The 54,178-nt window shown below is 61.4% G+C and carries 46 protein-coding genes and 3 tRNA genes; 27 read left to right on the top strand and 22 right to left on the bottom strand.

Translation table 11 applies throughout. The features are described 5' to 3' along the window. Nucleotides 1-162 precede the first annotated feature (162 nt). From rplI to MPN20_RS10110, 8 genes are all read right to left on the bottom strand, one after another. Entirely contained in the window at nucleotides 163-621 is a 459-nt protein-coding gene (gene rplI, locus MPN20_RS10145; protein ID WP_242781718.1) for a 50S ribosomal protein L9, read from the bottom strand. Between the two features lie 15 nt (nucleotides 622-636). After that, on the bottom strand, nucleotides 637-876 hold the full coding sequence (rpsR, locus tag MPN20_RS10140) for a 30S ribosomal protein S18 (RefSeq protein ID WP_101572272.1): 240 nt from the start codon (nucleotides 874-876) through the stop codon (nucleotides 637-639). Nucleotides 877-912: 36 nt separating this feature from the next. Beyond that, nucleotides 913-1,554: a single-stranded DNA-binding protein gene (locus tag MPN20_RS10135; protein WP_242781716.1), complete on the bottom strand. Its 642-nt coding sequence runs from the start codon at nucleotides 1,552-1,554 to the stop codon at nucleotides 913-915. A 32-nt stretch (nucleotides 1,555-1,586) separates the two neighbouring features. Continuing rightward, nucleotides 1,587-1,877, bottom strand: a complete 291-nt coding sequence (gene rpsF / locus MPN20_RS10130; RefSeq protein ID WP_242781715.1) for a 30S ribosomal protein S6 — start codon at nucleotides 1,875-1,877, stop codon at nucleotides 1,587-1,589. A 137-nt stretch (nucleotides 1,878-2,014) separates the two neighbouring features. After that, nucleotides 2,015-3,457 (bottom strand): hypothetical protein, encoded by a 1,443-nt coding sequence (locus tag MPN20_RS10125; protein WP_242781714.1) that lies wholly within the window; start codon nucleotides 3,455-3,457, stop codon nucleotides 2,015-2,017. 66 nt (nucleotides 3,458-3,523) lie between these two features. Beyond that, complete coding sequence (locus MPN20_RS10120) at nucleotides 3,524-5,914, bottom strand: transglycosylase domain-containing protein (protein ID WP_242781713.1); 2,391 nt, start codon at nucleotides 5,912-5,914, stop codon at nucleotides 3,524-3,526. Between the two features lie 421 nt (nucleotides 5,915-6,335). Continuing rightward, nucleotides 6,336-8,042, bottom strand: a complete 1,707-nt coding sequence (locus MPN20_RS10115; RefSeq protein WP_278189817.1) for an AMP-binding protein — start codon at nucleotides 8,040-8,042, stop codon at nucleotides 6,336-6,338. Between the two features lie 241 nt (nucleotides 8,043-8,283). Continuing rightward, nucleotides 8,284-9,786: a CCA tRNA nucleotidyltransferase gene (locus MPN20_RS10110; RefSeq protein ID WP_242781707.1), complete on the bottom strand. Its 1,503-nt coding sequence runs from the start codon at nucleotides 9,784-9,786 to the stop codon at nucleotides 8,284-8,286. Between the two features lie 154 nt (nucleotides 9,787-9,940). Between MPN20_RS10110 and MPN20_RS10105 the strand changes: the two genes are divergently transcribed. The 7 genes from MPN20_RS10105 (at nucleotide 9,941) to MPN20_RS10075 (ending at nucleotide 19,847) form a co-directional block, all read left to right on the top strand. After that, a complete protein-coding gene (locus MPN20_RS10105) occupies nucleotides 9,941-10,429 on the top strand; it encodes an NUDIX hydrolase (RefSeq protein WP_242781705.1) in 489 nt (162 codons plus the stop codon). Nucleotides 10,430-10,443: 14 nt separating this feature from the next. After that, nucleotides 10,444-12,807 (top strand): DUF6049 family protein, encoded by a 2,364-nt coding sequence (locus MPN20_RS10100; protein WP_242781703.1) that lies wholly within the window; start codon nucleotides 10,444-10,446, stop codon nucleotides 12,805-12,807. Nucleotides 12,808-12,810: 3 nt separating this feature from the next. Then, a complete protein-coding gene (murJ, locus tag MPN20_RS10095; RefSeq protein WP_242781701.1) occupies nucleotides 12,811-14,424 on the top strand; it encodes a murein biosynthesis integral membrane protein MurJ in 1,614 nt (537 codons plus the stop codon). A 25-nt stretch (nucleotides 14,425-14,449) separates the two neighbouring features. Further along, nucleotides 14,450-16,966 (top strand): virulence factor MviN, encoded by a 2,517-nt coding sequence (locus MPN20_RS10090; protein WP_242781699.1) that lies wholly within the window; start codon nucleotides 14,450-14,452, stop codon nucleotides 16,964-16,966. A gap of 247 nt (nucleotides 16,967-17,213) precedes the next feature. Then, nucleotides 17,214-18,209 carry a thioredoxin-disulfide reductase gene (gene trxB / locus MPN20_RS10085; protein ID WP_242781697.1) on the top strand — a complete coding sequence of 332 codons (996 nt, stop codon included), beginning with the start codon at nucleotides 17,214-17,216 and terminating at the stop codon, nucleotides 18,207-18,209. An 81-nt stretch (nucleotides 18,210-18,290) separates the two neighbouring features. Continuing rightward, nucleotides 18,291-18,608 (top strand): thioredoxin, encoded by a 318-nt coding sequence (gene trxA, locus MPN20_RS10080; protein ID WP_242781695.1) that lies wholly within the window; start codon nucleotides 18,291-18,293, stop codon nucleotides 18,606-18,608. A gap of 150 nt (nucleotides 18,609-18,758) precedes the next feature. Beyond that, entirely contained in the window at nucleotides 18,759-19,847 is a 1,089-nt protein-coding gene (locus tag MPN20_RS10075) for a peptidoglycan-binding protein (protein WP_347566819.1), read from the top strand. Nucleotides 19,848-22,547: 2,700 nt separating this feature from the next. On the opposite strand, the gene MPN20_RS17525 is transcribed toward MPN20_RS10075, so the two are convergent. From MPN20_RS17525 to rpmH, 8 genes are all read right to left on the bottom strand, one after another. Next, nucleotides 22,548-23,528: a ParB/RepB/Spo0J family partition protein gene (locus MPN20_RS17525; protein ID WP_242781691.1), complete on the bottom strand. Its 981-nt coding sequence runs from the start codon at nucleotides 23,526-23,528 to the stop codon at nucleotides 22,548-22,550. Between the two features lie 883 nt (nucleotides 23,529-24,411). Beyond that, nucleotides 24,412-25,308 (bottom strand): ParA family protein, encoded by an 897-nt coding sequence (locus tag MPN20_RS10065; protein ID WP_242781689.1) that lies wholly within the window; start codon nucleotides 25,306-25,308, stop codon nucleotides 24,412-24,414. A 66-nt stretch (nucleotides 25,309-25,374) separates the two neighbouring features. Further along, on the bottom strand, nucleotides 25,375-26,013 hold the full coding sequence (gene rsmG, locus MPN20_RS10060) for a 16S rRNA (guanine(527)-N(7))-methyltransferase RsmG (protein ID WP_242781687.1): 639 nt from the start codon (nucleotides 26,011-26,013) through the stop codon (nucleotides 25,375-25,377). Further along, nucleotides 26,006-26,566 carry a R3H domain-containing nucleic acid-binding protein gene (locus tag MPN20_RS10055; RefSeq protein ID WP_242781685.1) on the bottom strand — a complete coding sequence of 187 codons (561 nt, stop codon included), beginning with the start codon at nucleotides 26,564-26,566 and terminating at the stop codon, nucleotides 26,006-26,008. Before MPN20_RS10055 ends, rsmG begins: the two co-directional genes overlap by 8 nt. A gap of 8 nt (nucleotides 26,567-26,574) precedes the next feature. Continuing rightward, nucleotides 26,575-27,534, bottom strand: a complete 960-nt coding sequence (gene yidC, locus MPN20_RS10050) for a membrane protein insertase YidC (protein WP_242781683.1) — start codon at nucleotides 27,532-27,534, stop codon at nucleotides 26,575-26,577. 183 nt (nucleotides 27,535-27,717) lie between these two features. Further along, a complete protein-coding gene (yidD, locus tag MPN20_RS10045) occupies nucleotides 27,718-27,972 on the bottom strand; it encodes a membrane protein insertion efficiency factor YidD (RefSeq protein WP_278189806.1) in 255 nt (84 codons plus the stop codon). Between the two features lie 88 nt (nucleotides 27,973-28,060). After that, nucleotides 28,061-28,420: a ribonuclease P protein component gene (gene rnpA / locus MPN20_RS10040; RefSeq protein ID WP_242781680.1), complete on the bottom strand. Its 360-nt coding sequence runs from the start codon at nucleotides 28,418-28,420 to the stop codon at nucleotides 28,061-28,063. Between the two features lies 1 nt (nucleotide 28,421). Next, a complete protein-coding gene (gene rpmH, locus MPN20_RS10035; RefSeq protein ID WP_166975345.1) occupies nucleotides 28,422-28,559 on the bottom strand; it encodes a 50S ribosomal protein L34 in 138 nt (45 codons plus the stop codon). 415 nt (nucleotides 28,560-28,974) lie between these two features. On the opposite strand from rpmH, the gene dnaA reads away from it, so the two are divergent. The 9 genes from dnaA (at nucleotide 28,975) to MPN20_RS09990 (ending at nucleotide 40,247) form a co-directional block, all read left to right on the top strand. Beyond that, a complete protein-coding gene (gene dnaA, locus MPN20_RS10030; protein WP_242781679.1) occupies nucleotides 28,975-30,627 on the top strand; it encodes a chromosomal replication initiator protein DnaA in 1,653 nt (550 codons plus the stop codon). Nucleotides 30,628-31,168: 541 nt separating this feature from the next. Next, nucleotides 31,169-32,308, top strand: coding sequence for a DNA polymerase III subunit beta (dnaN, locus tag MPN20_RS10025; protein WP_242781677.1), 1,140 nt, complete (start codon nucleotides 31,169-31,171; stop codon nucleotides 32,306-32,308). Beyond that, entirely contained in the window at nucleotides 32,309-33,610 is a 1,302-nt protein-coding gene (gene recF, locus MPN20_RS10020) for a DNA replication/repair protein RecF (RefSeq protein WP_242781675.1), read from the top strand. It abuts the gene before it with no gap. A gap of 31 nt (nucleotides 33,611-33,641) precedes the next feature. Next, nucleotides 33,642-34,154, top strand: coding sequence for a DciA family protein (locus MPN20_RS10015; protein WP_242781673.1), 513 nt, complete (start codon nucleotides 33,642-33,644; stop codon nucleotides 34,152-34,154). Between the two features lie 190 nt (nucleotides 34,155-34,344). Continuing rightward, entirely contained in the window at nucleotides 34,345-36,342 is a 1,998-nt protein-coding gene (gene gyrB / locus MPN20_RS10010; protein WP_242781672.1) for a DNA topoisomerase (ATP-hydrolyzing) subunit B, read from the top strand. Nucleotides 36,343-36,450: 108 nt separating this feature from the next. Continuing rightward, entirely contained in the window at nucleotides 36,451-39,012 is a 2,562-nt protein-coding gene (gene gyrA, locus MPN20_RS10005) for a DNA gyrase subunit A (RefSeq protein ID WP_242781670.1), read from the top strand. Continuing rightward, nucleotides 39,009-39,836: a DUF3566 domain-containing protein gene (locus MPN20_RS17520; protein WP_242781668.1), complete on the top strand. Its 828-nt coding sequence runs from the start codon at nucleotides 39,009-39,011 to the stop codon at nucleotides 39,834-39,836. The genes gyrA and MPN20_RS17520 overlap by 4 nt, the downstream gene beginning before the upstream one ends. 110 nt (nucleotides 39,837-39,946) lie before the next feature. Then, nucleotides 39,947-40,020 (top strand) — tRNA-Ile (locus tag MPN20_RS09995). A gap of 151 nt (nucleotides 40,021-40,171) precedes the next feature. Next, a tRNA-Ala gene (locus MPN20_RS09990) sits at nucleotides 40,172-40,247 on the top strand. 62 nt (nucleotides 40,248-40,309) lie between these two features. Here the strand turns inward: MPN20_RS09990 and MPN20_RS09985 are convergent. Next, complete coding sequence (locus MPN20_RS09985) at nucleotides 40,310-40,867, bottom strand: hypothetical protein (protein ID WP_242781666.1); 558 nt, start codon at nucleotides 40,865-40,867, stop codon at nucleotides 40,310-40,312. A 340-nt stretch (nucleotides 40,868-41,207) separates the two neighbouring features. Between MPN20_RS09985 and MPN20_RS09980 the strand changes: the two genes are divergently transcribed. After that, a complete protein-coding gene (locus tag MPN20_RS09980) occupies nucleotides 41,208-42,722 on the top strand; it encodes a DHA2 family efflux MFS transporter permease subunit (protein ID WP_242781664.1) in 1,515 nt (504 codons plus the stop codon). Nucleotides 42,723-42,734: 12 nt separating this feature from the next. Here MPN20_RS09980 and MPN20_RS09975 read toward each other — a convergent pair whose 3' ends face one another. After that, the gene (locus tag MPN20_RS09975; RefSeq protein WP_242781661.1) at nucleotides 42,735-43,952 is read right to left on the bottom strand and encodes an MFS transporter; all 1,218 of its coding nucleotides are present in this window, start codon (nucleotides 43,950-43,952) and stop codon (nucleotides 42,735-42,737) included. A 160-nt stretch (nucleotides 43,953-44,112) separates the two neighbouring features. Between MPN20_RS09975 and MPN20_RS09970 the strand changes: the two genes are divergently transcribed. Beyond that, nucleotides 44,113-44,562 carry a MarR family transcriptional regulator gene (locus MPN20_RS09970; RefSeq protein ID WP_242781654.1) on the top strand — a complete coding sequence of 150 codons (450 nt, stop codon included), beginning with the start codon at nucleotides 44,113-44,115 and terminating at the stop codon, nucleotides 44,560-44,562. 79 nt (nucleotides 44,563-44,641) lie between these two features. Further along, a tRNA-Ala gene (locus MPN20_RS09965) sits at nucleotides 44,642-44,714 on the top strand. Between the two features lie 105 nt (nucleotides 44,715-44,819). On the opposite strand, the gene MPN20_RS09960 is transcribed toward MPN20_RS09965, so the two are convergent. Then, complete coding sequence (locus MPN20_RS09960) at nucleotides 44,820-46,193, bottom strand: NAD-dependent succinate-semialdehyde dehydrogenase (protein WP_242781652.1); 1,374 nt, start codon at nucleotides 46,191-46,193, stop codon at nucleotides 44,820-44,822. Nucleotides 46,194-46,368: 175 nt separating this feature from the next. On the opposite strand from MPN20_RS09960, the gene MPN20_RS09955 reads away from it, so the two are divergent. Then, on the top strand, nucleotides 46,369-46,728 hold the full coding sequence (locus tag MPN20_RS09955; RefSeq protein WP_242781650.1) for a VOC family protein: 360 nt from the start codon (nucleotides 46,369-46,371) through the stop codon (nucleotides 46,726-46,728). Between the two features lie 12 nt (nucleotides 46,729-46,740). Here the strand turns inward: MPN20_RS09955 and MPN20_RS09950 are convergent, their stop codons facing one another. Further along, nucleotides 46,741-48,087 carry an MFS transporter gene (locus MPN20_RS09950; protein ID WP_242781648.1) on the bottom strand — a complete coding sequence of 449 codons (1,347 nt, stop codon included), beginning with the start codon at nucleotides 48,085-48,087 and terminating at the stop codon, nucleotides 46,741-46,743. 77 nt (nucleotides 48,088-48,164) lie between these two features. Here MPN20_RS09950 and MPN20_RS09945 point away from each other — a divergent pair, with 77 nt between their 5' ends. From MPN20_RS09945 to MPN20_RS09935, 3 genes are all read left to right on the top strand, one after another. Beyond that, on the top strand, nucleotides 48,165-48,659 hold the full coding sequence (locus MPN20_RS09945) for a helix-turn-helix domain-containing protein (protein WP_242781646.1): 495 nt from the start codon (nucleotides 48,165-48,167) through the stop codon (nucleotides 48,657-48,659). Nucleotides 48,660-48,687: 28 nt separating this feature from the next. Next, nucleotides 48,688-49,290: a dihydrofolate reductase family protein gene (locus MPN20_RS09940; RefSeq protein WP_242781645.1), complete on the top strand. Its 603-nt coding sequence runs from the start codon at nucleotides 48,688-48,690 to the stop codon at nucleotides 49,288-49,290. 79 nt (nucleotides 49,291-49,369) lie between these two features. Continuing rightward, nucleotides 49,370-49,579 (top strand): DUF5808 domain-containing protein, encoded by a 210-nt coding sequence (locus tag MPN20_RS09935; protein ID WP_242781644.1) that lies wholly within the window; start codon nucleotides 49,370-49,372, stop codon nucleotides 49,577-49,579. Between the two features lie 68 nt (nucleotides 49,580-49,647). On the opposite strand, the gene MPN20_RS09930 is transcribed toward MPN20_RS09935, so the two are convergent. Continuing rightward, complete coding sequence (locus tag MPN20_RS09930; RefSeq protein WP_242781643.1) at nucleotides 49,648-49,989, bottom strand: hypothetical protein; 342 nt, start codon at nucleotides 49,987-49,989, stop codon at nucleotides 49,648-49,650. A 77-nt stretch (nucleotides 49,990-50,066) separates the two neighbouring features. Beyond that, the gene (locus MPN20_RS09925) at nucleotides 50,067-50,441 is read right to left on the bottom strand and encodes a DUF488 family protein (RefSeq protein ID WP_242781642.1); all 375 of its coding nucleotides are present in this window, start codon (nucleotides 50,439-50,441) and stop codon (nucleotides 50,067-50,069) included. A 211-nt stretch (nucleotides 50,442-50,652) separates the two neighbouring features. Between MPN20_RS09925 and MPN20_RS09920 the strand changes: the two genes are divergently transcribed. The 4 genes from MPN20_RS09920 (at nucleotide 50,653) to MPN20_RS09905 (ending at nucleotide 54,168) form a co-directional block, all read left to right on the top strand. Continuing rightward, nucleotides 50,653-51,765 carry a Dyp-type peroxidase gene (locus MPN20_RS09920; RefSeq protein WP_242781641.1) on the top strand — a complete coding sequence of 371 codons (1,113 nt, stop codon included), beginning with the start codon at nucleotides 50,653-50,655 and terminating at the stop codon, nucleotides 51,763-51,765. Further along, entirely contained in the window at nucleotides 51,762-52,562 is an 801-nt protein-coding gene (locus MPN20_RS09915; protein ID WP_242781640.1) for a family 1 encapsulin nanocompartment shell protein, read from the top strand. Before MPN20_RS09920 ends, MPN20_RS09915 begins: the two co-directional genes overlap by 4 nt. Before the next feature lie 33 nt (nucleotides 52,563-52,595). After that, complete coding sequence (locus MPN20_RS09910; RefSeq protein WP_242781638.1) at nucleotides 52,596-53,348, top strand: pyrimidine reductase family protein; 753 nt, start codon at nucleotides 52,596-52,598, stop codon at nucleotides 53,346-53,348. A gap of 172 nt (nucleotides 53,349-53,520) precedes the next feature. Further along, complete coding sequence (locus MPN20_RS09905; protein WP_242781636.1) at nucleotides 53,521-54,168, top strand: hypothetical protein; 648 nt, start codon at nucleotides 53,521-53,523, stop codon at nucleotides 54,166-54,168. Nucleotides 54,169-54,178: the final 10 nt, after the last annotated feature.

The raw sequence follows: 54,178 nt of genomic DNA, 5'->3' as shown, positions 1-54,178 counted from the left end.
GTGTCCCCTCGACGCTCTAGCTGTACTCTCGACGACCGGCCGCCAGTGCCCATGCCACAGAACTGTGCAGAACTGTGGCTAGGCCCCAATGACAAGCCGCCGGAAAGTCACATCAGATAGTCAGACCCGTTGGTCGAATCTGATTTGGTCAGACCTGAGTGATCAGGCCTTTCCGATGACCTCGAACTTGGCGTTCGCGGTGATCGAGTCGTTGACGCGCACGACAGCGGTGTAGCTGCCGGAGGTCTTGACGTGACCGGTCAGAGCAATCTGGCGACGATCGAAATCGTGGCCGGTTGCTGTCTGCAGGGCCTCGGCGACGAGGGCCGGGGTGACGGCGCCGAAGAGGCGGCCGTTCTTGCCCGACTTGAGCTCGATGCGAGCAGTGCTCGACTCGAGCTGTGCCTTGACCTGGACTGCTTCGTCGTGGTCTGCGATCTGCTTGGCCTGACGGGCCTTGCGGACAGCAGCGACGTGCTTTTCTGCGCCTGCGGACCAAGCGGTTGCCCAGCCACGAGGCAGGAGCAGGTTACGTGCGTATCCGGCGCGAACCTCGACGATGTCGCCGGCGGCTCCCAGTCCATCAACTTCCTGGTTCAGAATCACTTTGCGGTTTGGCATGTTCTTTCCCTCCGATCAGCGAGCAGTGCTCGAGTAGGGCAGAAGTGCCATCTCGCGGGCGTTCTTGACGGCCTTTGCGATGATGCGCTGTTCCTGCACGGTCACACCGGTGACGCGACGTGCACGGATCTTGCCGCGGTCAGAAATGAACTTGCGGAGCGTAGCGGTGTCCTTGTAGTGGATCTTCGCCGCTTCGCCCTTCTTGAGCGGATTCGCCTTCTTCTTGATAGGCTTCCGGATCTCTGGCTTTGCCATGAGTATCTCCTGATTTACGAAATGTCTTGAACGTGTTTAGAACGGTGGTTCGTCGGCACCCGGGTTGCCCCAGCCGCCGCCGTCGTTCTGTGGACTCGATGATGCCCACGGATCGTTCGCGGGTGCGTTGTTCCCCTGGCCGTAACCGCCCTGGCGCTGACCACCCTGCTGCGAGCCACCCTGATTCGGGTTGCCCTGCTGCGGGTTGTTGCCCCAACCGGAGGACTGCTGCTGACCGAAGCCGCCCTGCTGGGAGCCTCCGCCCTGCTGCTGTCCGCCGAAGTTACCGCCGCCGGAGAATCCGCCGCCGCTGCGTTCGTTCTTCGTCACCTGAGCGGTGGCGCGTCGCAGGCTGGGGCCGACTTCGTCGACATCCAGTTCCATGACTGTGCGCTTCTCGCCCTCTTTGGTTTCGAAGGACCGTGATTTGAGTCGGCCCTGAACGACGACCCGTGTACCCCGCTGCAGCGATTCGGCTACGTTCTCGCCCATCTCACGCCACACCGAGCAGCGCAGGAACAGGGTTTCCCCGTCCTTGAACTCGTTGGACTGACGGTCGAACATACGCGGCGTCGAGGCCACGGTGAAGTTTGCGACTGCAGCACCGTTGGGTGTGAAGCGCAGTTCGGGATCACTTGTCAGGTTCCCGACAACCGTGATGACTGTTTCGCCTGCCATTGAATGCTCCTTGAAGCGAGGTAGCTAGACGCTTACTTTGCGTCCGGGCGGAGGATCTTGGTGCGCAGAACGGACTCGTTGAGTCCGAGCTGACGATCGAGTTCCTTGGTCGTTGCAGGCTCTGCGTGGAAATCAACCACGACGTAGTAGCCCTCGGACTTCTTCTGGATGTCGTAGGCGAAGCGCCTGCGTCCCCAGATGTCCACATTGTCGACGGTTCCGTTTTCAGCCGGGACAACCTTGATCAAGTTGTCCACATGGTCGGCCAACGTCCGCTCATCGATTTCGTTGTCAAGAATGAGCATGAGCTCGTAATGACGCATGTGTCACCCACCTCCTTTGGTCTTCACGGCCATGGTCGTTCCATGGCAGGAGGGTATATGCATGCCTGTTCCGTCCCCCACGATTGCTGTGAAATGGGAACAGACCTCACTAGTCTAGGCGACGTGCACGTCTGCTGTCATGTCGGATTCCCGTGCCCTTGCCCACCATCGGAGACGCCCGACTCTCGCCGAGGTAGCTCCTGGCCGCCGACGAACCGATCGTCGTCTCCCGGCGCGGCTTGGTCGCGGGGCTGAGATTCCTGCTGACTGATCAGCAGCCGATCGTTCGATGCCGGTACCGATTCCGAATCTCGCCGAGGCGGCTGATCCTTTGCGAGGACACCGCGGACCTGTCGGCGGTAGAGGTTCTCACCGGCACAGATGACGACGGCGACCAGCACGAGCAGGCGGAGGAGGGTGATGAGAGCGACCATGGTCGGCTCCAATCCCTTGTCCGATTCGATACCGGCGACGTCGCCGAAGTGGATGGCGATCGCGAAGGCGGTTTCGGCCAACGCCCACCCGATGAGGATCCACCACCGACGCACGGTCACGACGAAGAACGGCAGGATCCAGAGAGTGTCCCACGGCATCATGCCCGGCGCCAGGAGAAGGCAGCCGCCGATGAGCAGGCAGGCGGCGACGGCCGGGTCGAGGCCGTTTCGGCGGACCATGTAGAGCGAGATAGCGACGGCTGCCACGACGCCCGCGCTGCCGATGATCCAGACCGGTGCCCACACCTCGGCGGTGCCGAGTTGTGCCATGACGAGGATCGAGGCGAATGATCCGCCGTCGACGGCGTCGGAGATCCAGTGCACGATGCGGTCGATGGCTGTGCCGTCGATGACGAGGATGAGCGCCGAGGTGACCGTGGCGGTTGCGATCATCATCTGGGGATTGCGCGGTCGGAGTCGTCCGGCCGGGTGCGGTCCGGTCAGGCTGAGTGCCAGGAGTACAAGGAGTGCGAGCGGATTGATGAAGGCGGCGATACCGAGGAGGACTCCTGACAGCCATGGTCGCGAAGTGATGGGAGAGGAGCCGACGAAGATCACCATGGCCCACACACTCAGGGCCAATGCCACGGGGTCCAGAGTGGAGCCGAGGGTGAACAGGATGAGGGGCGAGGCGAACGCCGCGGCCAACCACGCGCGTTGACGGGCGAGAACGAGCAGGGCGACGCCGAGTGCGGCGATCGCGATGACGTTGACGATGAGGACGATCGCCATGAAGACCGACACGTCGTCGGTCACGAGCCGCAGCAGATTGACGAAGCGGGCGTCGAGGACGGAAAGTCCCGCCATGCCCCCGATGGAGCGACCGGAGACCTCGGGGTTGACGTCGCCGAGGAACGCCGTGGACAGCGGCCCGGCGCACATCCTCGCCGAGGCGGACGGCTGCTCATATCCCGAGCTCATGCACGGCCCTTGCAACGCGAGCGCGAGGAATGTGGTCACGCCGAGCAGTCCGGCCAGGATGTACGCCTGTCCACGTCGGAACCGCGCGCCTGCAGCAGCGAGGTGAATGCCATCCGGACCGCCGAGCAGAGGCTCGGCGATCCGGGTACTGGGCTTCGAAGGCATGACTAGAGGTTACCGGTCACAAAAACGCGCGCTCACAATGAAATACCAAGCGAGTCAGTCGCCTTCTCAATTAGTAGGCTTTGGCGGCTCTGGCGGCTCTGGCGGCTTTGGCGGTTCGATTGGTGGAATCCCACCGTCGCTGCTGCCCCCACTGCCGTCCTTATTCTTAGATCCCGAGCCGTTGGAGTCCTTCGAGCCATCGCTCTTCGAGTCCTTCGAGCCGTCCTTGCTGCCGTCCTTCGACCCGTCGGACTTCGAGTCCTTGCTCCCGTCCTTTGAACCGTCGGACTTCGAGTCGGCGTTCTTGTCCTTGTCCTTCTCGTCCTTCGGCTTCTCGGTCGGCTTCTTGCTCGGCTCGTCGATCGGAGCCTTCTTCTTCGAGTCGCTGCCGTCGCTGCCGTTATTGCTGCTAGGTGCCTTCGGCTTCGGCTTCGGCACTGCCGGGGCATTCGTGTTCTTCGGCTTCGGCTTGTCGGGCAGTGTTCCACGGGCCGGGAACTGCTCGACCTTCTCACCCTCCAGGGCCGCCTTCATGTATGCGGTCCAGACCTGGATCGGGAAGGAACCGCCGGTGACTTCTCCACGCCCACCGTACGGTCCGATCGGGATGGACTTGCCATCGACCTCACGGTAGAGGACCACCGAAGTGGCGAGGTTCGGGGTGTAGCCCGAGAACCATGCGGCTCTGTTGCTGCTGGTGGTACCAGTTTTGCCGGCGGCCGGGCGGCCCAAGCCTTGGGCGTAGCTGCCCGAACCACCGTTGACGACCTGGCTGAGGGCGTAGGTCGTCTCCGCGGCTACTGCCTTGTCGAAGACGCGCTTGCCCTTGGTCTTGGATTTGTAGACCTCTTCGTCGTCTTCGCCCTGAGTGATCGTGTCGATCGCGTGGGCATCGTGCTTGACGCCGTTCGAAGCGAAAGTCGAGTAGGCATTCGCCATGTCGATGACCTTGACGCTGGCCGTACCAAGCACATTGCCTGGGTTGGGCGTGAGTTCAATGGTGCAGTTGCCGGTGTCGCCGGTCTTCATCTGCTTGGGGGTGCAGTTTCCGCTCAACCCGGCACGCTGTGCGACGTCTACGGTCTTTTTCGGTCCCACTTGGAGGTTCAGAGCCTGATATGCGGTATTGATCGATGACTGCGTCGCCTTGAGCAGAGTCACCGGACCGTAGTTCGAATTGCCGAAGTTGTGTACCTGGAACGGCGCCACCCCAGGGTAGTTGAATGTTGTTGTGCCGCCTGGGTACGTGTCAGTCAGGCGAACGCCGTTCTCCAGACCTGCCACGAGCGCGAAGGGCTTGAACGTCGAACCCGCCTGAGCGTGTCCCTGAGTTGAAGCGTTGAACGCCTGATCCAGATAGTTCTTGCCGCCGTAGAAGGCCTGGATGCCACCGGTCTTCGGATCGATCGAGACCAGACCTGCCTGCAGGCCCTTGGGCTGGTTCGACGGAAGGTCCTTGATGGCCTTCTCGGCCTCCTTCATCCGATCCTTGTCGAAGGTCGTGACGATGTTGTACCCACCGCGGTCGAGCTGAGCCTCGTCGATATCGAGTTTGCGCAGGGCCTCACGGCGGACATAATCCCACATGTAGCCCTTCTGGCCGCTGAGGGATTCCTCCGAACTCGCTTTCTCCACCTTGGGCATCTTGATCTTCGCGGCCTGCTCCTCGGTGATGAAGCCCTCATCGGTCATCGACTTCACGACGTAGTCGAAGCGATCCTGGTAGGCCTCGGGATTCTCGGCCGGATCGGCGACTCCGGGGCGCTGGATCATCGCGGCCAGCAGAGCAGACTCACTGACGTTGAGGTCCTTGGCCGGCTTGTCGAAGTAGTTCTGACTGGCGACCTCGATGCCGTACGACCGGCGACCCAGATAAATCGTGTTGAGGTAGTTCGCAAGGATCGTGTCCTTGCTCTCCTGCTGATCGATCTTGAGCGAGATGAACATCTCCTTGACCTTGCGATCCAAGGAGTGCTCATTGGTGAGGTAGAAGTTCTTCACGTACTGCTGGGTGATCGTCGAACCGCCACCCGCGTACTTGTTCGTGACAACGCCGACGACTGCGCGGGACAGGCCCTTCATCGAAATGCCGCGGTTCTCGTAGAACGAGGTGTCCTCGGCGGCGATGGCTGCTTTGCGCATCGGCTGCGAAATCTCGTCGATCGGCACCGATTTGCGGTCCTCGACCTTGTACTGACCGATCGGAGTCTTACCGTCGTTGTAGTACGCGGTCGACGTCTGACCTGTGGCCTCAAGGTTGGGCTCCGGGATGTCGGTGGCTGCGTAGCCGACGGCGAAGAGCACACAGAGTGCGATGATGATGCTGAGACCGCCGACAACCAGGATCCGGATGCTGGGAAGGAAGCGGGTCCACCCGCTCACCCCGGCACGCGGGTAGTTGAGAATGTTCTTGGTCTTCTTGCCTCTGGTCTTGGCTTGTTCTTGTCCCTTAGCCACCCAAGGTCCTCCAGGTCAGTTAGCCTGCCGCATTGCGTGGCGACGAGGTTCGATAAGGTCACACGTGAGCTTCAGTGTCGCACGCAATCTTTGGAACACAGTGAAAAACTGCTGAATCCGGCAACCGGCTGTGCAATTAGTTACCCGGAAGCACCCCCGAGTAGCCGCAAATACGCATTCTGACCAGGCAGTATGCCCTTGAATGCGAGTTTCATTCATTGCCAGTGCGGAATTGCTCACACTCGGCGCCTTGCTCAGACCCAGCGCCTCACTCTTCCTAAACACACCCACGGCAGCTGAAACGCAGCCGCCGACGTAGTCCCCGGCCGGACATCGATCTCCGCACAACCCATCTTCGGCACGAACTTGCCGAGGAAAGTGGTTTCACGGACCTGTCCGGTCCGGCCGAGAACCGTGCGGTTCAGCCTTTGAGGTCGAAGTCCGTGTCCGCGTACTCCGTTCCCTGGACCTCCGGCTCACCGCTGAACGGATGCAGCTGATCCTCACGGGCACGGAGTTCGACTCGGCGGATCTTCCCCGAGATGGTCTTCGGCAGTTCGGAGAACTCAAGCCTGCGGATCCGCTTGTACGGCGCAAGATGCTCACGGCAGTAGGCGAGGATGTCACGGGCGGTATCGGCGTTAGCTTCGTAGCCGTTGCCGACGACGACGTAGGCCTTGGGCACCGCGAGACGGACAGGGTCCGGCGAGGGGACCACAGCCGCCTCGGCGACGGCATCGTGCTCGATGAGCACACTCTCGAGCTCGAAGGGCGACAGACGATAGTCACTGGCCTTGAACACGTCATCGGCGCGGCCGACATAGGTGATGTAGCCGTTCTCGTCGCGTTCGGCCACGTCACCAGTGTGATAAACGCCGCCTTCAAACGCCTCGGCGGTCTTCTCCTCGTTGGACCAGTACCCGCTGGTCAGTCCCAACGGTCGCGGATCCAAGCGCAGGCAGATCTCGCCCTCGTCGCCTTCCTCGCCGGTCGCCGGGTCGATGAGGACGACGTCGTAGCCGGGCAGCACCTTCCCCATGGATCCGTACTTGAGCTCCTGATCGGGCGCATTGCCGACCTGCAAGGTCGTCTCCGTCTGACCGTAACCGTCGCGGATGAGCACGTCCCACTCATGCTTGACCCGGTCGATGACCTCGGGGTTGAGCGGTTCGCCGGCGCCCAAGGCGATCTTCGGCGGCGTCTTGAGGTGGCTCAGATCGGCCTGGATGAGCATGCGCCACACAGTCGGCGGGGCGCAGAAGCTCGTCACTCCGACCCGGTCCATGGTCTCCATGAGCGCATTCGCGTCGAAGCGCGAGTAGTTGTAGAGGAAGACGCAGGCTTCGGCGATCCATGGGGTGAAGATGTTCGACCAGGCGTGCTTGGCCCATCCTGGCGAGGCTACGTTGAGGTGGATGTCGCCGGGCGTCAGGCCCATCCAGTACATCGTGGACAGGTGGCCGACGGGATAGGACACGTGCGAGTGGGCGACCATCTTCGCCTTCGACGTCGTGCCGGAGGTGAAGTAGAGGAGGAGCAGGTCATCGGCGCGCGATTTGCCCTGGGGGTCGAAGGAGGTGTCTTCGTCGGCGGCATCGGCGTAGGCGTAGTCCTGCTGACGGGCAGCGTCGCCGCCGACGACGATACGCACCACTTCGGCGTCGACGTCGTCGAACTTCGCCGCGTCCTCGGCACCGGCGATGACGAATTCGGCCTTGCCGCGATCGACGCGGTCGTTGAGATCGATGGCGCCGAGCTGGGTGGTCGTAGGCAGAAGGACCGCACCGAGTTTGATGCCGGCGAGCATGGTCTCCCACAGCTCGACCTGGTTGTTGAGCATGACCATGACGTGGTCGCCGCGCTTGACTCCGGACCGGCGGAGGAAGTTGGCTACCTGGTTCGAGCGGCGAGATAGCTCGGAATAACTCCACTTGCCCTCGGTGCCGTCCTGTTCGACGATCCACAGGGCTGGCTTGTCGTTGCCCTCAGCAACCTTGTCGAACCAGTCGAGGCCGAAGTTGAAATGGTCGAACCTGGGCCACTCGAAACCCTTGCCGGCGGCCTCGTGATCGCTGCGCAGCTCGATCAGTCTGTCTCTGGCGGCACGGAACTCTTCGGTCACGGTCATCATGATCTCCTCACATCATCGCCGGCGTCACAACATGTGACGACGAGCACAAACATACGCGAGTCTGAAGTTACCAGTTGTGCCACCTCATACAACAGGCGGGGTCGGCCTGCCTGATGATGTGACGACCGAGGACAGCAGGATGACAGGACCTCGCCGTGTCACCGTGGCTTCAGTTCAGAAATGCCCATCTCTCAGCAGTGCCCCTCGCTCAGCGCCGGGGCAGAGCCGACGATCCCGGCTAAGCGTGGCCGTCCGTCGAGCTGTCATCCGGCGCATTTTCCGCCCACCACTGCCGCAGGAGCTCTTCGGCGCGATCCGGTCCCAGAGGCCCATGCTCCATGCGCATTTCGAGCAGATGTTTGTAGGCCTTGCCGACCAGCGGCGAGGGTTTGATGTCGAGGATCTCCATGATCTGCCGACCGTCGAGGTCCGGGCGAATCGATGCGAGCTCCTCCTGCTCATTGAGTTTCTCGATCCGCTCCTCGAGATCGTCATAGGCGAACGCGAGGCGATCGGCCTTCTTCTTGTTCCGGGTGGTGACATCGGCCCGGGTCAGAATGTGAAGGCGCGTGAGCAGCGGACCCGCATCGGTGACGTAGCGGCGCACCGCGGAGTCGGTCCACCCCGCATCGCCGTAGCCGTAGAAGCGCAGGTGGAGCTCGACGAGGCGACCCACTGCTTTGGTCGTGTCCTTGTCGAACCGCAGGGCTCTCATCCGCTTCGCCGTCAGCTTCGCGCCGACGGCGTCATGGTGGTAGAAGGTCACAGCACCGCCGGACAGGAACCGGCGAGTCGCCGGCTTGCCCACATCGTGCATCAGGGCCGCGAACCGGACGACGAAGTCCGGAGCTCGCAGGAACGTCGGATCGTCCGTGCTCAGCTCGGCCTCGCGCTGTTTGGCGATGTAGTGCTCCTCGAGCTCCACGGCCTGACGCAGCACGGTCAGGGAATGCTGATAGACGTCCTTGTGCCGGTGGTGTTCGTCGGTCTCGAGGCGCAGGCCCGCGACTTCGGGCAGGACGTGATCGGCGATATCTGTACGCACCAGCAGATCGATGCCCGCGGCCGGGTCGATCCCGGTCATGAGTTTGACGAGCTCCACCTGGATGCGTTCGGCGGAGATGATCGTGATGCGATCGGCCATATCGCGCATCGCAGATTCCACCTCGGCGACGGGGTCGAGGCCCAATTGCGAGGTGAACCGAGCCGCGCGCATCATGCGCAGGGGATCGTCGGAGAACGAGTCAGCGGCCGCGCCCGGGGTGCGGATGACACCTTCGATGAGGTCGGTGAACCCGTCATGCGGATCCACGAAGGTCTTCGACGGCAGCCGGATCGCCATCGCACCGATCGTGAAGTCGCGGCGAACCAGGTCCGCGTGGAGGTCGGTGCCGAATCTCACAGCAGGTTTCCGGGAGTCGGCCTCATAGGCTTCGGCTCGGTACGTGGTGATCTCGATCTGGACACCGGACTTGATGGCACCGATCGTGCCGAATTCGCGGCCGATGTCCCAGTGGGTGTCCACCCAGTCGGCGATGAGGCGAAGGATGTCGTCTGGCCTGGCGTCCGTGGTGAAGTCGAGGTCGGGCATCGGCCGCCCGAGCAGGGCGTCGCGCACGGAGCCGCCGACGAGCGCGAGTTCGAATCCCGCCTCCGAGAAGCGCCGTCCCAGCGGTCCGAGGATGAAGTCGAGCTCATCGAGCTTGTCATGCAGGCGGGCGTGCGCGGTCTGCGGGTCCACGGAGCTCCTTCTTCTCGTGCTGCGTCGTTCGTCTCATGGTGCGTAACCGTCCCAAGGAGTGCCATCGAGTTCGGCACCGACAGAACGGGCGTGGTCCAGCCTACCGGGAGCGCGTCAGACGAAACTTCCAAGAATCGCCTACTAAGGTAGGAGAATGACCACACCGATGCCCAAGCCGGGACCCAGAGCGTCCCGTCGCACCACGGTGGAGGAGATCTCCGCCGGGGGCATCGTCGTCGACTTCTCACGCCGGGACCTGAGCGTGGCCGTGATCGCGCGGATCAATCGTGCGGGCCGGCTCGAATGGTGCCTGCCCAAAGGTCATCTCGAGGGTGAGGAGACCCCCGCCGAGGCGGCTCGCCGTGAGGTCGAAGAGGAGACCGGGATCCTGGGGCAGATCATCTGCCCTCTCGGCACCGTCGACTACTGGTTCACGGTGACGGGCATCCGGGTCCACAAACTCGTCCACCATTTCCTGTTGCAGGCGCAGTCGGGAATCCTGACCGTGGATAATGATCCTGACCAGGAAGCGATCGATGCCGCGTGGATCCCCTTCAACGATCTGCGATCCCGGCTCTCGTTCGCCAATGAACGACGAATCGTTGCCGCCGCCCGCCCGATGGTCTCCCGATTGGAGCAGTGAAACCCATTAGTCGAATGCGTTTCCTCCTCGCCCTGCTGAGCACTGCCCTTCTGCTCGCAGGGTCTGTCTTCGCATTCCCGCTCATGGGCTCGTCAGCCGCGTCAGCCGCGACCGCCGGCACATCAACGGCTGGGACCTCCACCGCGAACTCCGTCGCGACCACGCCATCGGGCGGGGCCACCGACAGTCCTGCCCAGAACTCGTCCGGAGTCTCGATCACCCTCGACGAGGTGACTCCCTGGGTCGACGAGAAGGGCACACTCAAGGTCCGCGGGCTGATCACGAACTCAACGGATCAGGCGATTTCGAATCCGGATCTGGCCCTCGTAATGTCGACGAACAAACTCGACTCCGACCGTCAGATCCAAGACTGGACGAACGACCAGTCGCAGCACCGCACGATCGCCGACCTCAACGACAACGGACCCGACGCCCGAAAGAAGGCCAAGAAGGCGGCTAAGGATTCGGGTGGGAAGACGAAGCCGGCCACCTCGGTGGATGCCACCTTCGACAAGAAGATCACCCCGGGATCCTCCTCCGAATTCACCATCTCCGTACCCGCCGAGAAGCTTGGCCTGCAGAAATCCTCACCGGTCTCGGCCTGGGGCCCACGTGGTCTGAGCGTCCAGCTTGGGAATGCTTCGGGCCTGCTTGCTTCGGGCGTTGCCTTCTCCACGTGGTATCCGAGCCCGAAGTTCGATTCGACGAAGATCAGCATCCTCGCGCCTGTGACCCTGCCGGGCCACACCAGCGACGGACTCGTCGGTGCCGACGAACTCGACAAAGCGATCGCCGAGGGCGGTTCGCTGGCGACGATCTCACACGTCCTCGACAACTCAGACGTCGGCATCGCCCTCGATCCGAGAATCATCGCATCGTTCGAATCTGCAGTGGCCGAACCCGTTTCGGACACCGGCGGGGACTCCGCGAAGACCGAGGAACCCACCCCGAACGCCACGAACTCTGCCACCCCGGCCCCCGCCGACGACTCCGAGGCCGACGGGCAGGGAAGCGCCGACGGGCAGAGCGCCGAGGAGAAGAAGGCCGACGAAGCTCAGCGCAAGCGCCTCGATGACTGGTATCACGACTTCCTCGACAAGGCGAAGACCCACACCGTCATCGCCCTGCCCTTCGCCGATCCGGACCAGGCCTCGCTGACCGGCGGTCCGCTGAACGATCTGGGAACGTTCGCACAGGACCAGAAGAAGCTCGTCAAGGAGGTCCTGCCGAAGGCGAACACCGACATCGCCTGGCCCCTCGCCGGCACCGTCCAGCGCAGTCAGCTCGACGACTTCGCGAAGGCCGGCGACAAGACTGTCATCGTCGACGACACCCAGCAGCCCTCGCTGTCGGGAATCCGCGACAGTGCGCATTCGAAGACGCGAATCACGGCCGATGCGAAGACCTCGATCGAGACCCTGACCACCGACTCGGCACTGGCGGACCAGAGCGCCGGGGTCATTGCCAGCAGCCATCCGGCAGCGAAGATCTCCGAACTCGTCGCGTCGACGGCCGCCATCGAATCCCAGGCTCCCTACCGGGCGCGCCACCTGCTCGTGCCCCTGCCGCGCACAGCCGCCTCGGCGAATTGGCAGGCCACGATCGATGCCCTCTCCGACGCCCCATGGATCGAACCTGCCGGAATCGACGAGCTCCTCGACTCCGACGTCGTCCCCCGCGGACTCCTGCAGCAGACGACCGACGCCGACCAGATCGGCACGAGCGCCCTGCAGAGCCTGGCGCAGACCCGCGCCAGGCAGAGCAGGTTCAACAGCGTCTTCACCGATCCGGACGGTGCGGACACCCGGATGGACCGGGAGCTGCTCAGCTGCACCTCGGCGGCATGGACCCTGGGAGGCAGCGCCGACCGGTGCGCGCGGGAGGCCCGCGCTGCCAGTGAGAAGGCGATGAACAGCCTCTACCTCGAGAAGGGATCGTCCGTGCTCCTCGTGACCGGGGAGAAGACGACGATCCCAGTCACAATCGTCAATGACTCCTCCGCCGAGGCGGCCCTGAAGATCCGGATGAAACCGCAGACTCCGCAGCTGCGGGCTCAGACGACGGACACCGTCAAGGTCCCGCCGCAGGAGACCATGCGCGTCGACGTTCCCGTCGAGGGCCTGGCCAATGCCGATGTGCCGACCACGATCGAAATGGTCACTGCCGATGACGTGGTCCTGCCGAAGAACGAATCACTGCTCGTGCGGGTCCGGGCCGACTGGGAGAACATCGGCACAGCAGTGGTCGGATTGGCACTGGCGGCCGTATTCGTGATCGGCTTGATCAAGACGATCTCGCGGGGACGCCGAAAGATCCCCGAACAGCAGCTGGCCGATGCGATGGCCCGCGCCAAGAACGACGAACCGGAAAAGAGGTAGAGCGTGGCCAATTTCTCTGCGCTGGCCAAATCCTCAGCGATCATGACCGCGGGCACGCTGACCTCGCGCATTCTGGGCCTGGTCAAGGCCTCTCTGCTGGCGACCGCGATCGGAATCACTGCGGTCCAGGCCGACGCCTTCGATGTTGCGAACAAGGTGCCCAACACCCTGTATATGCTGTTGGCAGGCGGTGTGGTCAACGCCGTGCTCGTCCCACAGCTTGTGCGGGCCACGAAGCGCAAGGACGGCGGTCAGGACTTCACGAACCGGCTGCTGACCCTGGCATTCATGATCCTCGCGGTGGTCAGCATCATTGCCACGATCGCCGCGCCGGTCCTCGTGTGGCTCTACTCCTCAGGGTGGGGGCCGGATCAGATGGCCCTGGCCACAGCCTTCGCCTTCTGGTGCCTGCCGCAGCTGTTCTTCTACGGCCTCTACACGTTGCTGGGGCAAGTGCTCAATGCGAAGTCCTCGTTCGGTCCCTACATGTGGGCGCCGGTGCTCAACAACGTCGTCGCCATCGCGGGACTCCTCGTCTTCATCTTGGTCTTCGGCACGAACGATGCCTCCCCGCATCATCTGAGCACCTGGACTCCGGACAAGATCGCCCTCATCGGCGGATCGGCCACATTGGGTGTCGCAGCCCAGGCTCTTATCCTCATCTGGCCGCTCAAACGCATCGGATTCAAGTACAAGCCGACGTTCGGCTTCCGTGGGGTCGGCCTCGGCACCGCCGGCAAGGTGGCGTTCTGGACGTTCGCAGCAATGCTCATCGGCCAGATCGGATTCCTCATCATCTCCCGCGTCGCCGCAGGAGCGTCGGTTCCCGGCGAGGGCAATGCTTCGAACGCCGCCTATACGAACGGCTACCTGGTGTTCATGCTCCCGCACTCGCTCATCGCGGTGTCGCTGGCCACGGCGCTCTTCACCTCCTTGAGCAGGGATGCTGCGAACAACGACACCAAAGCAGTCGTCGGCGACTTCTCCATGGGCGTGCGCATGGTCGGCTTCATCAATTCCTTCGCGGTCGCAGCTCTCGTCGTCCTCGCCTCGCCCGTGGCGATGATCATCGCCGGAGACGACCGCGAGCAGGCCATGGCCGTGGGACTCGTCATCATCACCATGGTCTTCGGCCTCATTCCCTTCAGCGCGAACTACCTGGCACAGAGGGTGTTCTACGCCTATGAGGATGCGAAGACACCGTTCCTGATCCAGCTCCCACAGGTGATCTTCCAGTCCCTGGCTGTGCTTTCAGCCTCGATCTTCCCGAAATCGGTCACGGTCGCCATCATCGGTCTGACGATGAGCCTGGGCTATCTGTTCGCGATGATTCTGTCGTTCTGGCTGCTGTCCAAACGGCTGGGCGGAATCGACCTCCGCGAGATCCTGGGTGCTCATGCCAAGTTCTTCGTAGCAGCGTTGATTGCCGGATTGGCCGGCTACGGGCTTCTCTTCTTCTTCCCTGACTTCGCCTTGTCCGGCCGGTGGCAGGCATTCGTCTCCACCGCCGGGGTCGGCACTCTCATGCTTCTCGTCTTCCTCGGAGTATGTTATTTGCTGAAAGTCAGAGAGTTGCATTCGATTATTGGCGTCGTTGCTGGAAAACTAAGAAAGTAGCCTGCGCACTGAAGCCCCTCTGGAGGTGGTCCCCCTGATCGATATCGAACCCGGCATGGTTGTTGCCGGTCGTTACGTCGTATCAACGGTCGACCGTCGGTGGCTCGAGGACAATCCTCAAGCGGGTGCTGTGTGCACGGCTCTCGACGCCATCCTCGATGAACCCGTTCTCATCCACGTCGCTGATGCCGATGGATCTACGGACGTGCTCGAGGCAGCGCGACGCGTCTCCATCCTCGGCGATCATCGCATTGCTCCGACTCTCGACGTCGGTCATTCGAACGGGCTCGACTACATCGTGTCCAAGCGCATCGCTGTCACTTCACTCGGTCAGATCCTGCCCAAGACCCCGATGCCCATCGATGCGGCTCGTGCCCTCATCGGGGAGATCGGCACGGTCCTCGTCACCGCTGCCCGGCGCGGACTGTTCCATATGTTCCTGCGCCCGAACACGGTCGGCATCACATCCAAGGGCAGTGTGCTCGTCTCAGGCATCGGCATCGACGCCGCTCTCGCCCTCGGCACGGGAGTCATCGAGCCCGAGGACTACACACCGACGAAAGCCTCGCGCCAGGATGCCCTGGACCTGGTCCGCCTGTTCTATGCCGCGATGACCGGCTACTGGCCCGCTGACGAGGCATTCAACGGGATTCCGGCCGCCGAGCGTGAGAACTCCCGCATCGCCCGCGCCAAATCGCTCAATCCTGAGATCCCCAACGGGCTCGATGACTTCGTCAGCGGAGTCCTGACGGGAAGCGACCCCGGACCGGGGTCCGTCGCCGAAGTCCTCGGCTTCGTCGGCGAGTGGGATGCCGAGCTGCTGCGCTACGTCAACCGAGCACCCGTGCCGGGCAATGATGCACTCTTCGAGCAGTCGCCGCGCAGCTTCGAAGAAGCCACTCGTCTGCCGACTCCGCGCGCCACGACGATCGGCGCGGATGGGTCGACGACTGCCAGCGAGGATCAGGTCAAAGCCGCTCTCGTGCGCATCGGCATCACTCGTCCGGGAACTCGCGGCTTGGCTGCGGGCGTCGGGGGCAAGACCACCGGTCAGTACGCGGATCGGATGCAGATGCGCGAGGCATCATCCTTCCCGATCGGCAAGGACCAGCTCGACACCGCAGCGCAGGAGAACGAGTGGGCCGAATGGGAGCCCGAGCAGACCTACTCGGAGTACTCCGGGTACGCCGATCACGAATACGACCAGAATCTCACAACTCCGATCATGGATCGCGATGCGCAGGATTCTGATCCGGACACACAGGCGATCGAGATCGTCCCCGAGAACATCGCCGACGATGCGGACGACGACAACGACACTCGCGTCATCATGGACGACGAGGACGATGGTTCGTGGTTCCTCGGCGGAATGTTCGAGACCAACGAGCAGCAGCGCGAACATCAGCTGCGTGAATACGAACGTGAACGTCGCATCGCCAGGGCGAAGGAAGAAGAAGCCCGACGTCGTCTTGCGGCACTCGAAGCATCCTCGGCCGTCAAACGCCAGGAGGCGCACTCTTCCTCACCGCCCAAACAGGTCCGACGACTCTCACCCGACACCGCCGACGACTCGCAATCATCGTCGGCAGGCTCCGGTGCGGCTGCTACCGGTGCCGCTGTTGCCGCTGCCGGCGGAGCGGCTGCAGCAGGAGCCGGTGTGGCTGCTGCCGGCGCGTCGAACGCAGGGTCGACGCCATCGGAATCGGCAACCGGCGGCTCAGGTACGTCGAAGAAGAACCGCTCAGCCAAAGCACGCACTGCAGGCAGCGGGTCGGGGGCTGCAGAGAACACTGCTCCTTCTAGGGCCGCAGTCGGCGCAGGAGCCATTGCCAGCGGATCAGCGGGTAGCGGCGGCTCAGCTGGCAATGCCGGTTCAGGAGCCGGCGGCGGTTCTGGCAACGGCAACGGTGGTGACCGTTCGAAAGACGATGTCAGGAACTCCCGCAAACCCTTCGCTCTGCTCGTGCTCGCGCTGGTCGTCGTTGCTGCAGTGGTCATCGGCATCGTCGTCGCCAATATCAACTCCGGTGGCGACGAGTCCGACAAGGTCGTTGAGTCCTCGGCTCCTGCTGATTCTTCTCAGGACGGGGACAAGGACAAGAAGGACGAGCCCAAAGCCGATCCGCCGAAGATCGATTCTGTCCATGCGCTGGATCCCGAAGGCGACAACGAGGAGAATGACAGCTCGGCCGAAGACGTCATCCCCGGGACGAAGGGTTCCTGGAAGACCGACCGCTACAACTCGGCGAAGTTCGGCAATCTGAAGTCAGGTGTCGGATTGGCCTTCGAACTCAAGGACAAGACCACTGTCAAAGAGGTCAAGGTGACTTCGTCGAATTCGGGCGGCACCTTCGAAATCAGAGATGGAACGGATCCGGAGGACTCGAAGAAGGTCGGCGAAGGAGAGTTCGACGGTGAGGACAGCACCACGGTCAAACTCGATGACGACGTCGACACGGACTCCCTTATCCTCTGGATCACCGAGCTTCCAGCCGGCGAGGGCGGCTACCGCGCAGTCATCAACACCGTCGAGTTCAAGTAGTCAGCAGCACCACTGGAGATTCGTGCCCACCAGCGGGGACAGATGTCGGCGCACCTGACTGAGCGGCTCACACTGCTCCGAACATAACCGTGCGGACGCGGATACGAACAGCTGCCTCGGCGATTGTGTGGGGCTGCGTTCGTACGGAATAGTCGCACCCTCCGCACGGTTGCACGTACGATAGGGTTTCGCACCGCCACCGCGCGGTGCACTGAGAACACAGCGAGCAGAAGCAGGGATTTTTCACATGACTGATACACAATTGGTGATCATCGGATCGGGTCCGGCCGGTTACACAGCAGCCGTCTACGCGGCGCGTGCAAATCTGTCACCCGTTGTCATCGCTGGTTCTGTGACTGCCGGTGGTGAGCTTATGAACACCACTGATGTGGAGAACTACCCAGGTTTCCCTGCCGGCGTGCAGGGTCCTGAGCTCATGGAGAGCATGCGAGAGCAGGCTGAGAAATTCGGCGCCGAGGTGATCTATGACGATGTCTCGTCCCTCAAGCTCAACCCCGGTGCCCATGAGATCGAGACCGCGCTCGGAGCCCGTTACACGGCCCAGGCCGTCATCCTCGCGACAGGCTCCGCGTACCGCGAGCTCAACCTGCCTAATGAGAAGAAGCTGTCGGGACACGGTGTGAGCTGGTGTGCCACGTGCGACGGGTTCTTCTTCCGCAACCAGCACATTGCCGTCATCGGAGGCGGAGACTCTGCGCTCGAAGAGGCCACGTTCCTCACCCGCTTCGCCTCGAAGGTCACTCTCATCCACCGTCGCCAGGACCTTCGCGCCTCGCAGGCCATGCAGGACCGGGCCGCGGCAGATGAGAAGCTCGAATACCTCCTCGACAGCGAAGTGGCTGAAATCCACGGGGACGAGGCGCTGACAGGACTTACCGTCCGCAACACCGTCACCGGAGAGACGTCGGAACTGCCAGTGACCGGAATGTTCGTTGCCATCGGCTCCGATCCGCGAACGAGCCTCTTCGCAGACCAGCTTTCGCTGCGTGCCGACGGTTACCTCAACGTCGAAGGCCGCACCTCGAAGACCGCTGTCGAAGGCGTCTTCGCCGCTGGCGACGTCATCGACTCCGTGTATCGACAGGCGATCACCGCGGCAGGCTCGGGCTGCTCGGCAGCACTCGACGCCGAACACTACCTCGCCGATCTCGAGTCAGCGGCCAAACAGTCCGGAGCTAAGGCGGCTGACGCAACAGCCATCCCGGCACCGGTCGGTTCCTGACTGCAGGCTCCGGCTGCCCGGGAATTAAACCTGAACCACGGCTGTTTCCGATAGAGTACACCGTCAGAAGAAAGGTCGCTCATGTCGACAGAAGTCACCGATGCAACGTTCGAAGAGTCCGTGTTGAAGTCCGACAAGCCTGTGCTCGTCGACTTCTGGGCCCCTTGGTGCGGTCCTTGCCGCATGGTCAGCCCGATCGTGGATCAGATCGCTGAAGAGAACAGCGAGAAGCTCACGGTCGTCAAGGTCAACACCGACGAGAACCTCGAGACTGCGAGCAAGTACGGGATCACTTCGATCCCCGCTCTCTACGTCTTCAAGGACGGCGAAGTCGCCAAGACCATCATCGGCGCCCGTCCAAAGCCGGCGCTGGAGGATGAGCTCTCAGAGTTCATCTGATCAACTTCCAAGGCGCCTGTTGTACGATCAACAGGCGCCTTCGGTGTATTCACACCAGGCACAACTCGCTTCAGAACCCCAGTACAGCAGATTGGCAAGGCATTGACTCACAACCCACACCCGCAGTTCTCACGCGGGGACAGCTCTGAGGTGTTGCCCAACATCAAATCTCAGATGGCTCGTCTAGGGCTCAATGTCGGTCAGTCGACTTCAATGGACTTCGACAGGGACTTCGAGCTCGCAGTACGCCAGTTCCAGCAGGTCCGCGGAATTCTCTGTGACGGTGTTATGGGTTCTGAGACGTTCACAGAGCTCGAGCGGGCTAGATATCAGCTTGGGGACCGCGTGCTCCGCTATGACCCCGTCAGAGTCCTCACTGGTGATGATGTACTCAAGCTGCAGAGGACGCTAGCAGGGTTGGGTTTCTATCCGGGAAGGATGGACGCCGAGTACGCCGCAGCAACCGAAGAAGCAGTCAGAGAACTTCAGATGAGCCTCGGCACGAAGGTCGACGGAATCGCCGGACCCCAGACTCTCCGCGGATTGGATGCCATCGACCGCAAACAGGACACGGGCAATCTCTTCGCGCTTGAGGAGCGGGCGCGTGTGGCAGCCTCCGGGACATCTCTTGCTGGACGCACCTTCGTGATCGAGGCGGCTACTACAGTTGTAGATTTCGAGACGCTACCCATGAATGCCGAGCAGACTGCACAGGAGCAGAGGCTCACTACGGATATAGCAAGTCGCCTTGCTGGACGACTCGAGGCTGTCGGTGCCGGCGCAATTCTCCTCACAGGGGATGCGGTCGAGGTCAACAAGGCTGACCAGCTTGGTGCGTCGGCGGTTGTCACTGTCACTGCGGATGTGAACAAATCCAAAGAAGCGAACGGCATCGCAACATTCTATTTCGGACACGAGCGCCATTCCGACATCAATTCGCCAACCGGAGCGCGCCTTGCGGCGCTCATTCAAAGTGAACTCGCCGCGCGCACAGGAATGCTTGATTGCAAAAGCCATGCACGCACGTGGTCTTCATTGAAAAGGCTACGTACGCCAAAGGTTCATGTAGTCACGGGGTACCTGACAAATGACGACGACCTTGAGAATCTTCAGAACCCCGCAGTACGCGATGCGATCGCTGACGGCATTGCTGCCGCCCTGCAGCGTCTGTACGTGATCGAAGACGCAGATCCGGAAACCGGCACGCTCAACATCGAACAGATCAAAGCGTACAACTGAACCTCCCGTTGGAGCATCGGGGAATTTGCTGAAGTATTAATTCCCGAAGGTGTTTCACGTGAAACATGGCTGCCGCTAGATCTATGTCGAGCATTCCTGCCGTTGTTCAGTTCGCCCCTAGTGGCCACTCATCACCACCAGACAAGGCCCGCGGTACTAGTCTCTTAATCAATTTAGACAAGACGACGGTGCGTAGTCTGTCGTGCAGTACTGAATTCTCTAATTCGGCCACCGATCCGGTCCACTCACGCTCGTAGTGGACGGACCGCGGCTGCCAACTCGAATGGCTTCGCTACTGAGTTTGATTCATACCGCCCCCATTAGAGGTTCCGAGCACCTATTGCGCCAATGAGACGTCGACAGGATGAGTAGTCCGGAGCAATCTTCCAATAGCGGGGACAACTGGCAGCGAGGAGACGAGCGCCAGAACTTCCACAGAGAATCCCAGTCACGGAGTCGCTATCGGATTGATGCCATAAGGCGATGCCATAGGGGGACCTCCTCAAACGACGGGATATTCCGTACCTGATACTCTTTCGTATTACTCACCGTGGGCGCGACTTCATTGCCATCGATCCGCTGGTGCCCTGAGCGTCGACTGGTGCTCTCAACTTCGGGTGGTTCGATCAGCAGAGGTATTCTCCGCCGAGCCATCTCTCATATGCCCACATCACACCGAATTGTTAGCGAAGTTCATTCGCCTTCACGGAGCTGATAAGAACCATTGCCAGTGACGGCACTAAATCCGAGTATTGGTTTCCGGTGGGGCAGCGTAATAGCCGTTTCACGTGAAACATTGGCACGACGGATCAGGTGCGCGGGGAGCAATGACATTGCATTCCGTCGTGCTTCTGTATTCGGCTGCCCATTTAGCATGCTCAAAATGTTTCACGTGAAACATAGCGAAGGGCGGGTCCAGCAGCGTGCGCAAGGTTCACTTTGTGTAAGGGACAAATGAGAGGATTCGACCGCGCCCACCTTTTATTGGCCGCGGTTTCCTCTTAACCGTCGTTGACGACTGGGCACACAACTGGTGTATGGACATACCAACAGTGTCTGGCATGTTTCACGTGAAACATGAGCCACATGAGCAACTTTGGACCACCACCGGGGCCCGCTGTATCGGATTCGACACGGTCGTAACCGCCCTTTATTGAGAGGCGCAACAATTCCGCTGATCGCTAGGCCCATAGCCGCCTTCCCGACCCAGCGGCCCCGACGGCGAACACATGAGTGAGTAAAGCGCCGAGATCCGTCCGGACACCAATTTGGCGCGAAAAATTGCAGTAACGCAGCAAGCGCCACCAAATAGCCTTTGGAAGATTGTGGCCAGCATCATATATCGGACTTATGCGCTTAAAATGTTCAGACCATGTCCATGTTTCACGTGAAACATCGATTGCGCTGTTGATTGCATGCCCGGAGCTACCCGGAATACCGGCAATAGGGGATGGATGCCTCGAGGCTATCTGCCAAATTGAACCTCGTCATATGAACCAGAATGGGGATAGGGTTCGCGAATAGAAGCGTATAGAAGCCCTGACGGAAGCACCCGTGAGAAGGGTGGCTCCAATCATCACCGAAGCGTACAGCGACCACCGCGACTTCTTCATATTTGCTACGGCGACAGAAGCGCCCATCATCGAGATTTCCTGGAAGTGGCGGTTACCTGCCGTTGACACAGTCACACAATCCCAATGCCTAAACGGGAGATCTACGCTTCCAACCTGAGGCCAACGGTTCCTCAGCCTTGCGTGGGTCGTCCACGGAAAACTAGCTGTAACACGAAAATGCCTGCAGCTGGGGCAATGTCGACACTATTAGACCGAATGGCCGAGATACATTCCCCTGCATATTAGACATGTTTCACGTGAAACAACTATTCAGGGCTAAAAGGTACGCTCAAGCCGCCTCGGGGCGAAAGATCGGACCTCCTCGGGCCGCAAACTAAGACCTGCTCAATGCGACGGTACGTGACTGGCACGCCCATCCGTACTAGCTCTACCTCATGAGTTGTAGCACTCAGTCGTTCGACACCAGGTCAGAGGTACAGGTATCTAGCACTACCTCACAGATCCAAAGCCCGCGCGAATACATTGTGGAATTCGAACCGCTGACCAGTCAATACGCAGATCGTATGTTTCACGTGAAACATGCTGCCGGTACCTGTCCCATCGGTACTCCGCCTCGGACGAGATGGCCAATCAGAAATTGGTTAGCTAATCGACTTCCAAACGCCCAGTGGGCCCGGGAACAAACAAATGGCTGTTGGCACCATTCACTATTCAGGAAACAAGCAATAAACCATGGATATGTTTCACGTGAAACGCTATGAACGCTACCAAGACAGTTCACTTAGAGGGCCCCACCGGACCGAAGACCGCGCGTAGAGCAGTGGTGTTGTAGTCCGCCACGCCACCCGCATCTATGAACGAGGCCTATTTTCCGGGGTGAAGAGCGGAGAAATCCTGCAGAGTAGCCGATAGGGAGATGGACGGTGTACCGACAGACCGCCCCTAGAATGAGCGGACTATTCAGTCACTGGCGATATCAATAGGCGTGGTGTTGACGGAGGGAGAAGAGGCCGACACAACCTTTTCGGGACATAGAAGAGCCCAGTATAGTCTTGCCGCAACATAGAAATGGCCCGCACAACGCATTTACGACGTTGTGCGGGCCACTCCAAAGGGCCGTCTGTGTCTATTCGGCCGCTTCGGTCACGCCCAGAAGCGTAAGAATACGGTCAAGGTCCTCTTGATTCGCAAACTCGACGCTCAACTTACCCTTACGCTTACCGACAGTGATGTTCACCTTCGTGTCCAACCGGTCGCCCAGACGCTCTGCCACTTCAATGAACTCGGGCGAAACGCGTGACGTTCCACGTGAAACATTGACAGAGTCCCCACGATTTAACAGCACGACCGCCTCTTCGGAAGCACGCACTGAGAGTCCTTCCGCAACGATGCGTTGAGCGAGGATCTCCATGTGCTCGGGTTCCCGCAGACCAAGAATCGCTCGTGCATGTCCTGCCGAAATGACGCCGGCTGCAACTCGTCGCTGCACCAACGGCGGGAGCCTAAGCAGACGCAGGGTATTGGAGATCTGCGGACGCGACCGTCCGATCCTCTCGGACAGTTCCTCCTGGGTACAACCGAAATCTTCAAGCAACTGACCATAGGCAGCTGCTTCTTCCAGAGGGTTCAGCTCGGCGCGATGCAGGTTCTCCAACAGCGCGTCTCGCAGAAGGTCCGTATCATCCACATACCGAATGATCGCCGGAATAGTCGCAAGGCCGGCATCTTTAGTAGCACGCAGCCGTCGCTCACCCATGATGAGCTCATAGCGCCCAGCTTCGTTCGGCTTCTGTCGAACCACAACCGGCTGAAGGACACCGATCTCACGAATGCTGTGAACGAGTTCAGCGAGCATGTCCTCGTCGAAAACCGTACGCGGCTGACGAGGGTTGGCCTCAATGCGCTCAACATCGATTTCGCCGAATTCAGTGTCAGGAATCGAATCGACGCCCTCGAGCCCGTGGTCACCCTCATCGGCTTGGCTGACCGAAGAATCAACGGTATCTACTACTTCCGTAGTATCCGGGTCGACGTACTGTTCTTCTGATTCTTCCCTATCAGGGTCATCGGAACCGGACGTATAGACACCCGGATGTGTCTCATACACTCCGTCGGAGCCGTTCTGCCGATCAGCCGCATTCTCGTCCGCACTGTCGCTGTCAGAGTCAGTCTCCGGCGCCTGTGCCTTCGGCTTCGTCTCCGAAGCCTCTACGGCTGCCGCTACGCTCTCAGAGCCATCCGCTGAATGAGCATCTGAGTGCTCAGCCCCCGGCTTCGAGGTGCTCGCAGCCTTCGCATCCGGTGATGTGCTGTCAGCACGTGGTGCCTCAGCGTCGGAGTTCGTCTCCGTATTGCTCGAGGAAGCCTTGCTGCCGGCTGACCTGCTGTACGTCTTACCAGCTGTCGCTTGAGCACCCGAGGTTCCAATACCCGATGTCTTAGTACCTGACGTCTTAGTACCCGATGTCTTAGTACCCGATGTCTTAGTGCCAGACGTCTTGGCGGCGGTCGACTTTGCTGCAGTCGACTTCTTGCCCCCGGCGGCTGCCTTCGACGCAGTGCCAGTTGCTGCGCGCGATCCAGAGGTATTCTCCTCTGTGCTGTTGTTCGCCGCTGCCTTCGCCGTACGTCTGGCAGGAGTGGCCTTCGCCGTCTTGCTCGCCGATAGTTCTCCAGCACCGGCCGCTGCGGTCTTGTTGGAAGACGAGTTCGGAGCAACTGCCCGCTTCTTCTCCACCGACGATTCAGACGCAGTCTTCACAGAAGAGCCCGTCGTGTTGTTGCCCGACTTGGCCTTACGACGCCGTGACGACTGCATCGAAGCCGCAGGATCGGTCCGGGCGGCACGAGGTCGCTTCGTCTCCTCTGACGACGAATCGCGGGTGTCCTCGGAATCTCCGCCGGAGAAGAACACGTCCACGGGACGGTCATTGGATGCAGCATCCGGAATCAGCGCGCCCAGACCCCGTCCCAAACCACGCTTCTTACGCTCAGCCACGACTTACTCCTCGAATTGCGATTTCTTCGGCCGCTTCCCGATACGACAAAGCGCCACTGGAATGTGGATCATACGAAATGACGGTCTGACCATAGCTCGGTGCCTCGGAGATCCGCACTGAGCGCGGAATCGATGTACCGAGCACCTGCTCCGGAAAGTGCGTACGCACGTCGTCGGCCACCTGTTTGCTCAGGTTCGTTCGACCGTCATACATCGTCAGCAGAATAGTGGTGATCGAAAGCTTCGGATTCAGATGCTTCTGGATCAGCTGAATGTTCTTCAGCAGTTGGCTCAGACCCTCTAGTGCGTAGTACTCACACTGAATCGGAATGAGGACTTCCCGCGCGGCGACGAAGGCATTGACAGTCAGCAGACCCAGACTGGGCGGGCAGTCGATGATGACGTAGTCGACACGATCCCCAGCGGCTGCCTCCTCATCAAGGTAGAGGCCAAGTGACCGCTGCAGGCGCTGCTCTCTCGCCACAAGGGAGACGAGCTCGATCTCCGCACCGGCAAGATCGATCGTCGCCGGCACGCACTTCAAGGTTTCGAAGTCCGGACACTGAGCTACTGCGTCACGCATCGGCACATCGTCGATGATCACGTCGTAGATGCTCGTGACCTCTGAGTAGTGATCGATACCCAGGGCGGTGCTGGCATTTCCCTGAGGGTCGATGTCGATAAGAAGGACATTGAGGTCCTGATTCGCCAATGCAGCAGCGATGTTCACTGCGGTCGTGGTCTTGCCGACCCCGCCCTTCTGATTGGCAATGGTGAAGATCCGAGTCGAATCCGGTCGCGGAAAGTTCGCTTGAGACAGCCGATCTGCACGTCGGTTGTCCCTTGCGATCGCAGCACCTATGGGAGACGACTCGTCCATGATCGGCATTCGGCGCACTCCATCATCCATCGGGTTCACAAAGCTATATTCAGCCTAGACCAAATCTAGTTGGTTCTATTTCTTGACTATTTCGACGACACGGCTCGGGACGTCGAGAATTCCGCCGTCGACGATGTGAACGGTCGGCTGACCGAAGCGATACCTCTTCAGCAACTTCTTCGCCTTGACCAGTTCAGTTTCGACTGACGCTCCCTTGAGCGCCAAGATCCGGCCCTCTGGACCGACGACCTCGTGAGTCCATTCGACAAGAGTAGTCATCGCCTTGACCGCACGTGCGGTCACAACACTGAACATCTCTTCATCGACTAGTTCTTCGACCCTCGCCCGCACGATGCGCACATTGTCGAGTCCCAGATCATCGACGACCATCTTCAGCCATTCGACGCGACGCTCCATCGGTTCGATGAGCACCACCTGTGCGGCAGGTCGCAACAGTGCGATCGGGATGCCGGGAAGACCGGCTCCACTGCCGACATCGCCGACGACATCTCCGTCATCGATAAACTCTGAAACGACAGCACAGTTGAGGATGTGGCGCGTCCACAACCTGTCGACCTCGCGTGGACCGATCAGGCCCCATTCGATGCCGGTCGTCGCAAGATGCTCAGCATAGCGCTGAGCCAAAGGATACGCGGCACCGAAATAGTCCTCGGTGCCTGGCGGAGGGACTTCGAGAGCAGACAGATCAGTCATCGGCCGGACGGACGACGACATGTCGACCGTCACCCTCGCCTTCCGACTCGGAGACCAATCCGGCCTTCGCCGCCTGATCGTGGATGATCTTGCGCTCGAAGCTGTTCATCGGCTTGAACACATAGTCATCGCCGGAGTCCTTGACTTCGGCGATTGCCTTCTGTGCCTTTTTGATGAGCTCTTCGCGGCGATTGCTGCGGAAGCCATCGATATCCAGCATCAGCCAAGACCGCTGTCCTGTACTCGTCTGAACGGCCAATCGGCTCAGTTCCTGCAGAGCGGCGAGAGTCTTGCCTTCATTGCCGCCGACCAAGGTCCGGAGGTTGGAGTCCTCGTCGTCCTCGCAGACGATGGAGAGCTGAGCGCGGCCGTCAGCGACGTCGATGTCGATGTCTCCGTCGATATCAGCAATGTCCATCAGCTCTTCGAGGTAGTCCGCAGCGATCTCGCCTTCCTCTTCGAGGAGTTCCGCGCGAGTCGGTTTCGCAGACTTGTCTTCGGTGGCCTCTTCAGCAGACTCTTCGACCTTGTCTTCGACGTTCTCTTCAGTCATGTCGTTCCTCAGCGTTTCTTGTTCTTCTTGCGGTTCTTGCTCACGGGCTGCTGGCGCTGACCACTCGGCTTCGAATCATCGCTGGCAGCGTCGGTGCTGCCGCTCTTGATCTCAGGCTGCTGGACGTTCTTGCCCTTGCGAGCTTTGCGCTCGAGCATTTCCTTCTCGGCCTTTGAGCCGGGAGCAGGCATGTTGCGGATGACCGTGTGCTGCTGGGCCATGGTCCATGTGTTCGACACGAGCCAGTAGATGAGAACACCGAGTGGGAAGTAGATACCACCGATGCCGAAGACCAGAGGCATCACATACAGGAGCATCTTCTGCGACTGCATCATCGGATTCGCCATTGCGGATTCCGACATGTTCTTCGCCATCATCTGCTTCTGGGTGATGAACATCGTCGAAGCCATGATGACGATCAGGATGCCGGTGAGGAACTTGACTCCGATTCCGGGGTCGGAGAACGTCGCTGACAGCGAAATGCCGAACACACTTGATGATTCAGCCTGCTGGGCCAACGTCCTGGTGAAGCCACCGATCGCACCCACAGACCCATCGGCCACATTCGGCATGTTGTGGATGACGCGGAAGAGAGAGAAGAAGATCGGCATCTGCACGAGGAGAGGCAGACAGGACGCCCACGGGCTGGTCTTGTTATCGCGGAACAGATTCATCTGCTCTTCGGCCATGGCCTGACGCGAGTACTGGTCCTTCTTGCCCTTGTACTTAGCCTGCAGACGCTGAATCTGAGGCTGCAGAAGCTGCATCTTCCTCTGAGACTTGATCTGGTAAACGAAGAGAGGGATCAGCAGCGCACGGATGACGACAGTCAGTCCCGCAATCGACAGTGCCCAAGTCCAACCGTTGTCGGCAGACATGCCGATTGCGGTAAAGATCTCGTGAAAGATCGCGAGGATCCAAGCAACTACCCACTGCAGCGGGTAGAGCAGCTTGTCCATCCAGTCCATTCAGTTCTCCTCGTTACAACGAATCGTCACGATCGTTCATTTTGCCATTGTTCACAGGTCTTCGCGACACGGGACTGTCTGTCCTGATCGCGGGTCTCCCACGGTCTCCACTCTGCAGTCCTCACGGTGCCCGTGCACCCTGCGCTCACGCGAGTGGAAGTACGAGACAGACATGAGGATCGTTCAGCGGCCGTCCTCGGTATTCATCGAAATTGAACGGGCCTGACGTGCTGAACCGGGAACGTGGTCCACCCCGCCGTGGGAAAAGGGATTGCATCGCAGTATTCGCCAACCAGTTAACACCATTCCCTTGAGAACTCCGTGTATCTCGAAGGCCTCGAGGCCGTACATCGAACAGCTCGGATAGTACCGGCACACCTGCCCGTACATCGGGGAGACCACCACACGGTAAGCCCGGATGAACCATACGAACGGCATGCGTGGTCCGATCCTGACCACCCACCAGGTGGAGGGCCAGAATCCCGAGGGTCTGCGGGGAACTTCAGACCGATGCTTCAGATCATGCTCAGCGTCCACGACTCCGCTGCTTCTTCAGTGCCTTGTCGATGAGCATCGCAACCTCGGTCTCGAGCTCACCGAAATCAGCCTCGGCGGCATTGGGCAGAGCCCGAACTACGAAAAGGGAACCGGGATCCAAATCGTCGAGCCGCACGCGCATGAGCTCGCGCAGCCGACGTTTGACCCGATTCCTTCTGACGGCATTGCCAACGGCCTTGGATACGATGAAACCCACGCGCACGGCGTGGGAATCATCAGCCTCTGGCAGGCTGTGTGCCATCAGATGATCCGAGCGGACACGGACACCGGCTTTGAAGACTCGCTTGAAGTCGTCGCCGCTGCGTATCCGGTGAGCCGCAGAGATCACCTTATGCCGAAACTTCGGAACGTCCCTTGCGACGACGTGCGGCCAGGATCGAACGGCCGGCACGGGTGCGCATGCGCAGACGGAAGCCGTGCTTCTTGGCGCGCTTGCGGTTGTTGGGCTGGAAAGTACGCTTACTCACTTCAAGTCTCCGATTTCTAGGTTGCGGGCGAATGCCTGAGCATTCTCACAAAAAACGGCGGTACGAGTCTCGACCGCCGAGCACTCCTGTGCATAAGAGCCAAAAGATAATCAAGATAATCGGATGAAGCCCGGTACACAGGACACCCCATCATAGCGAAGGCGAAACTTCCTGGTCAAACTCGCTCGAGATGTTTCACATCACTGTCCCCAGGGGTTCATCGAAATTCATCCACCCGTCGCCTGTCGTCATCCACAAGTCACAGCCGTGTAGTTTTCCACATGCTTATCCACCAGTGTGGAGTATTACACGGTTGACTCGTCAGTTCTCCACAAACTGTGGAAAACTATGTGGAAGTCATACACAGGTGTGGAATACCCGAACATGGAATCACAAACACGGAGGTAGATAGACGGTGTCGCTTTCCAAAAATGAGCTCATCAGCCAATGGCGGACGGTGGTCTCGACCCTGGACAAAGACGACAGTCTGACTGCTCATCAGAGAGGCTTCCTGTCCCTCGCCCTTCCCAAAGCTCTGGTCGACAACGCCCTCGTCCTCCTCGCGGTTCGCGACGAACACACCCGCCGCACCATCGAGACCCGCCTTCTGGCACCTCTGACCAGGGAATTCTCCAAGGTTCTCGGGTTCGACGTCACCTTCGGGTTCGTGGTCGACCCAGAGCTGGATGTCCCGATCCGCTTCGAAGATCTCATCGGCGAGCCCACCCCCGGCTCACCGATCGAGATCGATCCCGTCACCTCGACGTCATCGACCGGGTCCGCAGTTCCCTCCTCCTACTCTCCTGCTTCTTCATCAGCACCGCCTGCAGCACCGGCCGCGCGCTCCGAGGCACCGTCGCCCCACGACCCGACCGATTACGCTGAGCCGAGCAATTACAGCTCTCCCGCCCCCACCTCGGCGCCGCCACCCACTCCGTCTGTGGACAGAACAGAGCGGGAGAGGAAGATCGCCGAGGCGACCGCCGCCCAGACCGCTCCACCGGTCGACGTTCCTGGAGTCGCTCAGCTCAACCCCAAGTACACGTTCGACACCTTCGTCATCGGCGCATCGAATCGCTTCGCCCACGCAACGGCTTTCGCCGTGGCCGAAGCACCGGCCAAGGCCTATAACCCACTGTTCATCTACGGGGATTCCGGCCTGGGCAAAACCCACCTCCTTCACGCGATCGGCTACTACGCGACTCAGCTCTACCCGGAGATCCGGGTCAAATACGTCTCAAGCGAAGAATTCGTCAACGACTTCATCAATACGATCGGGTCATCCCGGACTTCGAACTCCCTGCGGCCGGCCTTCCAACGCCGCTACCGGGAAGTGGACATCCTCATGATCGATGACATCCAGTTCCTACAGGGCAAAGATGCGACCGTGGAGGAGTTCTTCCACACATTCAATTCGCTGCACAACGAGGCCAAACAGGTCGTCATCACCTCCGACCAACCGCCGAAGATGCTCAAAGGCTTCGAGGAACGACTGCGCTCCCGCTTCGAATGGGGTCTGCTCACCGATGTGCAGCCCCCTGATATGGAGACCCGCTTCGCGATTCTGCGACGCAAGGCTGCCGGCGAGCACCTCGACGTCCCCGATGATGTCCTCGAGTACATCGCCTCTCGCGTCTCCTCGAACATCCGCGAGCTCGAGGGTGCACTCATCCGCGTCACCGCATTCGCCAACCTCAACGACCAGCAGGTCGACGTCAGCTTGGCCGAGACGGTGCTCAAGGACTTCATCACACAGGATGAGACCCCGACCATCACCGCGGCCGACATCATGGGCCAGACTGCTGCCTACTTCACCCTCACCCTCGATGACCTGTGCGGAACCTCTCGGTCACGGACTCTCACCACCGCACGCCAGATCGCCATGTACCTGTGCCGTGAGCTCACCGATCTCTCGCTGCCCAAGATCGGACAGGCTTTCGGTGGACGCGATCACACAACTGTGATGCATGCGAACAAGAAGATTCGAACTCAGATGGCCGAACGACGAGCCGTCTACACGCAGGTCACCGAGTTAACAAACCGCATTAAACAGCAACATCGCCTATAGAAAGCGATATGCACATCTGTGGATAACGTTGGGGACAAACTGACCCTGCTGGGGATAACGCGGTGGATAACTCGCACTCGAGAGTGGAAGCCTGTGAACTACACCGTTGTGCTTACCCAAGCCTCCACCGAAGGGTCCCTGCGGATGCACAGCGGATCCACAGGTCGATTCTCGTCAACATCCCTGATTACTCGGGCGTAACGAACAGTTATCCACAATCTCCACAGGTGCTAATACTTCTACTACATGAATGGAAGTTGTAAGAGGGTGCCCGCCATCGACTGCATCGGACGATCTCGACAAAGTTGAAACACAGGCACAGACCAAGCTCTGAGTCCGATCCGATATTCGAACACGTCGATCCCCGACGTTCTCGAATCCGAGATCTTCTCGTTCACAGTTCCGCCAGCCACTGGCGATCGCCTCGAAGTTCGCTGCCCCATGCCGGGGTACCCAGATTTCCGATAGGCTGTGTAGAGTTTTCCGAGCACCCTCACGCCAGTGTCTTGAGTACGTCGGGTGGCCACCCCGAAGGAGTAAAGTGAACGACGAAGCATCTCCCCTGAAGTTCAAAGTCAACCGCGATGTTCTCGCTGATGCGGTGACTTGGGCGACCAAGACCCTTCCCAACCGTCCCTCGGCCCCGGTCCTGACCGGCATCCTCATCACCGCTGAGGCTGGAGGAACTGTTCGCTTGGCAGTCTTCGACTACGAGGTTTCGTCTCGAGTCGAGATCGCAGCCGATGTTGTCACAGCTGGAACCGTCCTGGTTTCCGGTCGTCTCCTCGCCGACATTTCGAAGGCTCTGCCGAACCAGGAGGTCACCCTCGAGCAGATCGACTCGAAGGTCGATGTCACATGTGGTTCTTCGCGCTTCTCACTGATGACGATGCCCGTTGCCGAATACCCATCGCTGCCGCAGATTCCTGCTGACTCCGGAACTGTTTCGGCCGGCGAATTCCAGAACGCGGTCTCACAGGTCACGATCGCGACGTCGAAGGACGATACCCTTCCGATCCTGACCAGTGTCCGTGTTGAGATCGAGGGCGAGAAGGTCACATTGCTCGCCACCGACCGCTACCGTCTTGCAGTGCGTGAGTTCACGTGGAATCCGGGCCGCCCGGATGTCTCTGCTGTTGCTCTGCTGCGTGGTCGCACTCTCTCCGATGTCTCGAAGTCCCTCGGCGGGGATGTCACTATCGGGCTGAGTACCGATGCGGGCAAAGACCTCATTTCGTTCACCTCGGCTGGACGGGTCACAACGTCGCTGCTCGTCGAAGGCGAATACCCGAAGGTTCGTTCGCTCTTCCCTGATTCGGTGCCGATCCACGCGATCGTTGAGACGGGAGTTCTGCGCGAAGCAGTCCGCCGTGTCTCCCTCGTGGCCGAGCGGAACACCCCGCTGCGCTTCGAGGTCAGCGATGGAATGCTCACCCTCCACGCCGGCACCGGTGATGATGCGCAGGCATCAGAAGCCGTCGAAGCTGTTCTGCAGGGCGATCCGATCACCGTCGGCTTCAATCCGCACTACATCGCCGAGGGTCTGGCCGCCATCGAGAGTCCCTACGTGAATTTCTCGTTCACTCAGCCCATGAAGCCCGTCATCATCTCCGGGCAGAGGGACATGGACTCCTCAGCGGACGAGTCGTATCGGTACTTGCTCATGCCGACGCGTATCTGAATGTGGATATCGCGACTCTCACTGCGTAGCTACCGGTCGTACCCCGAACTCGATCTCGAGTTCGACCCCGGAGTCACCACATTCGTGGCCGACAACGGAACCGGCAAGACCAACATCGTCGAGGCGATTGGGTATCTTGCCCATCTGCGGTCCCACCGTGTCGCCTTCGATGCGCCTCTGGTCAACGAGCATGCGCAGACCGCGACCGTGTCCGCGCTGGTCAATCGCGATCAGCGGCACGCGACAGTGGAAGTCTCGATCCAGTCGAAGGGAGCGAACCGAGCCAGGGTCAATCGCTCTCCGGTGAAGATGAAGGAGATCCTGGGCCTCGTCTCCTGTGTGGTCTTCGCTCCCGAAGATCTCAGTCTCGTCCGCGGTGAGCCGGCTGAACGCCGGTCGTGGATGGACACCTTGGTCGTCGCCCGCAATCCCCGCTATTCCTCAGTCATCACGGACTTCGAGCGGGCGCTCAAGCAGCGCAATGCCCTGCTCAAGAGGCTGCGCGAGGACAGAGACCCCGGACTTGAAGCCACCCTGGACATCTGGAACATGGCCTACGCGGACTCTGCTGCCGAGCTGGTCTTCGGTCGGCAGAAGATCCTCGCCGATATCGTCGAACCCCTGCAGCGCAACTTCGCCTTCATCGCCGCAGATGCTCGGCTCGAACGACAGGGAATCAAAGCTCGCTACGATTCGCGCATCGACTACTCTCAGGCTCAATCGGCTGCCGAATGCAGGGAGATGCTCCTCGCAGCTCTTGAGCGTCGGCGCACCACGGAGATCGAGCGCGGGCTCACGCTCCACGGCCCCGGACGCGACGATCTGTCGCTGACGATCGGCGACCATCCGGCCAAAGGGTACGCCTCACACGGAGAGACCTGGTCTCTGGCTTTGGCCATGCAGCTGGCCGGTTGGGATCTGCTCAGCTCTGATGCCGGGTCCACCGCGGAACAGCCCATCCTCGTCCTCGACGACGTCTTCGCCGAACTGGATACGGGACGGCGGAACCGTCTGGCCTCAAGGATCACTGAAGCGGAACAGGTGTTCATCACCGCCGCCGTCGATGGTGACCTTCCCGAGGGGCTCGAAGGCAGGCGGATCGATGGTGGCCGTCTGCTGCAGGGACAGCAGCACGATCCGAATCCTGCCTCGCGTCCTGATCCAGCATCAGTCCCCGCCTCGTCCGCTGCCTCATCTACCCCTGTTTCATCTACCCCTGCCTCATCTACCGACTCATCCTCGAGCTCGTCTTCCGCATCGTCTTCCCGCGGATCCTCCCCAGAGGACGCCGATGCATCATGAGTAACTGCGTCGTGACCATGAAGGTGATGCTGTGAGCGGCATCGAGAGGGACATGTCGACGCCGGTGGCCGCCCTCGAGGCGCTTGACCGCGTCCGGCGGATGGAGGCGACAGAGGCGAAGTTCGTCCGCAGCCGCCGGCGTTCGCGTCTGCGCGGCGAGGCGGTCTACACCGGTGCGGGGAAAGACAAGAGGGATCCCGCGACGATCTCTTCGGCACTGGGCAAGCTCATCTCCGCCCGAGGCTGGTCGTCGTCGATCGACATCGGCAATGTCCTCGGCCGGTGGCCCGAGCTCGTCGGCGAACAGGTCGCAGAGCACTGCAAACCCGTCGACTTCTCGCCTCCGCTGCTCATCATCGCCGCGGACTCCACGACCTGGGCCACGCAGCTGCGCGTGCTCAAGCCCACGATCCTCCGAGCTTTGGAAGCTGGGCTCGGTTCGCAGACGATCACCGAGATCGAGATCCGCGGACCACGAGGACGCAGCTTCAAGAAGGGCCGCCGCAGTGTGGCCGGCCGCGGACCACGAGACACCTTCGGCTGACGAAGCGGGAACTGGAATCCGAAAAGCGATAGAGGGCCGTAAACGGCGACAGCGGCTCCCATTCGTGCCCGGGGGTACATCTGAGGCGTGAAATTTCCGCAAATGCACCTTGCAGGGCCGCTTACAGGTATTTCTGGTCTCGGCGCGGTAGAATAGATAGCTGATAGCGCCCACCTGTACAAGGAGTCATATGACGACCGAGGATCAGCCCCATTACGATGCCGGGGATATTACGGTACTCGAAGGTCTCGAAGCAGTTCGCAAACGACCTGGAATGTATATCGGTTCGACCTCGGAACGCGGTCTCCACCACCTCGTTCAGGAAATCGTCGACAACTCAGTCGACGAAGCGATGGCCGGGTACTGCTCGCACATCGAGGTGACGATCCTCGCCGATGGTGGCGTCAAGGTCGTCGACGACGGTCGCGGCATGCCGGTGGCGATGCACCCCACTGAAGGAAAGCCCACCGTCGAGGTGATTCTGACCATTCTGCACGCCGGCGGCAAGTTCGGCGGCGGTGGCTATGCGGTGGCCGGCGGCCTTCACGGCGTGGGCTCCACAGTGGTCAACGCGCTGTCCGAACGTCTCGAGGTCGAGGTCCGACGCGACGGCTATGTCTGGAACATGGACTTCGAACGTGGTGTCCCCACCGGAGAGCTGCGCCGAGGCGAAGAGACCTCGGAAACCGGCACGATGGTCACCTTCTGGCCTGACTCGACGATCTTCGAGACCACGGAGTTCTCCTACGAGTACCTGCGTGCGCGCTTCCAGCAGATGGCGTTCCTCAACAAGGGTCTGAAGATCAGCCTGACAGATGAACGTCACGTCCAGATCGATGATGACAATGTGCAGATCGACGAAGACGAAGAGACAGACGCGAAACCGCGTGAGGCGACGTACCATTACGAGCACGGCCTCCTCGACTACGTGCAGTACCTGAACTCGACGAAGAAGGCCGAACTCGTCCATCCCGACGTCATCGTCTTCGAAGCTGAAGAGTCTGAAGAGACTCTCTCTCTTGAGATCGCGATGCAGTGGACCACGGCCTACAGCGAATCGGTGCACACCTACGCGAACGTCATCAACACTCATGAGGGAGGCACCCACGAAGAGGGCTTCCGCACAGCACTGACTTCGCTCATCAACAACTACGCACGCGAACAGAAGCTGATTCGGGAGAAGGACCCCAACCTCACCGGTGACGACATCCGCGAAGGCCTGACAGCGGTCATCTCGGTCAAACTCGGCGATCCGCAGTTCGAAGGTCAGACGAAGACCAAACTGGGCAACTCCGAGGTCAAGGGCTTCGTCCAGCGCGTTGTGCGCGACGAGCTCGGACACTGGATGGAGTCCAACCCGGCCCAGGCCAAGGACGTCGTCCGCAAGGGCTTGCAGGCTTCGCAGGCTCGACTCGCTGCGCGCAAGGCCCGTGAGGCCACTCGCCGCAAGGGACTCCTCGAGTCCTCGGGCATGCCCGGCAAGCTCAAGGACTGCCAGTCGAAGGATCCGACGATCTCCGAAGTCTTCATCGTCGAGGGTGACTCGGCCGGCGGCTCGGCGACTCAGGGCCGTAACCCGAACACTCAGGCGATCCTGCCGCTGCGCGGCAAGATCCTCAATGTGGAGAAGGCGCGCCTCGACCGGGCACTGGGCAACAACGAGGTCCAGGCCATGATCACCGCCTTCGGCACCGGCATCGGTGAAGAGTTCGATCTCGACAAGCTGCGTTACCACAAGATCGTGCTCATGGCCGACGCGGACGTCGACGGTCAGCACATCACGACTCTGCTGCTGACCCTGATCTTCCGCTACATGAAGCCGCTCATCGAAGGCGGATACGTGTATCTCGCGACGCCTCCGCTGTATCGACTGAAGTGGTCGAATGCTCCTCACCAGTTCGCCTATACCGATAATGAGCGCGACGGTCTGCTCGAGACCGGACGAGCTTCCGGTAAGCGTCTGCCCAAGGACATGGCGATCCAGCGGTACAAGGGTCTGGGCGAGATGAACTACGAAGAGCTGTGGGAGACCACGATGGATCCTGACCACCGGCTGCTCAAGCAGGTGTCACTCGACGATGCAATCGTTGCGGATGAGATCTTCACGGTGCTCATGGGCGATGACGTGGATTCGCGCCGACGCTTCATCCAGGAGAACGCGAAAGACGTTCGCTTCCTCGACATCTGATCCTCTCCGTCAGCTCCCGGCACTGCTCGGGAGCTGACAGGAATACAGACTCTCACGAACTCAATCACCGCCGTGCTGTGCGGTTAAGACACAAGGGAAGAGCCCACATTGGCTGACGAAAACGATATCGGAACCGAAACCAACCGTGTCGAACAGGTTGATCTCAATCTCGAGATGCAGAGGTCGTACCTCGATTATGCGATGAGCGTGATCGTCGGTCGTGCCCTGCCGGATGTCCGCGATGGACTCAAGCCCGTCCATCGGCGTGTGCTGTACGCGATGTTCGACGGCGGCTACCGGCCGGACCGCAACTTCTCGAAGTGCTCACGCGTCGTCGGCGACGTCATGGGCCAGTACCACCCGCACGGTGATACGGCGATCTATGATGCGATGGTCCGCCTCGTGCAGCCGTGGACGATGCGCTACCCGCTCGTCGCCGGACAGGGCAACTTCGGTTCCCCTGGCGATGACGGCGCGGCTGCGCCCCGTTACACCGAGTGCAAGATGGCTCCGTTGGCTCTTGAGATGGTCAGGGACATCGAAGAGGGCACTGTCGACTTCCAGGACAACTACGACGGTCGCAACCAGGAGCCGACGGTTCTGCCCTCCCGGTTCCCGAACCTGCTGGTCAACGGTTCCTCGGGCATCGCCGTGGGTATGGCCACGAACATCCCGCCGCACAACCTTCGTGAGGTCGCGGCCGGAGCTCAGTGGCTTCTCTCCCACCCCGAAGTCAGCAAGGAAGAGGCACTCGAGGCGCTGCTCGGCATCGTCAAGGGCCCCGACTTCCCGATGGCTGCGACGATTCTGGGTCGCAAAGGCATCGAGGACATGTACCGCACCGGTCGCGGTTCGATCACGCAGCGCGCCGTCGTCGAGGTCGAAGAGATCCAGGGCCGCACCTGCCTGGTCGTCACGGAACTGCCGCACATGGTCAACCCTGACACTCTGGCCGCGAAGATCGCCTCCTACGTCAAGGACGGCAAGGTCGCCGGCATCGCCGATCTGCGTGACGAGTCCTCGGGACGCACCGGACAGCGTCTGGTCATCGTGCTCAAGCGCGATGCGGTGGCGAAGGTTGTGCTCAACAACCTCTACAAGCACACCTCGCTGCAGGAGAACTTCTCTGCGAACATGCTGGCGATCGTCGACAGTGTGCCGCGAACCCTGAGCTTGGATTCGTTCCTGCGCCTATGGGTCAAGCACCAGATCGAAGTCATCGTCCGTCGCACCGAGTTCCGTCTGCGCAAGGCGGAGGAGCGCGCTCACATCCTGCGCGGTTACCTCAAGGCTCTCGATGCCCTCGACGAGGTCATTGCTCTGATCCGTCGTTCGCCGTCCTCCGATGAGGCTCGTACAGGTTTGATGGAGCTCCTCGAGGTCGATGAGATCCAGGCCAATGCCATCCTTGATCTGCAGCTGCGCCGTCTGGCCGCACTGGAACGCCTGAAGATCCAGGAAGAGTCCGACAAGATCGAGACTCAGATCGCCGAATACAATCACATCCTCGCGACTCCTGCTCGCCAGCGCGAGATCGTGTCCGAGGAACTCGACGACATCGTCGAGCGCTACGGTGACGACCGCCGAACCAAGATCCTCGCCGGATTCGACGGAGACGTGTCGATGGAAGACCTCATCCCGGAGGAAGAGGTCGTCGTCACCATCACCCGCGGCGGGTATGCCAAGCGCACCCAGAACCACCTGTACCGGGCACAGCACCGGGGCGGCAAGGGCATCAAGGGGGCGAACCTGCGCGGGGACGACGTCGTCGAGCAGTTCTTCGTCACCTCGACGCATAACTGGCTGCTGTTCTTCACGAACACGGGTCGGGTCTACCGGGCGAAGGCCTACGAGCTGCCCGAGGGATCACGCGATGCCAAGGGTCAGCACGTCGCGAACCTCCTGGCTCTCCAGCCGGGCGAGACGATCGCCAAGGTGCTCTCGATCAGAGACTACGAGGAAGCCGAATTCCTCATCCTCGCCACACGCTCCGGCGTTGTGAAGAAGACCCGCTTGAGCGAGTACGACTCGAACCGCACCGGCGGCGTCATCGCGATCAACCTGCGCGAGTACAAGGGGCAGCCGGATGAGTTGGTCTCCGCCCGCATCGTCGGATCCGAGGACCATCTGCTGATGATCTCCCGCAAGGGAATGTCGATCCGCTTCGCTGCCGACGACGGTTCGATCCGTCCCCTGGGTCGTGTCACAGGCGGTGTGACCGGCATGAAGTTCAAGGACGACGACGAGCTGCTGACCATGGACGTCATCCAGCCCGACACCTACGTCTTCGTGGTCACAGAAGGCGGCTACGCGAAGCGCACACCCGTCGACGAGTATCGTCTCCAGGGTCGTGGCGGCCTGGGAATCCGAGTTGCGAAGATCACCGAACAGCGCGGAGACTTGGTGGGCGGACTCATCGTCGATGAGGGTGAAGAGGTCCTCGTCGTGATGGAACGCGGTAAGATCGTTCGGTCGAACATCGACGAGGTTCCGGCCAAGGGACGCAACACGATGGGTGTGGTGTTCGCGAAGCCGGGCAAGAATGATCGTATTATCGCAGTAACGCGTGGGCCCGAGACCGCAGTCGAGGAAATCGACGAAGACGAAGCTGACGTACCCGAGGGTGAGGTCGCAGAGCCTCAGACCGGCACCGAGGATGTGGAAGAGTGAGCGACAACAAACAGCCAGGCTCAGGGAAGGTCATCCGCACATCAAGCGGTTCCACCCGTCTGACGGCAGGATCGTCGAAGACCGACGATAAAACCGGCAACGGGCAGCCTCCTGCCTCCGGAACCGGGTCGGGCAACGGCAGATCCAACGGCAGCTCAGGATATTCGGCTGAGAAGCCCACAGTCGTCGCGCCGCCCGCGCCCAAGGCCTCACCGAAGCCCAACCGGGCGCCCTCGGGAGGTTCTGCCACGGGCTCGGCCGGTGGACCGGCCTCCGGAGGTGCAGCCGCGAGCGGATCTGCCCCCTCGGGTCAGGCCACCGGCTCGCAACGGACATCGAATGGGAATGGTCCGGCCACCTCGGCGATGGGAGCTGCCGCGAACACCGTCCGCGCCAGCTCCGGCAGCGTCAAGATGGGCGTGAAGAACATCGTCGACAGCGGCAAGGGCAAGAAGAAGAAGGGCCCGCGCACGGTCCGACTGACTGTCTCGGCCGTTGATCCCTGGTCGGTCATGAAGATGTCGTTCCTCATGTCCGTGGCCATCGGCATTGCGACCATCGTGGCGTTCATCGTCCTTTGGGTCGTCCTCCAGGCCACCGGCGTCATGAGCGGTCTGGAGACGACGATGACGGAGCTCGCCGGAGCGGAATCGGCGGAGAAGCTCATCGGCATCTTCGGCTTCGGCCGAGTCGTCGCGGCCGGATTCATCATCGCGGTCATCAACATCGTTCTGATGACGGCGCTGTCGACCCTCGCAGCATTCATCTACAACATCGGTTCCCTCATCGCGGGCGGGTTCCATCTGACCCTCACTGACGACTGATCCTTGATGACCAGCACCGATCCGGTGGCATGTGAGGCGAGTCACTGCCACCGGATTTGTGTTTGTCATAGGGGGTTGGGTATCGTTTTACTTCGGGTTCACCCTCAAAAGGGCCTATAGCTCAGGCGGTTAGAGCGCTTCGCTGATAACGAAGAGGTCCCTGGTTCAAGTCCAGGTAGGCCCACATCCTTTCGAGGAGGATCATGAAGAAATGGATTCTCAGCGGTCTCACACTTGTGGGACTCGGAGTTTTCTTCCGGTGGCGGCACGGTAATCAGAGTGCCCAAGCCGAATGGTCCGAACACACCGATTCGGTGTGAAGGTGAATCCCTTCTGGGGGTATGGCGCAATTGGTAGCGCACCTGCTTTGCAAGCAGGGGGTTAGGGGTTCGAGTCCCCTTACCTCCACCAGAGATATGAAGGCTCCGGACCACTGCGGTCCGGAGCCTTCGTCGTTGTCAGGCTGGTCGGCCTCAGGCGCGCCAGTAGCCCAGGTAGGCGTCGATCGTGCCGTTGTAGGGCTGGAGTGTCCGATCACCGTTGAAGTTCTGCTGCCAGACCTGGCCCTCGTAGTAGATTCCGATATGCCCGTAGGCAGAGGTCTGAGGGCCGTCACCCCAGACGAGGATGTCGCCGTTCTCGAACTTCTGGTCGGTGTGCCAGGTGAAGCCGTTCGCCGCCATGTGCTGGCCGCCGATGCTGCCCTTCTGATAGTCGACGGCGTTGCCCCAAGCGCCGTGATCGACGCCGTGGACTTCCTCGAGGGCGCGGGAGATCAGGCTCACGCATTCGCCCTGGAAGGTACCCTGCGAATTGGCTAGGGCCTGGCCCTGGTAGTGGTGGAGGAAGTCTCCGATGCTGTCGAATTTCACGTCAGCTTCCGGTGCCGCCTGTCCGGCCTCGGCGCTCGCTCCACCTGGCGCGGGGGTTGAAGCTCCCGCTGCTGTGGCGAACGTAGTGCCGCCGAACATGGCGGTTCCGGCGATCATTGCAGTCGCCAGGGTCTTCGTGGTGACGATCTTGAGAGTCATATTCTTACTCATCCGTTCGTTCCGCTCGACAATGTGACAGGAAGCACATCGCTTCCGCCGTCGACGCTAGCAGCCGAACGGACGACCCACAACGAAGGAAGATGGCTGTTCGGTGAACTTCCGCGCGATGTCGCGATGGTGAGCCCAGCTCGGCTCAACGTCCCGCGGTACCGCAGATCGTCGGTGCCTGAAGTGGAGATCTCCACGAATTGTGGTGGCTGCGGAATAGGTTACTGTTGATTGCCGTTGACCTCTGTGTCTGCGCGCGGTCTCGGCTGCTGCGAGCAGAGGCTCGCCCCCACCTCGGCGACTCAATCACATCTCTGATCGGAGCACCTTCATGTCCCGCGACAGCTCACAAACACACGCGCATGAGACGCACACTGACACCATCGATCCTGCTGGAATGCGCGTCATCTGGTTGCTCCTGGTGGCCGCCTTCGTGGCCATCCTCAATGAGACGACGATGGCCATCGCCATCCCGGAGCTCAACGTCTCACTCGGAATCCCTCCCGAGCTGGGCCAGTGGCTGACCAGCGCATTCATGCTCACGATGGCTGTCGTGATTCCGACGACGGGCTTCCTGCTCCAACGGTTCACCACTCGCCAGATCTTCCTGGCCGCGATGATCCTCTTCACTTCGGGCACCCTGATCTGCCTCGTGTCCCCGGGCTTCGGCCTGCTCCTCGTCGGCCGCGTCGTTCAGGCCGGTGGCACGGGCATCATGATGCCGCTGCTGATGACGACAATGATGAACGTGGTCCCGCCCCACTCCCGCGGTCGGATGATGGGCCGCGTAGGCCTCGTCATCTCGCTCGCCCCTGCCATCGGTCCGACGATGTCCGGAATCGTCCTCGACTCCCTCGGCTGGCGCTGGCTCTTCGGCATCGTTCTGCCGATCGGTCTGATCGCCCTCGCACTCGGCGCCAAATGGATGACCAACCTCGGCGAGAGCACTCACGCCCCCATCGACGTCGTCTCGATCATCCTCTCGGTCTTCGCCTTCGGTGGGATCGTATTCGGACTCAGCCAGTTCGGCGGGGGCCACGACGCCGCGGCGGGCGGATCGTCCACGACGGGACTGGCCTGGGGTACGATCGCCGCCGGCATCGTATTCCTTGCGCTCTTCGTGTGGCGCCAGCTCTTCCTCCAACGCGGTGACCGCGCCCTGCTCGACCTGCGGGTGTTCGCCTCCCGCAACTACGTGATCGCCGTAATCATCATGGCCGTCGTCGCCCTTGCCATGTTCGGAACCTTCTCGCTGCTGCCGCTGTACCTGCAGAACGTCGCCGGACTCAACGCCACCCAGTCCGGTCTCGTTCTTCTGCCCGGTTCGATCCTGATGGGCGTTCTGGCCCCGATCATGGGACGCATCTACGACGCTCGTGGACCGCGGACGCTGCTGGTGCCGGGTTCGATCATGATCGCCGCTGCGATGTTCGCGTATTCCACGGTCGTCGTGGGCACTCCGACGTGGGTCCTCGTGGTCATCCAGACCGTCATGTCCCTGGGTCTTGCCGCTTCGTTCACCCCGTTGTTCTCCGCCTCGCTGGGATCTCTCGAGCGGAAGCTGTACTCGCACGGTTCGGCAGCGCTGAACACCTTGCAGCAGGTCGCAGGAGCCGCGGGCACTGCCCTGCTCATCTCGATCTACTCCTCGGCTCTGCACTCGGGCCAGGCGGCCGGTCAGAGCGTGCCCGAGGCTGGAGCACCGGGCGCGCAGTCCGCGTTCCTGCTGGCCGCGTGCATCGCCCTGGTGCCCGTCGTGCTCTCCTTCTTCATCCGCAAGCCCGAAGATCAGGAGGACACCCCCGCCGAGGTGGTTTCCCTGGTTCCCGAGGCACCCGCCGAATGACCTGAAGGTCGTTCAGCCCTGGGGACTGTGGGCGGGTTCCGCCTCGAGGGTGGGCTCGGTATCGGCCGAGTCGCGGCGCAGCTCCCCTCCGCGGGCGAGACCGCCGATGAGGAAGACGATGAGACCTGCCACGGTGACCAGGGAACCGGCCCAGAGCGGTGACGAGTAGCCGAGTCCGGCGGCGATGGTGATGCCGCCGATCCAGGCTCCGAAGGCGTTGCCCACATTGAACGCCGCGATGTTGGCGCCCGATCCGAGTGTCGGTGCAGCCTGGGAGTGACGCATGATGCGCATCTGCATCGCGGGCACCGTGGCGAATCCGAACCCGCCCATGAAGACCAGGGCGATGATCGTGGCGATCTGGCTTCCGGCGATCTGGGAGAACACAGCCAGGATGATGACGAGCCCGACGAGCAGGACCAGAAGTGTCCTGCCGAGGTTCTTGTCCGCTGCTCTTCCGCCGAGCATGTTGCCGACGAACAGTCCGACTCCGAAGAGGACCAACAGCCAGGGAACGGTCGAACTGGCGAATCCGGTGACTCCGGTGAGAGTGAACGCCATGTAGCTGAAGGCACCGAACATTCCTCCGTAGCCGAAGATCGTGATGAGGATCGAGGCCCAGACCTGTCCGCTGGCGAAGATGCGGAACTCGCTGAGAATGCCGCCCGTTGATTTCGCCTGTGCGGCTGCGGCGGGGATGAGAGCGACGATCCCGGAGAGAGCGATGACGCCGATGATGCTGATGGCCCAGAAGGTCGAGCGCCAACCGGTGGCCTGGCCGAGGAACGTCCCCAGCGGGACGCCGAGCACATTGGCGGTCGTGAGGCCCGCGAACATCATCGAGATGGCGGCGGCCTGACGATGCGGCGCGACGAGTCCAGCGGCCACGACCGAGCCGATGCCGAAGAAGGCACCGTGGCAGAGGGCTGCGATAATACGGCCGAGCATCATGACCTCGTAGCTCGGTGCGAGGGCGGAGAGGACATTGCCGATGATGAAGAGGACCATGAGGCCGATGAGCGCCGTCTTGCGGTTGAGCTTGGTCATCGCCACAGTCAGCAGTATCGCTCCGACCGCGACGGCGAGGGCATAGCCGGAGATGAGATAGCCTGCGACGGTCTCGGTGACACCGAAGTCAGCGGATACCTCGGGCAGCAGCCCCATGATGACGAACTCCGTGAGTCCGATTCCGAACCCGCCGATGGCGAGTGCGAGCAGTGCGAGTGGCATGGTGTCTCTCCTTTCGCACCAAGGAAGCGGTCTGCCTCGGCGCGTGTGCAATAGAAGGCGTATGCAGTAGTTGCAAACGCAACGGTATTAATACTTGCACACGCGCTATATCCGCGCAAGTGGTGTATTCTGTGATGAAGGCGATCCGAAGGAGAAATACATGGGCATCAGGGATGACGCGGTCGAGATCCGGTCTCGTGGCTGGCGCACACTTGCCGCTCTGCACGCATTGATCGAGACCGAGTTGGAGCGTTCGCTGCAGCGCGAACATCAGCTTTCGGTCGTCGAATACACCGTGCTGGATGCACTCAGCCGGCAGGACGGCTGGCACATGCGCATGCGGCAGCTGGCGCGTGCGGCAGCCCTGTCGAGCAGTGCCACGACGCGTCTTGTCACACGGCTGGAGGATCGCGGACTGCTGACGAGGATCCTCTGCGATGACGACCGCCGGGGAATCTACACTGAACTCACCGATGCTGGATGGAAGCTGTTCGAAGCTGCTCGACCCACGCATGATCGGGTCCTCGAAGAGGCGTTGGCCGAAGCTGGCGAAGTGCCGGAACTGGGACCCCTGGTCACGGCGCTGCATTCCGAGGTGGTGCAGGCTTAGGCTCTGGTGGCGGAGTCCTCGCACGCCCGTGCAATTGCGCAGTCAACCCATGACCGGGTAAAGTCGGTCTGTGCTCTGAGGGGGTATGGCGCAATTGGTAGCGCACCTGCTTTGCAAGCAGGGGGTTAGGGGTTCGAGTCCCCTTACCTCCACTCGAGAAGCTATTGAGACAGCACTCGTAAAAGAAGATCCCGCCGACAGCGATATGGACGCTGTCGGCGGGATCTTTGTCTATTCAGTTATGTGAAGATCGATCCTCAGGCGTGGACGCGGATGAGGTGATCGTTCGTGAACGCCTGGAAGGCCCACTGGGCATTCTCGCGGCCATAGCCCGAGCGGTTGATGCCGCCGAAGGGGTATTCCGGACCGGATTCCATGTGTCCGTTGATGAGCGTCATGCCGGCGTTGACCTTGGCGGCGAAACGCTCGCCCTTTTCGAGGTCATCGGTCCACACCGAGCTCATGAGACCGTATTCGGTGTCATTGGCCAGACGCAGCGCATCCTCTTCGTCCTTGGCCCGGTAGACCATGACTGCGGGGCCGAAGAGCTCGTTGCAGCCCAGGTCGGACTTGGGATCGATGTCGGAGATAACAGCTGGCGACATGAACCAACCCGGACGGTCGAGCTTCTTGCCACCGGTGTGCAGCGTGGCACCATCGGCGACGGCCTTCTCGATCATGGCCACGATCTCATCGCGAGCACCCTCGGAGGAGACAGGGCCCATACCGACATCGGGGTCGTCGTAGGTCGAGACCTTGGTTGCCTCTGCGGCCTTGACGGCCTCGGCGAGGAACTCGTCGTAGAGATCATCGACGACGATCATGCGCTTCGGTGAGGTGCAGACCTGACCGGCATTCGCCAGACGCAGGCCGACGAGCTTCTTGGCCAGTGCCGGCACATCCTTCGAGTCGAGGACGACCGCAGGATCGTTGCCGCCGAGTTCGAGGACGGCGCGCTTGTAGTACTTCGCAGCGATAGAGGCCACAGAAGCACCCGCTCCCTCGGAGCCGGTGAGCGAGAAGCCCTTGACGCGGAAGTCCTTGAGGATCTCTTCGGCGTGTGAGCTGTCGAGGTAGATGTTCTGGTACACGCCCTTGGGCAGACCCGCCTCGGTGAGGAGGTCCTCGAAGTACTGTGAGGACTTCGGGCAGATCGAGGCCTGCTTCATGATGATCGCGTTGCCGACCATGAGGTTGGGCAGCACGAAGCGCGCGATCTGGTTATAGGGGAAGTTCCACGGCATGATGCCCAGCAGCACGCCCAGCGGCTGGTGGCGGACATAGCTGCTGGCTGCACCGGCTGCGGCAAGGTGGGTGGGAGCCAGGTGAGTGGCGGCGTTGTCGGCCATCCAGCGGGCCGTGCGAGCGACCTTGTCCACCTCGCCGAGGCCCTGCTTCTTGACCTTGCCCATTTCGCGACCGATGATATCGGCCATCTCGTCGGCATTGGCATCGACAAGATCGGCGAACTTCCGGAGGATCGTGCTGCGCTCATGCAGCGGCGTCTCCTTCCACGAAAGGTGGGCCTCGTGGGCACGATCGATGTAGCCGGGGATGTCTTCCTTAGCGACGGAGGCGAACTCTTCCTCGACCTCGCCGGTGTTGGCATTTGTGACTGCGAACTTGCTCATAGAACGTCCTTTCGCGAATAGTTTCACCTAAGTATGACAACACGCTCAAACGCCGGGCAATTCCCGCTCCATCGTGAGACGTGATCGTGCTATCTGTGGCCTCACCGCCGACGACTCTCGGTGCGTTTGATACTGGTGCTTGACACCCGGGTCTGCGCGACTGACGATTGTCCGCATGGAACACGTGAGCGGAATCGGCGGTTACTTCTTCCGAGCGAAGAACCCGGAGACTCTGTTGTCCTGGTATAGGGATGTGCTCGGCCTGGACTTCGGCGAACACGGGCTGTGGCAGCAGCAGGCAGGTCCGACAGTCTTCGCGTCCTTCCCAGCCGATACCGACTACTTCGGACCCGGCGACCAGCAGAGCATGCTCAACTTCCGGGTTCCGAACCTCGCTGCCATGCTCGCCCAGCTGAGGGCGGCCAATGTGGACGTGGACGAGGAGATCCAGGAGATGGAGGGCGTCGGCCGCTTCGGCTGGATCCGCGATCCGGAGGGCAACCGCATCGAACTGTGGGAGCCTGCCACCGACTGAACCGGGTGGGGTTCAGTCGTCGGTCTGCGCTGCCATCGGAGCAGCCGCCTCGGCGGGGATGATCGTACGCTCCCGTACCTGACGATTGCGCCTGACCGCGAACGACAGGGCGGCAGCGACCGCGCACATCACGGCCCCGCCCCACCAGGCATACGTGTACTCGCCGAAGACGTCGCGGATGACCCCGGCCCCGAATGCGGCAGCCGCAGCACCGAGCTGGTGAGCGGCGAAGACCCAGCCGAAGACGATCGTGCCTCGATCGCCGAAGACCTCACGGCACAGCGCCGAGGTGGGCGGAACGGTCGCGACCCAGTCGAGGCCGTAGATGACGATGAAGAGCACCATGGACGGGTGGACGATGTCCGAGAGCAGCCACGGCAGGAGCAGGAGTCCGACTCCGCGGAATGTGTAGTACGTGAGGAGGAGGATGCGCGGGTCGAATTTATCGGTCAGCCACCCGGAGAACACGGTGCCGGCGATGTCGAAGACTCCGACGACCGCGAGCAGGCCCGCCGCAGTGGTCGTCGGCATTCCGTGATCGTAAGCGGACGGAATGAAGTGGATGCCGATGAGGCCGTTGGTCGTCGCCCCGCAGATGGCGAACGCAATGGCCAGGGCCCAGAACGAACGATGGCGAGCAGCGAAGGCCAGGCCGGAGAAGGCGCGCTTGGCGGCTCCGCCTGTGGGCCGCTCCTCCGGAACATAGGTCTCGGGATCGGCGCCGTAGGGCAGAACTCCGCGGTCTTCCGGGTGGTCGCGCAGGACGAACCACACGACCGGCACGGCTATGAGCGCCGCCCCGGCGATGAGCAGGGACGCCGGGCGCCACCCGGTCGATTCCGCGATCGCGGCGACCGGAGGCAGGAAGATCAGCTGACCGGTGGCCGAGCCGGCGGTGAGTATGCCCATCACCAGTCCACGACGGTGGATGAACCATCGATTGGCGATGGTTGCGGCGAAGACCATGGCCATCGAACCCGTGCCCAGCCCGATGAGCACGCCCCAGAAGATCAGCAGCTGCCACGAAGCAGTCATGATCACGCTGCCGCCGGCGCCCGCCGCGACGAGGGTGAGGGCAAGGGCGACGATCTGGCGAATGCCGAAGCGATCCATGAGTGCAGCGGCGAAAGGGGCCGTGAGTCCATAGAAGATGAGGTTGAGGCTCACCGCCAGAGACATGACGCTCATCGACCAGCCGAAGTCATTGTGGAGCGGGATCATCAAAGCGCCCGGGGCAGCCCTGAAACCTGCTGCGGCCAGAAGCGCGAGGAATGCGACGGCAGCCACCCACCAGGCGGGGTGGATGCGACGGCGCTTGCGAGTCCGGGCATCACGGGGGCCCACTGGAGTGGTCGACATCGAACCCTCATACTTTCTTGAAAGAAGTTACACTGGAGGCAGTATAACCAGACTTCGCTGAAGAAAGGAAAGCGCTCATGCCGCTGAGATCAGACTGGTCCGAGGCGCTCTGCCCCATCGGGAGGTCGCTCGATGTGCTCGGCGACCCCTGGGTGCTGCTCATCGTCCGTGACGTCCTCCACGGGCGCAGTCGCTTCGATGCACTCCGTGAGGGTTTGAACATTTCCGAAGCGGTGCTCAGCCGACGCCTACATTCGATGGTCGATGCCGGTCTGCTGAAGCGGGTCGACTACCAGGATGGTGCACGCACCCGCCAGGAATACGCTGGCACCGAGGCTGCGGCCGATCTGCTGCCGATCCTGCAGCAGCTCGCGCTCTGGGGAGAGAAGCACACCGCGATGCCCGCTGGAGGCGGGCACATGGCGATGATCCACGAAACATGCGGTGAGGAGACCACCCACGGTGAGGTGTGCAGCTCATGCGGTGAGAGGCTTGTGGCCGAGGCGATGACCTGGGTGAAGCCGTGGAAGAACGTTCGCGTGACTCTCGGACCGGAGGGTTCGCTGGTTTAGACTGACTCAGAAACGCCGAGGAGCAACGATGCCCGATCAACGAAGACTGAGCTATTTCGTCGCCTCATCTCTTGATGGCTTCATCGCAGGCCCGGATGGCGGTGACCCCAGTTCGTGGTGGCCGATCACCGAGGACTACCTCGACTTCATCCGCTCCGAATTTCCCGAGACCCTGCCCGGTCCGGCCCGCCAGGCGCTGGGAATCAGCGACCCCGGCCACCGTTTCGACACTGTGGTCGAGGGGCGGCGTTCCTTTGAGCTCGGCCTGGCTGCCGGAATTCCGGACGCCTATCCTCATCTGCGTCACCTGGTGTTCTCGAGGACCCTGGGGTCTGCAGCAGATTCAGACGTTGAAGTCGTCAGCGGCGATCCGGTCGAGCGGATCAGGCAGCTCAAGAGTGAACCGGGTAAGGGCATCTGGCTTGTCGGCGGAGGCAGCCTCGCCGCGAGCCTGCGACCGGAGATCGACGAGCTGATCATCAAACTCGGGCCCGTGACTCTGGGCTCGGGAATTCCGCTGTGGGGCCACGATGCGGGATTCGACACCCAGACATGGACGCGGACCGAGGCAACCGCCTACCCCGGAGGGATGACCCTGCTGCGCTACGCTCGATCAGGTGACAGCGTCTGACGCCTGTTCGAGCGAAGCGACACCGATTCGAGCACTCCAAGCCCGCGACGAACTATTCGCGGCGAAGAAGGGAACATGCATGAGCCCAGTGAGCAAGGAACGCAGGAAGCAGCTTCGCGATGATGATGCGAACTGGAAGCTCGGACTCTTCTACTTCTGTCCCCAGGACCCTTCGTTTCTGATTCCGAAGCGTTTCGGCATCGGATGGTCGCTCAACTTCGGCAGTCCATGGTCGCTGCTGGTCCTCATCGTTGTCATCGCCATCCTGGTGTGGGGCATCTTCTTCTGACTTGGGCTCGATCGGTCATCGCCAATTTCGTTTGGGCACCGACGACGTCGGTCAGGCAAAAACGTCGCTCAGGCGCCGACGTCCTGCAGGTGGTGCCTGAGCTCGTGCAACCCGTAGCGAGTCAATGAGGTCACGGTGAACTCCCGCCCATCGGCGCGGTAGCCGACGCGATCCCACTGGTCCCCGGAGATCTGGGACAGCTCAGCCGCGTACTCGACGTCGGACCACCGGTCCGGCTGGGTCCGTTCGGCGGCATTGGGCCTGGCCAGGACCTCGTTCCAGACCTCCGCCGAGGTTGAGGCGTAGTCGGGGACGGCACTGACATCCTCGTCGCCGGTGAATCCGCATTCGGTGCACCCGGCTTCCAGCACGTCCGCCCAATCCCGGGTGTCCGGTTCGATCTCGCTCATGTCTCGTCCTCGTCTCGTCTGTGCTCGCGGCTGTGGTTCGTCATCGCCGCGTCGTCAATGTGTTCGGTGTCCGTGCCTCAGCCCGATTTCTTGCCGTCGAGCACCTGTTTGAGCACCGTTGCGTCACTGATGTCGTCGCGCTTCGAAGCCGTGATGAGGGTCAATTTTCCCTTCTTCGCGTACTCCTTGAGCTGCTTGAGTGCATCGGCGTGGTCATCGTCCTTGAGCTCCTCGCGGTATCTGCGGGAGAATTCCTCGAATTTGTCGGGATCGTGGGAGTACCACTTGCGCAGATCGCTGGAAGGGGCGAGGTCTTTGAGCCAGTCGTCGAGCTCAGCTTTGTCCTTGCTCACCCCGCGCGGCCATATCCGGTCGACGAGGATCCGGGTGCCGTCGTTCTGGGCCGGGTCGTCGTAGGCCCGCCGAACCTGAACCGGATGCTTCTGGGTCATGATCGATCTCCGAACTGTCGTCCTGTCCCCAGTGTAGGACAGACGAAGTGGGAGGCAAGGGAGTGCGCTCACGGCTGTGGAAAACGGACATTTCCCGTTGTCAGATCGGCGGCCGGCCATTGTCAGAGGAGGCGTATACTGACCAGCCAGGCACCATTGCGATGATGCACAGCACCTCGAGAACCATTCATGTGAACGAGGAGATGATGGCGTGACGGTACAGAACGTGGCACTTCCGAATGGGAGAACCCCTCAGCGCGTCCTGGGCCCTCCGACTCCCTCGGCGATCTTCCTCGTCGTCACCGTCCACCCCGGTGCTGAAGCCGAGGTCAAGGACTTTCTCGGAGATGTCAGCGGACTCGTGCGCACAGTGGGATTCCGCTCGCGCGAAGACAACCTGAGCTGCGTCACCGGCATCGGCGCTGCGTTGTGGGACCGCATGTACTCGCTTCCGCGGCCCGCTCAGCTGCACCCCTTCATCGAACAGCGCGGCGATACTCACACAGCACCCTCGACACCCGGCGACATCCTCTTCCACATTCGCGCCCGGCGCATCGACCTGTGCTTCGAACTCGCCCGGCTGATGATCGGCGAACTCGGAGCAGCTGTCGATGTCGTCGACGAGGTGCACGGATTCCGCTACTTCGATGAACGCGACATCATGGGCTTCGTCGACGGGACTGAGAACCCGGAGGATCAGGAGGCACTCGACTCGGCCTTCATCGGTCCCGAGGATCCCGACTGCGAGGGCGGCAGCTACGTCATCGTGCAGAAGTACACCCACGATATGAAGGAGTGGGAGTCGCTGAGCGTCGAGGAGCAGGAAGCGGCATTCGGTCGGCACAAGCTCTCCGACATGGAGTTCGACGATGACGATAAGGCCGCGAACTCACACCTCATTCTCAACACCATCGAGGACGACGATGGCACCGAACACAAGATCGTGCGCGACAACATGGTCTTCGGGTCCGTCGAGTCCGGAGAGTACGGAACGTACTTCATCGGCTACGCCGGCGACGTGTCGGTGACCGAGCAGATGCTGGAGAACATGTTCATCGGGGATCCGCCAGGCACCTACGACCGCATCCTCGACTTCTCAACGGCTGAGACCGGCAACCTCTTCTACGTCCCGACCCAGGATTTCCTCGAGGATCCGGGGGATGACGAAGACGGTGACAGCCCCGCCGGTTCCCCAATGGACGACGCTGCGACAAGTTCATCAGACGAGTCCACCGGTCCCACAGATCACACGGCCGACGAGGCTGATCGGGAAGTCTCCGACGGCAGTCTCGGAATAGGCAGTCTCAAAAGGAGTAGACAGTGAATAGTCTCTATCGCGATCTCGCCCCAGTCACGGACTCCGCCTGGGCAGAGATCGAAGAGGAAGCCCGCCGCACCTTCAAGCGCAACATCGCCGGCCGCCGCATCGTCGACGTCGAGGGGCCCACGGGCTTCGCGACCTCTTCGGTGGGCACCGGCCACATCCGTACCCTCGAAACCGCGAGCAGCGATGTTTCGATCAGGCAGCGTATCTCGCAGGAATTCATCGAACTGCGGGTGCCTTTCACCGTCACCCGGCAGGCTATCGACGATGTCGAACGCGGCTCCGGCGACTCCGACTGGCAGCCGGTCAAGGATGCGGCCACGACGATCGCGATGGCTGAGGACCGTGCCATCCTCCATGGCCTCGATGCTGCCGGAATCGGTGGAATCGTACCCGGCAGCTCGAATGCTCCGGTGACGATCCCCGATGCCGTCGAAGACTTCGCCGACTCCGTGGCCCAGGCTCTGAGCGGTCTGCGCATGGCCGGCGTCGACGGACCTTACAGCCTGCTGCTGTCCTCCGAGGAGTACACGAAGGTCTCGGAATCGACTGACCACGGCTACCCGGTCCGTGACCACCTCTCACGGCTGCTCGGCGACGGAGAGATCATCTGGGCCCCGGCCCTCAAGGGTGCGCTGCTCGTGTCGGTGCGCGGCGGAGACTACGAGCTGCACCTCGGCCAGGATCTGTCGATCGGCTATCACAGCCACGACGGCGACAGCGTCGAGCTCTACCTCCAGGAGACCTTCGGGTTCCTCGCCCTGACGGACGAATCCAGTGTCCCCCTGCATCGCTGACCAGGTGCGATGCATCGCTGAGGTGAGTGGTCCATGACCGACGATCCACGTGTGAGACGGCTCCTGCCCGCGCCGACTGCGACACTCACGCTGCCCGAGGCCTTCGCCTTCCCCGAGGCAGTGTCGAAGTGGGTGCGCGCCGTGTTCGTGGCCTCTGTCGACGGGGCGGCTACCATCTCCGGCCGCGCCGGTGGGCTCGGCAACGATACGGACAAGGCGCTGTTCGCGCTCAACCGGGCGTTGGCCGACGTGATCCTCGTGGGTGCCGGCACGGCTCGGATCGAGGACTACGGTCCCGCCGAGGACGATCCGCAGTGGCGTCACCTGCGCGAGGGTCGGGGTCCCACCGCACCGATGGCCGTGGTCTCCCGCGCCTTGGACCTCGACGTCTCCGCACCGCTGTTCACCGAAGCTCCGGATCATGCGCGCACCATTGTCATCACGTGTGCTGATGCCCCCGCTGATGCGCGGAACAGAATAGCCCAGGTCGCCGAGGTGGTCGTGGCCGGTCAGTCATCCGTGGACCTGCCTGCGGCGATCGATGCGCTCGTCTCCCGTGGGCTGTCCCGGATCGTGTGCGAAGGCGGTCCACGCTTGTTCACCGACCTGCTGAGGTCCTGCGGCGTTGACGAACTGAGCCTGACGAGAGCGCCGACGTTGATCGCGGGTGAGGGGACCAGAATCCTCCACGGCGACGAGTTCGACCCGCCGATCGACCTCTCACTGGCTTCGCTGTACAGCACTGACGATGGGTATCTCTACCTGCTTTATCGCCGCGAGAGCTGATTGACCGCGACCGAGCGCACGGTCCAGTGAGTCCTTGAGCCTCCGTCGATACAGACGGGAGGATTTCCGGTATATCGTGACGGATCGGGGCACACGGGGTGTCACAATTGACTGAACCGGGAACGCACACCCTGCGAGGATTCAGGACAAGACAAGCACTCAGGATGGAACGATGACGAACCAGACGGTGTACCACCGACCCCAGCCAGCTGCCGGGGCGGAGATCGGGTCGCTCATCGGCGGCGCCTTTGGGCTTGTGTTCCTCATCGTCAACAGCGGCCAGTTCTCGACCGTCGGCCGGATCTGCGTCCTCGTCGTGGGGATCGCAGTCTTCGCCGTCATCGCCTTCTTTGCCCTGCGCAGCCTTGGACGCATGAAGGGTGGCCGGGGCCCCGTCGCAGACTCGCAGCCGAACACGGATGGGGATTCACCTCCTGACGCCTCGGGCACTCCGGTGGGGCGAAGTACCAATCCCTTCGGGAGAAGCTACTGGATCGTCGTTATGGTCGAGGCTCTCGCGCTCTTCGGAGGCGCTCGCCTCCTGACCGGGCTCGGCCATCCCGAACTCGGAGTCGCCTGGGTGGCGTTCGTCGTCGGCACCCATTTCTATGCGCTCGGCTACATCTTCACACTCGCGCGCTTCCACATCCTCGCGACAGTCGTCGCCGCCTGCGGGGTCGCCGGATTCATCGCCTTCTTCGCCTCGATCCCGGATTTCATCCCGGTCCTCAGCGGCATCATCCCCGGCTTCGTGCTGCTGGCTTTCGGACTCTGGGCACTCGTCCCGGTTGAAGCCCAGACCAAACGCCGCGCGACGTAGTGGACCCGCG

Origin of the sequence: Brevibacterium sp. ZH18 (genome assembly GCF_022748595.1) — a bacterium.
Taxonomy (GTDB): domain Bacteria; phylum Actinomycetota; class Actinomycetes; order Actinomycetales; family Brevibacteriaceae; genus Brevibacterium.
Note: the sequence above shows the minus strand (reverse complement) of the source record. Positions and strands in the feature narration are given on the sequence as shown.

Excerpts from the sequence above, each read along its gene's own strand:
- MPN20_RS09955 (WP_242781650.1), top strand. The coding sequence starts at position 46,369 with ATGGAACACGTGAGCGGAATCGGCGGTTACTTCTTCCGAGCGAAGAAC.
- MPN20_RS09930 (WP_242781643.1), bottom strand. The coding sequence starts at position 49,989 with ATGAGCGAGATCGAACCGGACACCCGGGATTGGGCGGACGTGCTGGAA.
- MPN20_RS09935 (WP_242781644.1), top strand. The coding sequence starts at position 49,370 with ATGAGCCCAGTGAGCAAGGAACGCAGGAAGCAGCTTCGCGATGATGAT.
- MPN20_RS10125 (WP_242781714.1), bottom strand. The coding sequence starts at position 3,457 with ATGCCTTCGAAGCCCAGTACCCGGATCGCCGAGCCTCTGCTCGGCGGT.
- MPN20_RS09950 (WP_242781648.1), bottom strand. The coding sequence starts at position 48,087 with ATGTCGACCACTCCAGTGGGCCCCCGTGATGCCCGGACTCGCAAGCGC.
- MPN20_RS09960 (WP_242781652.1), bottom strand. The coding sequence starts at position 46,193 with ATGAGCAAGTTCGCAGTCACAAATGCCAACACCGGCGAGGTCGAGGAA.
- trxB (WP_242781697.1), top strand. The coding sequence starts at position 17,214 with ATGACTGATACACAATTGGTGATCATCGGATCGGGTCCGGCCGGTTAC.
- MPN20_RS09910 (WP_242781638.1), top strand. The coding sequence starts at position 52,596 with ATGACCGACGATCCACGTGTGAGACGGCTCCTGCCCGCGCCGACTGCG.
- rplI (WP_242781718.1), bottom strand. The coding sequence starts at position 621 with ATGCCAAACCGCAAAGTGATTCTGAACCAGGAAGTTGATGGACTGGGA.
- gyrB (WP_242781672.1), top strand. The coding sequence starts at position 34,345 with ATGACGACCGAGGATCAGCCCCATTACGATGCCGGGGATATTACGGTA.
- MPN20_RS09980 (WP_242781664.1), top strand. The coding sequence starts at position 41,208 with ATGTCCCGCGACAGCTCACAAACACACGCGCATGAGACGCACACTGAC.
- MPN20_RS09925 (WP_242781642.1), bottom strand. The coding sequence starts at position 50,441 with ATGACCCAGAAGCATCCGGTTCAGGTTCGGCGGGCCTACGACGACCCG.
- MPN20_RS10055 (WP_242781685.1), bottom strand. The coding sequence starts at position 26,566 with ATGACTGAAGAGAACGTCGAAGACAAGGTCGAAGAGTCTGCTGAAGAG.
- MPN20_RS09985 (WP_242781666.1), bottom strand. The coding sequence starts at position 40,867 with ATGACTCTCAAGATCGTCACCACGAAGACCCTGGCGACTGCAATGATC.
- MPN20_RS09940 (WP_242781645.1), top strand. The coding sequence starts at position 48,688 with ATGCCCGATCAACGAAGACTGAGCTATTTCGTCGCCTCATCTCTTGAT.
- yidD (WP_278189806.1), bottom strand. The coding sequence starts at position 27,972 with ATGCCGTTCGTATGGTTCATCCGGGCTTACCGTGTGGTGGTCTCCCCG.
- MPN20_RS09975 (WP_242781661.1), bottom strand. The coding sequence starts at position 43,952 with ATGCCACTCGCACTGCTCGCACTCGCCATCGGCGGGTTCGGAATCGGA.
- rpsR (WP_101572272.1), bottom strand. The coding sequence starts at position 876 with ATGGCAAAGCCAGAGATCCGGAAGCCTATCAAGAAGAAGGCGAATCCG.
- recF (WP_242781675.1), top strand. The coding sequence starts at position 32,309 with ATGTGGATATCGCGACTCTCACTGCGTAGCTACCGGTCGTACCCCGAA.
- trxA (WP_242781695.1), top strand. The coding sequence starts at position 18,291 with ATGTCGACAGAAGTCACCGATGCAACGTTCGAAGAGTCCGTGTTGAAG.
- rpsF (WP_242781715.1), bottom strand. The coding sequence starts at position 1,877 with ATGCGTCATTACGAGCTCATGCTCATTCTTGACAACGAAATCGATGAG.
- MPN20_RS10065 (WP_242781689.1), bottom strand. The coding sequence starts at position 25,308 with ATGCCGATCATGGACGAGTCGTCTCCCATAGGTGCTGCGATCGCAAGG.
- MPN20_RS10100 (WP_242781703.1), top strand. The coding sequence starts at position 10,444 with ATGCGTTTCCTCCTCGCCCTGCTGAGCACTGCCCTTCTGCTCGCAGGG.
- yidC (WP_242781683.1), bottom strand. The coding sequence starts at position 27,534 with ATGGACTGGATGGACAAGCTGCTCTACCCGCTGCAGTGGGTAGTTGCT.
- MPN20_RS09970 (WP_242781654.1), top strand. The coding sequence starts at position 44,113 with ATGGGCATCAGGGATGACGCGGTCGAGATCCGGTCTCGTGGCTGGCGC.
- MPN20_RS10105 (WP_242781705.1), top strand. The coding sequence starts at position 9,941 with ATGACCACACCGATGCCCAAGCCGGGACCCAGAGCGTCCCGTCGCACC.
- MPN20_RS09905 (WP_242781636.1), top strand. The coding sequence starts at position 53,521 with ATGACGAACCAGACGGTGTACCACCGACCCCAGCCAGCTGCCGGGGCG.
- MPN20_RS10115 (WP_278189817.1), bottom strand. The coding sequence starts at position 8,042 with ATGACCGTGACCGAAGAGTTCCGTGCCGCCAGAGACAGACTGATCGAG.
- rsmG (WP_242781687.1), bottom strand. The coding sequence starts at position 26,013 with ATGACTGATCTGTCTGCTCTCGAAGTCCCTCCGCCAGGCACCGAGGAC.
- MPN20_RS09945 (WP_242781646.1), top strand. The coding sequence starts at position 48,165 with ATGCCGCTGAGATCAGACTGGTCCGAGGCGCTCTGCCCCATCGGGAGG.
- MPN20_RS10135 (WP_242781716.1), bottom strand. The coding sequence starts at position 1,554 with ATGGCAGGCGAAACAGTCATCACGGTTGTCGGGAACCTGACAAGTGAT.